This window comes from Flagellimonas pelagia (assembly GCF_003584135.1).
GTDB lineage: Bacteria > Bacteroidota > Bacteroidia > Flavobacteriales > Flavobacteriaceae > Flagellimonas > Flagellimonas pelagia.
The window spans coordinates 1-57,671 of the sequence record NZ_QXFI01000008.1 but is presented as its reverse complement, the minus strand read 5'-3'; the positions used below and the strand labels follow the sequence as shown (position 1 = coordinate 57,671).

Sequence of the window (57,671 nt, the reverse complement as noted above, 5' to 3'; positions counted from 1 at the left end):
GTTCGGGTTTTGTTCCTTGAGCCTCAAAATAATTTCGGGCATTCCCTTCAATGCAAATTTGAAGGTGTTTTCATCCAATACCTCAAATTTGTCGATGTTTTCGGGCATCAACGTTTCAAAGTTTTTGATATCGGTCAAGAATTCAAATACTTCCTTGTCGCTCTTGGCAACTTTCTTTTTAGTGGCTTCTATGTGCATTGCTGATGTTTTATTTCCATTCCTGTGGATTGGATTTCCATTCCAACAGGGTTTTTAACTGTGATTCTTTGATGTAGTGTGTCTCAGAGGCTTGCTCAATTAAATGGTTGTAATCGGAGAGGGTATGGAGCTCCACGCCTTCTGCTTCAAAATTGCTGGTCGCCACTGGGAACCCGTAGGTGAAAATGGCCACCATCCCCTTTACTTTGGCATTTTGATCCTTAAGGGCACGAACGGCATTCAGGCTGCTTTTTCCCGTACTGATGAGGTCTTCGATGACCACCACACTCTGTCCAGGTTCAAAATAACCTTCTATCTGGTTTTGCCTACCGTGTGATTTTGGTTCGGGCCTTACGTAAACGAACGGAAGCCCCAACGCTTCGGCAACCAATATGCCAATGCCAATGGCACCTGTGGCAACACCGGCGATCACATCGGGTTTTCCATAGAGGTTTTCTACCTGCTTGGCCATTTCCTCCCTAACAAAATTTCGAATTTCAGGATAGGAAAGCATGATCCTGTTATCGCAATAAATTGGGGATTTCCAACCCGATGCCCATGTAAATGGATTTTCGGGTTCCAACTTAATTGCATTAATTTGTAGCAACAGCCCTGCTGTTCTTTTAGCGATTTCCTTATCTAAAACCATTGCGCAAATGTATGAAGTTTTTGTTAATGAGTCCCCACTGATTTTAACAAACGAGCGCCCGGAAAATACCAACGGAAATCTATTTTCGTTGGATGGAGATTCCATCATGGAGGCCATTCATCTGTTATCCAAAAAGAAACTGAAAAAGGCCTATCTGTACCATCCAGATGGAAATAAGATCTTAAAACTTTTTATGCATAAGATACCTGTGATCGTTGCGGGTGGCGGTTTTGTGGTGAATGAAAAAGGGAAGGTGCTCTTCATCAAAAGAAATGGCAAATGGGATTTGCCCAAGGGCAAGGTGGACAAAGGCGAGACCATTGAAAGTGCCGCCATCCGTGAAGTGGAGGAGGAGACCGGGGTCACTGGGCTCAAAATAGAACGGTTTTTGCGTACCACCTACCATGTTTTTAAACGAAACGGGGAATATTGGCTAAAACAGACCCATTGGTTTCTGATGTCCACGGACTATACGGGAAAATTGGTAGCCGAAGAGGCCGAAGGAATTGAAAAGGTGAAATGGAAAGGGCCCATCAAAACCCAAAAGGCCATCAAGAATTCCTATAAAAATATTGAAATTTTGTTCAAGGAAGTGGCTACTTAGCCAAAATACCCGAAGCCTCACTTCCTTTGGCAATCCTATAAATCGGATAGGCCAAATACGCATCCTCCAAATATTTGGAACGTTGAAAGATCCAGTCCAATTGGGCGTACCAATTGTTTGAAAAATTAGGGTCCAGATTCTTTTTGGCCTCAAAATTCAATCTTAAGATTGAGTCTTTTTGCAGCATTTCAAGGGCAATGTCTTCAAAAACATAGGGTGAAAAACCTTCTTTTTGCTGAAGCACCGTATCGAAGAAATTCCAATTGAAAAAGGAGTCCACTGCATGGGGTTCCAACGTTTCCAACAGATACCGAATGCCCGGTTGACGCGTGGGGATTACATAATCTCCTGCCCTAAAATGGATTTCCTTGGTACTTTTTTCCACCTTGGTGTTGGCATGGGGGTAATGCCCCTCGTAGGGTGAATTTCGGGTGTCGTAGTCCAGAATTTTATAAGTTTCCACGGTTAATGTAGTGTCCTTATCCAGTTTAAAATATTGGATCTTGTTGGCATCCAAGCGTTCAATGACCCTCTGCCAACTCTGTTTGATCACATAGGCATCGGGGACCGAAACAGTATCCAAGGGATAAAAATAATCTTGGTAAACGGTTTCCTTGGTGAAGGGTTTGGAACGGTCATATTTCAATCGAGGCAATCCTGTCACCTCACTAATGGGCCGATCGGCCTCAAAACCCTTAAATTGTAGGGTAGAGCTTTTGGTGGTGTCCACCGCCCAATTGAAGTAGTATTCGGCCAGATCAAGATTTTTCTCCAACGTCTCTTTTCGCAATGATTTAATGGTATCATGCTCCTTTTCCACAACATCCAAAAGACTTTCCATGATCACATAGGTACCTTCAACACGTTGGTCATAAGGTTTCAGCATGTGGGTTTCCACCATAAGCCCCAAGGTGCTCCAAAGTGTTGTATATCCCGTGGAATACCTCGGATGATCCATAAATTGGCTAAAGCCAAGTTCTGGCGGTACGTTGAATACGTTGACATAAGGAGTGATGTCCCATTCCTTGTCCTTCAATGATTTCTCAATGTCGGGCATGAAGGAATCGTGCAGGTATTCGCCCATTTTTCCGCCCAACTTGTTGTGTTGGGTAAACAAGTGCGTGAGGGTATATTGGTAATCTGCCCCATTGCTCACATGGTTGTCGATAAAAACATCGGGCTTCACCAAATGGAAGATGTCCGCAAAGGTCTTCGCATTTTTGGTATCCATTTTGATGAAATCCCGGTTTAGGTCATAGTTGAGGGCGTTACCTCTAAATCCATACTCCAAAGGCCCATTTTGGTTGGCACGTGTAGTGGAATTCCTGTTCAACGATCCACCTACGTTATAAATGGGAATGGTGACCAATACTGTTTTCTTTGGGCTTGGAATCTTTCCCGTGGCCAAATCCCTGTAGAGCATCATAGTGGCATCTATACCATCACTTTCCCCGGGATGTATGCCGTTGTTGATCAGGATGATGGTTTTGTCCTTTCTAATATTTTCAAAGTTGAAATCACCTTCCGGATTGAAGGTTACCATATGCAATGGTAGACCACTGTCGGTTTTCCCAATGGTATGAATGTTTATCTGGGGAAAATCCCGAGCCAAGGTGATATAAAAATCGATGGTCTGCTGGTAGGTGGCCGTTTCCTTTCCTCCAGATTCCTCATAAAATGTCGGGTAGGAGTTGACCGTATCCTGCTTTTCCGTTTCACAGGAGAGTAAAAGAACGAGGGCTGCAAAAAAAACTATATGTTTCAAGGTGTCGGGGTACTTTGTTAGTTATGCCAAAAGAAACTCCTTTTGGTGGCCCCAAAAATACGGAATATTATGATTATGAGGCCATATGGAACCCTTCCAAATCGGATACCTCTATCTTGAATATGGGTTTGTTCCTAAAATTGAGCTGGTGTGGGCACTTTTCCTTGAAGTCGTTCCATCTTTGGTAATCGGAAGGGTCGATGGACGAAGTGATCATGTTGATGATGATGCGTTCCTGGATATCGAGGTCGATCATTTCCTTCAAAAAATCCCAACCATCCATAATGGGCATGTTGATGTCCAGAAAAATTACTTCGGGAAGTTCATGTCCCGTGGTAATTCTGTCCTTGAGGGCGTCATAGGCCTCCTTGCCATTTTGAAAAATCTGGATGTCATCACAAATCGCAACGGGTTTCAACATTTTTTTGATGCCAAATACCGTTATGGGATCATCATCCACAATAAAAATACTACTTACTTTCTTCATTAAAATATACGTTGAAGGTAGTTCCCTTATCCACTTCGCTGTTCACGGTGATTTTTCCACCCATGGCTTCAATTTGGTTTCGTACCAGGTACAGCCCAAAACCTTTGGCGTCCTTGTTATTATGGAACGTTTTGTACATGCCAAATATTTTATCGCCATACCTTTCAAGATCGATTCCAAGTCCATTATCGGAAACCGATAAGATAACTTTTTGGTCTAATTTTTTGGTAATCAGGGTAATGACGGGGTTTCTGTTGGGATGCCGGTATTTAACGGCGTTGGTCAATAGGTTCAGGATAATGCTGTCCAAATAGGCGGGTATACTTTTGACCACAAGATTACGGTCCACTTCATTATGGATCTGTACTTGGTTCTTATCAAAGAAAGCGGTAAGACTATGCTGCACTTTTACAATGGTATCGTGAATATTGAGTTGTTCCTTCTTAAGGTTGATGTTGGTGTTGATGTCCACCACTTGGTTGAGGTTCTCCAAGGTTTCCAATAAGTTGTCTGAAGCTTGGGTCAACATGGTCACGATGTGTTCACGCTCCTTTTCATTGTCCTCGGATTTCAAAAATTGGAGTAACATGGAAAAGTTGGCCGAGTGCGATCGTAGGTTATGGGATACAATATGGGCAAAATTGATCAGCTTTTTGTTTTGGATGGAGGTAAGGTTTATCAAATTGCGCAATTGATCTTCCTTCTTTTTGATGGCCGAGATATCCATGCTGATGCCGATCAGGCCACTTACTTTACCTTCAAAATCAAATAATGGGATTTTTGAAGTTAGGAAATTGGTAGCTTGCCCGTTCTTTTTTATGCTTATGGTTTCTTTGCCGAGTATGGGTTTAAGAGTCTTGATCACTTCAAGGTCCTCTTCCCGGGAAATTTTGGCCACTTCCTCATCATAGAGGTCAAAGTCCGTTTTTCCGATAAGCTCCCTGGGGCTTTTTTCCAAATACTCGCATTCTGACTTGTTCACCAAGATTTTCTTCGAATCGAGGTCTTTCACGAAAACATTCAATGGAAGGTTATCGATCAAAGCGGTGAGCAATTGTTGGTTTTCCATGACTTTGGTCTCGGTCATGACCTGCTCGTGAATATCTTGGAAAGTGCCAAAAACCTTCACGACCTCTCCATTTTTTTCAATGGCCTTTCCAGCGGACTGTACCCAGCGTTCCTCACCTTTTTGGGTAATGATGATCAAACGCTCATTGAATGGGGCACGCTCGTGAATGGCCTTGTGGAAAATCATGGAAATCTTGTTCCTACTGTATCCGGGTTTATAAAAGTCAATGGCCTCGGTTACATTAGGTTCGTAAGACAGGGGGACTTGGTGTATTTTTTTGGTTTCGTCACACCAGTATAGCCTTTCGGTTTGGACGTCATATTCCCAGCGACCCACTTGGGCCACTTCGGATTTTGTTTTAGGATGGCATTGATCCGTTCAATTTCGAGTTCTTTTTCAACTTCTCTTGAAATATCATGGGTCTGGACAATGGATCCAATAATGTTCTCTTTTTCATCATACCAAGGGGTTAAAGTGCTTTCAAGCCAAAGACGATTATTAGCTTGTCCCAAATCGTGTCGAAAAGAGAAGGTATTGTGGTTGGATAATTTTTCCTTAAGGTCACCAACATGTTCCAATACTTTGAAAATGTTAGCCTCCATATAATTCTTGGGAGGGAGGCCAAAAAGGGCCAACCACGAATCGGATGCATCCACCAAGGAGCCATCCAAACCGACCAATGCGGTGGCTTGGGGCAACTGTCTCAGTAAATAATGCTGTTCTATTCTCTCAACTGCTTTCAAGGTACGGGGGTTTGTACAATTAAGAAATTTCTGACCAATTTATCAGTATTGGCAAATTTTACTTATTTAATGTTGTGAAAGGGGTAAAAAATGTGGTCTTTTCGGAAAAAGCCCAAGTTTACCCATTCTGTTTTGAAAGATTTAGCCTACAAATTAGCTTAAAAGGCTTTGTGAGCATGCAGTAGTACTAGCGTTTTACCACAACGGTATCGGGTACAAGACCAGTGTAATCCCCCCCGTTTCGGATGACGTCACGGACAATGGAAGAGCTGATGAACGACTTTCCGGAAGAGGTCAACAAGAAGACCGTTTCTATTTCGGAGAGCTTTCGGTTGGTATGGGCAATGGCCTTTTCAAATTCGAAATCCGCGGGATTGCGGAGCCCTCTCAAAATAAATTCCGCCCCGATCTCTTTACAAAAATCCACAGTCATTCCCTGATAGGTGACCACTTTTATTTTGGGCTCATCCTTAAAGGCTTCTTCAATGAACTTCGTCCTTTCTTCGAGGGAAAACATGTATTTTTTATCGGCATTGATCCCAATGGCGATCACCAGTTCATCAAAAAGGGTAATGCCTCTTTTGATGATGTCGTAGTGACCTAGGGTAAGGGGGTCAAAGGAACCAGGGAACAATGCACGTCTCATAAGCTAGAAAAAAGTTTGTTTAAAAATACGGTTTTCTATCGTAAGGCCTCTTCGATAGCGCTATCAAAAAGTTCTTCCAAGCTTATGCCCGCTGTTCTGGCCTGTTGGGGCAAAAGACTTTCTTCCGTCAGTCCAGGTGTAGTGTTCACTTCCAAAAGGTGTGGCACATCATCGATGAAAATAAATTCGCTACGGGTATAACCCTTCAATCCTAAGGTTTTATAAATGAATTCGGCCAGTTTCCTCACATTTTGTTCCTGCGCCTCGTTGATCCTTGCGGGAGTAATTTCTTGGGACTTACCCTGATATTTGGCCTCAAAGTCAAAAAAGTCGTTCTCGGAAATGATCTCTGTTATGGGCAGTACGGTCACTTCTCCCTTGAAGGTGATCACACCCACAGATACCTCGGTTCCTTCCAAAAAAGATTCGATGATCACTTGATCATCCTCCTTAAATGCAGACTCAATAGCAGAGTGCAATTCCTCTTTTTGATATACTTTGGAAACCCCGTAGCTGCTCCCGGCCCGATTGGCCTTTACAAAACAGGGCAGCCCGACTTTCTCCACGATTGCATCCTCATCAACCTGCTGGCCCTTGTTCAAATGATAGGATATGGCACAAGGGACCGCGTAGGGTTTAAGCGTGCTTAAAAGATCCCTTTTATTGAAGGTAAGGGCGGATTCATAATGGTTGCAGGAGGTGTGGGGAATCCCCAAAAGCTCAAAATAGGCCTGCATGAGTCCATCTTCACCAGGTGTGCCGTGGATGGCATTGAAAACACAATCAAAATGTATTTTTTGTCCATTTGGGCTGATGCTGAAATCGGCCCTGTCCACAGGAAATTCGTTATCATCCTTATCCAGATAGAACCATTTTTCTTTGGAAATAATCAAGCGGTACGCATGGTATTTGTCGGGATTCAGGTATTTGTGGACTACGTTCCCACTTTTCATGGAAATGCCGTACTCACTGGAGTAACCTCCCATGATGATGGCAATGTTCTTTTTCATCGGCTTTCAAAATATCGCAAAGCCAAAATAAAGAAAAAAGGGTTGGCTTTCCTATATTTGTCCCGATAAGGTTTACTGCATGAAAAATTTTTTGAACTTTTTGAAAAGCAAGACTTTTCTCATACAACTCGGTCTGGCCGTTGTGGCCGTTGTGGTCTTGGTAATCCTGACCATGCAATGGCTCAAGGGTACCACCAACCACGGTGAGTTTGTAGAGGTACCTGATTTTTCCAAGATGTCCGTATCGGAAATGCGAAAGGCCGTGGAAGAGGCGGGACTGCGCTATCAAGTTTTGGATTCCTCCAACTATAACCCCGATTACCCACGATTCTCCATTTTGGACCAAAACCCTCCTGCGGGAAACAAGGTAAAGGCCAACCGTAAAATTTATTTTACCGTGAATCCATCTGGGTACAAAAAGGTGAGTGTGCCTGATATCATTCAAGTGACACAGCGTAATGCAACATCCATGCTCCGTGCCGTAGGTCTTGAGGTGGAACGTGTGACCTATATTGATGAACTGGGTAAGGACATGGTTTACAACATCAAGTTCAAGGGGAAATATATAAAGCCGGGCGATAAGTTGCCCAAGACTTCAAAAATTGAGCTGATCTGTGGCAATGGTACCATTCCAGGTAGTGCCAGGGTGAAGGCGGATTCCGAATAGCCATGGATATTTCGGATCAAAACGACCTTTCGTCGGACGACCTGTTTGAGCATCACCGATTTGTGGCGTCAAAAGGGCAGGAGCCCTTGCGGGTAGATAAATTTCTGATGAATTTTATTGAAAACGCTACGCGCAACAAAATCCAACAGGCTGCCAAGCAAGGCCATATTTGGGTGAACGGTGCCATCGTAAAGCAAAACTATAAGGTAAAGGCGGGGGATGAGGTAAAGGTGCTTTTTGAACATCCTCCCTACGAATTTCTGCTGACCCCTGAGAATATTCCACTGGACATCGTTTACGAGGACGACACACTGTTGGTGGTAAACAAACCTGCAGGAATGGTGGTGCATCCCGGTCATGGCAATTATTCCGGTACACTCATTAATGCTTTAGTGTATCATTTTGAGAACCTGCCCAACAATAGTTCGAACAGGCCAGGACTCGTGCATCGAATCGATAAGGATACTTCCGGACTTTTGGTGATCGCCAAGACGGAGACGGCCATGACCCATTTGGCCCAGCAATTTTTCGAAAAAAGCAGCGAAAGGGAATATGTGGCCTTGGTTTGGGGTAATGTGGAACAGGACGAAGGTACCATTGAGGGTAACATTGGAAGACACCCAAAGAACCGATTGCAAATGACCGTTTATCCGGATGGAGAAGATGGAAAGGAAGCCATTACCCATTATAAGGTATTGGAACGTTTGGGTTATGTAACCTTGGTTTCCTGCAAGTTGGAAACCGGAAGGACCCACCAGATTCGGGTGCACATGAAATATATTGGGCATACTTTGTTCAACGATGAAAGGTACGGAGGCGACAAAATCTTGAAGGGAACCACATTTACCAAATACAAACAATTTGTGGAAAATGCCTTTAAGGAATTGCCGAGACAGGCCCTGCACGCCAAGACCTTGGGCTTTGAGCATCCTGTTACGGGAGAGTTCATGCGTTTTGATTCCGAACTGCCTGAGGATATGGTCAACTGTATTGAAAAGTGGCGCAGTTATGCCAAACATCACGAGTCATAGTTTCCATCAATCCTGGAATTGAAAACACCATTGGACATCTTTTTCTTGATTTGAAATTCCTCTTTATTTTTGACGAAAATAGAACTGAATGAAAATTGTTATATCCCCGGCCAAGTCCCTCGATTTTGAATCGACTTTACCTACCTCAGAATACAGTCAGCCAAAATTTTTGGAAGAGGCGCAAAAGCTGAATGCCGTTCTTAAAAAGAAAAAGCCAAAAGCATTGTCAAAGCTTATGTCCATTTCTGATAACCTGGCACAATTGAACTGGGAACGTAACCAACAATTTTCATTGCCTTTTAGTCCGGAAAATGCAAGACCTGCCGTGTATGCCTTCAATGGGGATGTGTACCAAGGATTGGATGCCCAATCCATTCCAGTGGAGAAACTGCAGAAGTTGCAGGATACACTTCGCATCTTGTCAGGTCTTTACGGCATATTGAAACCTTTGGACTTGATTCAACCCTACCGTTTGGAAATGGGAACTCAACTGAAGATAGGTCGCAAGAAGAACCTGCACGAATTCTGGAAGAAACAACTTACCGACCATTTGAACCAAGAACTGGAGGACGGGGAACTTTTTGTAAACTTGGCCAGTAACGAATATTTTGGAGCCGTGGACGAAAAGAAACTCAAGGTGCCGGTCATCACTCCCATTTTCAAGGACTGGAAAAACGATCAATTGAAGATCATCAGTTTCTTCGCCAAAAAGGCAAGGGGCTCCATGGTTCGGTATATCCTCGATACCGATGCCAAGACCTTGGAAGACATTAAAGGTTTTGATTATGACGGATACCTCTTCAGCCAGGAACATACCTTGAAAGCCAATGAACCGGTTTTCATTCGCTGATTCTTTGGCAAAGACAACCAGATTTATTATGTTTTAGTGTTCATTGAACCGTGTTATGATTGAAGGGCACCGGTCCTAAATTGTGATACGTTTAAATTTAATCCCAAGGTTTCACTTTAATCACGACCTTTGGGTGTACACTTATTTAAAACACAAACACCAAAAGATTCATGCAGCATTCCAGACGGTTAGAAGAATTTAAAAAGTCGGTAACCAACAAGTTCAACATATACAATAGTTTGTTTTTGAGCTTGCCTTATAAAAATGTGGAAAATGTGGGCATTTTGATTCCCCTTTTGCTCGACCAGTGCGAGAAGGGACTTAAAGCTGGCAAGGAACCACAAGAGATTTTGGAGGTGTTCTTTTCCAATTTTGTGAACATTGAGGATGAAAGGGAACGCTTGGATTTTATGTTCAGGATCATCCAGTATGTGGAACGACAGGTAGTGCTTTATGATAGTGTGGAGGATGCCGCTTTCCCAAAACTGCAAAAATACAGTAACTCGTTGACCATCAAGGATTATTTTGAATTGGTGAACAGGACTAAGAACTGGGATAAGGTATCCAAAAAACTGTCTACTTTTAGTGCCCGTATTGTACTGACGGCACACCCTACACAGTTTTATACCCCGGCCGTGTTGGACATTATCGCGGAACTTCGGTCGCTGATCGATCATGACCAGATCTATGATATTGATGTGACCTTGCAGCAATTGGGTCTTACCTCGTTGATCAATGCCAAAAAACCCACGCCATTGGATGAGGCCAAGAACATCATTTATATTCTCAGGAATACCTATTATGATGCTGTGGGTGAGCTTTATCAATATGTGAAGAGTAACATCAAGGATGAGCACTTTGCCAATTATAACATTATCAAATTGGGCTTTTGGCCCGGCGGTGACCGAGATGGCAACCCATTTGTGACTGCCGATATCACAAGGCAAGTGGCCGATGAATTGCGGCTGACGTTGATGAAATGCTACTACAATGACCTGAAAGAGTTGAGGAAGAAACTCACTTTTAAGGGCATGCAGGACGATTTGAACGAGTTGAGCGCAAAGCTCTACTTGGCCATGTTCGATGCCAAGGCACCTATCCAATACAGTGAGATCATCAACCATTTGGAGTCCGTTCGGGAAAAACTGATTTCGGACTACCATGAGCTATACTTGGATCTCTTGGATCAGTTTATCGATAAGGTCCATATTTTCAAGACCCACTTTGCCTCTTTGGACATCCGCCAAGACCACAGCAAACATAAATTGGCTGTGGAAACCATCCTGAAAAAACAAGGGGCCATCAAAGAAAGTCTGGATGAACTCAAAGAAAAGGAATTGGTGCAGTGGTTGTTGCAAAAAGAACTCAAACTGGATCCTGCAGATTATGATGAAGAAATAGTAAAGGATACCATTACCAATATCCAACAACTCAAAGCAATTCAGGAACGAAATGGAGAGGATGGATGCAACCGTTACATCATCAGCAATTCTGAAGATATCTTTTCGGTATTGTTTGTCTTTGGATTGTTCAGATGGTGCGGTTGGGACGAAAAGGAAATCACCTTCGATATCATTCCGCTTTTTGAGACCATGAAAGGAATGGAAGTTTCCGAAGAGGTAATGCAGACCTTGTTCGATATTCCTAAATATAGAAAACACCTTGAACGCCGAAACGAGACCCATACCATTATGCTCGGTTTTTCCGATGGAACCAAGGATGGAGGTTACCTTAAGGCAAACTGGTCCATCTTGAAGACCAAGGAAACCTTGAGCAAGGTGTGCAAAAAAAACGGTATAAAAGCGGTCTTTTTTGATGGCAGGGGAGGTCCACCAGCTAGGGGAGGAGGCAAGACCCATAGGTTTTATGCGGCCCAGACCAAGGATGTGGCCAACCATGAAATTCAACTGACAATTCAGGGGCAGACCATTACCAGTACGTATGGGACCAAGGAACAGTTCATCCACAATTCGGAGCAATTGCTCACCGCGGGCCTCAGCAACAATATTTATGGGAAAGAATTGGTAATGACATCCGCCCAACGGAAATTGATGGAGGAACTTTCGGATTTGAGCTTTGATAAGTACGATGCCCTAAAACAACATGAAAAGTTCATCCCATATTTGGAACACCGAAGTACCTTAAAATATTATACCAAGGCCAATATTGGAAGTAGGCCTGGGAAAAGGGGAAATAAAGCCAAGCTGACCCTTTCCGACCTTCGGGCCATCTCTTTTGTGGGATCTTGGAGCCAGTTGAAGCAGAATGTGCCGGGATATTTTGGATTGGGATCGGCCATCCAAAAACTGAAAGAGGAAGGCAGATTGAACGAGGTGAAAAAATTATATCGAGAGGTTCCCTTCTTCAAGGCATTGATGCTCAATAGTATGATGTCCTTGGCCAAAACCAACTTTGATTTGACCAGTTATATGAAGGAGGATCCCGAGTATGGTGAGTTTTGGGACATTCTGCATGATGAGTTCGAGTTGTCCAAAAAAATGCTGTTACAAATTTCTGGACTGAAGATTTTGATGGAAGACGAAGAGGTTTCGAGGGAATCGGTGAAGATCAGGGAGAAAATTGTATTGCCTCTTTTGGTGATTCAACAGAATGCCTTGTACCACATCACCCAGAAGTCGGAATATTTGGATCTGTACGAAAAAATAGTGACGAGATCCCTTTACGGAAACATCAACGCCAGTAGAAATTCCGCCTAGCGAAGAAAATCTTGGAATCCAAAGTTTTTCAGCACATACATCCCTATGAACCGTTTCTGTTCCCAGAAGCTACCAAACTTATCGTGGGTACCCTGCCGCCGCCCCGTTTTACGACAGGGGAGTTGAAAAAAGAGGATGTTGATTTCTGTTATGGGAGCTGTAATGGTATGCTCTGGCCTATTTTGGACCGAATCTTTGATCTGGGGTTAAAATATGAGACCACGGCCGAGGCCATAGCACAACGTGAACAATTTCTTTTGAAACATAGGATAGGGGTCTGTGATATTGTGCAGAGTGCAGAACGCACCAAGATTGATGCTTCTGATTTGGGAATGCAGAATGTTGAGCTTCGTGATTTAATTGGTTATTTGCAGCAATATCAAAATATCGATACCCTTTTGTTCACAGGAGGAAATAGCAAAAATGGACCAGAATATTTTTTTCGGAAACAGTTGAAGGAACACAACATAAAATTGGATGTGGTATCCGATGAAGTACCCCGAATCCATCAATTTAAATTGCCTGTCACTTCGAGCCAAGTAGTTGGGTATAGAATAGTAAAAACGGTTTCCCTTACGGCTCCTTCAGGAGCTGCCAACCGTGCCGTCGGCAGTTTGCAGGCATATAAGGATTTGAAAGATATAAATCCAAACTTTAGCACTTTTGATTTTAGGGTGATACAGTATCGCGAATTTTTCAAATAACACTGTGTTTAGTAGCCTTAGGAAAGATTTAAAATTTGTTTAAGGCAATTTTAAGACGGTTGCTGCGTATATATAACAATCACGAAACCTAAAAATCAAGAAAATGAAATCAATCCATAAGATTATCGGAGTTATTTGTGTTGTAATGCTTTTGGCTTCCTGTTCGGCCAATTACCATGCAAATAAAAATGGCATTCCGCCAGGTCAGGCCAAAAAAATAACAGGGGACCAGAGCGCCAAAGCTTATGCTCCCGGTCAGCAAAAGAATAAAAATAAGAACTGAGTTGTCAGTTTAAGAATTATAAAAAGCTCCATGAATCCATGGGGCTTTTTTATTTGGAAAATCATTTGTTTTACTCCATGGTTGAAGACAGTATACCATAAAATGCCTTGATTCCATAGGCCAACTGCCCAATCTTTACATTTTCGTTGGGGCTATGCTGGTTATTGTCCGGATTTACCACAGGAACAATAAAGGCTGGAATCTTCAACTCGTTGATGAAAGGGGCAATGGGAACCGTGCCGCCCATGGTTCGAATTTGGATCACGTCCTTGCCAAAAGTATTTTTCATGGTTGCTGTCAAAAACTGACCATAGGGGTTGTCCAAGTTGGTACGGAACGCATCAGTAACGCTGCCTTCTTTTACAGTGACTATTTTATCGTACTGCATACGTTCTTCTTTGGAGGGTTCGTGGTCCAATACTTTAAAACCTTGTTTGGCAATATGGTCCTTCACCAAATTTTTGAGCCGGGTTCCATCACTTTCAACCACTAATCGGAGGTCCAACTCGGCCGTGGCACTTTCCGGTATAATGGTCCGAGCCTTGTCCCCAATCCAGGCAGAGCCCAATCCCCTAATGTTCAAAGACGGATATTGAAGCGCTTCTTGATAAAAACTGCCCACTTTTTCAGGGGTTTTGAATTGGAGTCTTTCAACAATTTCGGCATCACTGTCCGGTACACTTTTCAAAATCTCCCTAGTTGCATCGTCAATGGTGATTCCATCATAATACCCTGGGATAAGAACTCTTCCTTCCGCATCTTTCATGCTGGCCAACAATTGGGACAATTGAAAACCAGGGTTGGGAGCATAATTGCCATAATGGCCACTATGTTGGGGTTTGATCGGGCCATAGGTTGTCAAGCTTAGGGATGTGATTCCCCTACAACCATATACTACGGTGGGCTCGCCAGAAGAATGAACCGGACCATCCACGATGATCAAAAAATCGGCTTCCAACAACTCCCGATACTGTTTAACTGCCTTAGGAAGTGGTTTGCTACTTTTTTCCTCTTCGCTGTCTAAAATGACCTTTACATTGAACGGTATCTCCTTGCCATCTTGCTTTAAAAGGTCGATGGTGTTCAACAGCATCACAATGGGTGATTTATCATCGGAAGTGGAACGACCGAAAAGTCGCCAATCATAGTTGATGTCGTCATTCAATTCATCAAATGAGACGGTTTTGAAACCATCACCCTCGGGAACTTTCAGTACCATTTGATAAGGACTAGGTTGATCCCATTTACTTGGATCTACCGATTGGCCATCCAAATGCATATAGATTAAGACCGTGGGTTTGTCATTGTTCATGGGCAAAGCCGCAAAGAACAAAGGCAGTCCCTCGGTATCCAAAACAGCGGTGTTGAATCCGCGTTCCCCAAACTTTCGTTTCAACCACATGATATTTCTGTCGATATCATCAGGGTTCAAGGCATCGTTGGGGATGGCTATGAATTCCTGAAGTTCGTTGATGGCATCGGCCACTTGGGATTTTACAGCAACATCATCTTGGGCAAAAAGGGAAAATGAAAGTATAAGGGAAAGGAATGAAACGGTTTTTTTCATGGGACAAAATAGGGTTCATTTTAAAACCTGAAATTTAACGAATTTGACCCACAAAACCACCGATTCCGTCCACCCCATTTTGTGTTAAATATTTGATGAAAGCCGAACCAATGATGGCTCCCTTCGTATGTGCTGTTGCTTGCTGAAAGGTCTGTGCATTGCTGATCCCGAACCCAACAATTTGTGGATTTTTCAAATTCATGGCCGCAATGCGTTCAAAATAAACGGATTGCTCTGGCCCGAAACCTTCTTTGGTCCCTGTGGTACTAGCGGAACTTACCATGTAGACGAATCCTTCCGAAGCATCATCAATGGCCCTGATCCGGGCATCACTGGTCTGTGGAGTGATTAAGAACACATTGATCAAACCATGTTTTTTGAATAGGGTTTCGTACTCTTTTTGATACACATCAAGGGGCAGATCAGGAAGAATAAGCCCGTCGATTCCGATTTCTTCGCATTTTTGGCAGAATGCCTCCACTCCGTATTGTAGCACCGGATTGAAATAGCCCATTAAAATCAATGGAATGGAAACCGTTTTACGGATATCCTTCAATTGCTCGAAGAGTAAGGTTGTGGTCATCCCATTCTTTAAGGCGGCTGTGGAACTTGCCTGGATGGTGGGGCCATCGGCCAAGGGGTCGCTGAAGGGCAAACCGATTTCGATGAGGTCCACACCGTTTTGTTCCAAATCTTGGATGATTTTAACCGTATCGTTCAAAGTGGGATAACCCGCTGTAAAATATATGGAGAGGATTTTTTTGTCCTCCTGCAGTTTTTGTTTGATTCTGTTCATATTAAAAATTCATTTTGTCATTCTTCATTAGAAGTGAAACATTGTTTTCTCTATGGATTCCTGTTTTCACAGGAATGACATTTTAGTTTTGATTTTTGTCATTCTACATTTGATGCGGAATCCAGCTTCAACTTTATTTAAAGATTCTAGCTTTCGCGGGAATGATTTTTTACTTATTTTGTCATTCCGCACTTGATGCGGAATCCATCAATCATTCCATTCAATTGATAAATCCAACCACTTTGGATTTCCTTTTTCAATCAGTTCAATCTTCCAAAGTCTTTTCCATTTTTGAGTTGTTTTTCCCTCGAAATGGCATCATTCACATTATGGCGCATTTCCAAATAGACCAAAACATCAAGCCCATATTTTTTTGTAAACCCATCAATGGAACCTTGTTTATGTTCTAAGACCCTTCGTTGAATATCATTGGTCATACCTATGTACAAAATCCCATCGGGTTTGTTGCTCAAAATGTAGACATAATATTGATGAACGTTCTTTATCATTTTTTGGATTCCTGCTTTCGCAGGAATGACACCTACCTATAATTTAAAATAATCAATATAATTCTGTAAATCTTTGTCTCCGCGACCGGAAAGGTTCACTACCACCACATCGTCCTCGGCAAATTTTCGATCCTTAAAAATGGCCAAGGCATGAGAGGACTCGATGGCAGGAATGATCCCTTCCAATTTACAAAGGTTCAGACCTGCTTTCATGGCCTCATCATCGGTGATGGAAATAAATTCCCCTCTACCCGAAGTGTACAAATGCGCATGTAAGGGTCCCACGCCAGGATAATCCAATCCTGCGGAAATGGAGTAGGGTTCCGTGATCTGCCCATCCGGGGTTTGCATCAACAAGGTTTTGCTCCCGTGGATGATCCCTATCTTTCCCAACGCAGAAGTAGCGGCACTTTCCCCGGAATGAATGCCTTTTCCTGCCGCTTCCACAGCAATAATGCCTACTTCGGGAGTATCCAAGAAATGATAGAATGCCCCGGCAGCGTTGCTACCCCCACCGACACAGGCCACTACAAAATCTGGGTTTTCACGACCTTCTTTTTCCAACAATTGGGATTTGATTTCTTCAGAAATGACCGACTGGAACCGGGCTACCATGTCCGGATAGGGGTGTGGCCCTACGACCGAACCGATAATGTAATGCGTGTCCACAGGATTGTTGATCCAATCTCGGATGGCCTCGTTGGTGGCATCCTTCAAGGTTTTACTGCCTGAAGTGGCTGGTCGTACCTCTGCCCCTAACATTTTCATTCGCGCCACATTGGGTGCTTGGCGGGCAATATCGATCTCGCCCATGTACACCACGCACTCAATCCCCATCAGGGCGCAAACCGTTGCCGTAGCCACACCATGTTGACCCGCACCGGTTTCAGCAATGATGCGGTGCTTGCCCAACCTTTTGGCCATCAAAATCTGTCCGATCGTATTGTTGACCTTATGTGCACCGGTATGGCAAAGGTCTTCCCGTTTCAGGTAAATCTTGGTGTTATATTTTTTGGATAGGCGTTCTGCAAAATATAGGGGTGTGGGTCGGCCTACATAATCCTTCAACAATTGATGGAATTCTTCCTGAAAGGAAGGTTCTGCCATAATCTGCAGGTAATTCTGCCGAAGCTCCTCACAATTGGGATACAGCATTTCGGGGATGAAAGCTCCTCCAAATTCCCCGTAATAGCCTCGTTCATCAGCGTGATAGCTCATATCAAGTTACAATTATCAGTTATCAATGTACAGTTGCCATTTTTGGTTCCTGTTTAATCAGTTAAAAATTCGGAAAGCGATTTTTTGAACGCTTTCAATGATGGTATGTCTTTTAGTCCGGGTTCGATTTCGAATTTGCTATTCACATCTATGGCGAAGCAATATTCTGAAGCCGGACCGTTCAAAAATTCCTTTAGTTTATCCAAAGAATCCAATCCGATTCCCCCACTTAGAAAGAAGGGTTTGGTAGATGGATAATGTTTCAAAACGGACCAATCGAAAGTATACCCATTACCGCCTGGCAATTTTCCCTTGGTATCGAAAAGGAAATAATCGCAAACGGATTCATAATCTTTCAAGACCGAAAAATCAAAATCATCTTTAATGGAAAACACTTTGATGACCTCGAGTTGGTCATGCTGAACTTGTTTCAGCATCTCACTCGTATGAGACCCCGAAACAAGTTCGGGGTGACGCAATTCTTCACAATACTCAACACTTTCCGTACCATGAAGTTGCACGGCATCCAATCCGTATTGGCTCACTTTTTCCAAGACCACTTCCAATGGAGCATCCACAAATACGCCTACTTTTTTGATGGATTGCGGCAATTGCGGCATTGCTCCCTCAAAATAGCGTGAGGAAGGTTCCCAGAAAATAAAACCCATATAATCGGGGTGCAGTTGTGCCACCTCGAAAGGGTTTTGATTCATGCCGCAGATCTTTAGTTTCATATTCCTTGTTTTGTCAGGTCGAGTGTTTTGAAACTTGGTTTCAAAATGTATCGAGACGTTGAGCTTCTCGATACAATTTACCTTTGGTAAACCACTCGAAGTGACACTATTTATTTAATTCATCAATAAATTCTTTGGCACTGGCACCAGGATCATCCGTCTTCATGAAATTCTCACCAATCAAAAATCCTTGGTACCCAAATCCCTTTAACTCCTGAATGGCCCCAATGGTACTGATGCCACTTTCGGATACTTTTACAAAGTCTTCCGGAATCTGTTCCGACAGGGTTTTGCTGGTATCCAAACTCACCTCGAAGGTTTTCAGGTTTCTGTTGTTTACCCCCAACATATCCAGACTGGGCATGATGGATTTTTGAAGTTCTTCTTCGTTGTGGACTTCCAACAACACATCCAATCCCAAACTTTTGGCCAATTCCGAAAGTGTTTTGATTTCCTCACGGGACAAAATGGCCGCAATCAACAAAATAACATCGGCCCCGTAGGCCTTGGCTTCAACGATCTGATATTCATCTATGATGAACTCTTTTCGCAACAGCGGAATGTTCACGGATGCCCTTGCTAAGACCAGGTCATCCAACGAACCACCAAAATACTTTCCATCCGTTAAAACAGAGATGCCACAAACGCCAGCGTCGGCATAGCCCTTGGCTACATCCTGCACGTTCAAATTTTGGTTGATGACCGATTTGGACGGGGAACGTCTCTTGTGTTCGGCAATGATGCCCGTATTGCTTTTTCGAAGGACTGCCGCCAAGGAAACCGAGGTACGTTCCATCATCACTGAAGCTTCCAATTGGGGAAGGGTAATCAAGGATTTTTTCAAATCGACTTCTTTGCGTTTGTCGGCTACTATTTTGTCTAGTATGTTCATTCTGTATTTTTGTCATTCCGCACACAATGCGGATTCTATTATCGGTTTATGGATTCCTGCTTTTCGCAGGAATGACAGCAAACCGGATTCATATTTTATGTCATCCCGCACTTGATGCGGGATTTACTAAGAATACCAATCACTGGCTAAATCATTCCAATCTGAATTATCTTTTTCTACCAAATCAATTTTCCATTGTCTTTTCCATTTCTTCAATTGTTTCTCTCTGCGAATAGCATCATTCACATTTTGATGAACCTCAAAATAAATTAATGTTTTGAGTCCATACTTTTTTGCGAACCCTTCAACGCTACCCTTTTTATGTTCTAGAATTCTACGTTCTAAATTGTTTGTCATCCCAATATATAATGTGCCATTTGGCATATTGGTTAAGATGTAAACATAATATTGATGAACATTTTTAATCATTTATTTTATGGATTCCTGCCTTCGCAGGAATGACATTCAAATTGGTTTTATTTTGGGTGTCATTCCGCACTTGATGCGGAATCTATTATCGGTTTATGGATTCCTGCTTTCGCAGGAATGACAACTTGTAAATTTTAGTTTTCACTCAATTTTTGCAATTTTTTCAAGGCTTCCAATCCTTTTCCACTCAAAAGGGATTCCTTGGCCTTTTCAAAACCTGCTTTTGGGGTAATGCCCTTAACGGTGGCAATGGCCACCCCGGCATTGGCACAGACCACATTGTTCTGGGCCTCGGTGCCCCTTCCTTGCAACACATTCATAAAGATTTGGGCCGATTCGGAAATGTCATCTCCACCGGTAATCTCTTCTTGGGTAACTTTTTCCACCCCAAAATCTGCCGGTGTCAACATGGCTTCGGAGTTGTTGGAAATGGTTTTGGTATCACCGGTCAAGGAGATTTCATCATAACCGTCCAACGCATTCAAAATGGTAAATTTTTTATCGGTGTTCTGATAGAGATATCCGTACATCCGTGCCAGTTCCAAATTGTACACCCCTACCATTTGGTTCTTCGGAAAAGCGGGGTTTACCATCGGTCCCAACATATTGAAAAAGGTCTTTACGGCCAGTTCCCTTCGGATGGGTCCCACATTTTTCATGGCAGGGTGGAAGAGAGGAGCGTGCAGCACACAAATACCTGCTTCTTCAATGGACCGCTTTAAAAAATCGTGGTCGTTACTGAACTTAATGCCCAAAAATTCCATCACATTGCTACTGCCACATTTGGAGGAAACCCCATAGTTGCCATGTTTGGTCACTGGAATTCCGGCTCCGGCCGTTACAAAGGAGGCCAAGGTGGAAATGTTGAAAGTGTCCTTGCCATCACCCCCGGTTCCACAAAGGTCGATGGGGTCGTAATCGGATAGGTCCACTGCCAGACAAAGGTCCAAAAGGGCATCCCGGAAGCCTTCGAGTTCCTCAATGGTCACACTCCGCATCATATAGACCGTAAGGAATGCGGAAATTTGGGAGGTATTGTAATCGCCCTTGGCAATGTTGACCAATACCTGTTTAGCCTCTTCCTTGGGCAGTATTTCGTGATTGATCAGTTTGTTTAATGTCTCTTTCATTTCAGTATTTTGTCATTCCGCACTTGATGCGGAATCTTTTATTCAATTAGTATGATTTGGCTTCCTGCTTTCCCTTCGACTACGCTCAGGGTACTGCAAGAATGACATATTGCTAGCTATCCAGCCAATTTTTAAGCATTTGTTTTCCTTCTGGGGTCAAGACCGACTCAGGGTGAAACTGTACTGCGGTCACATCATATTCCTTATGCCGAAGTGACATGATCTGTCCGTTTTCATCCACCGAGGTAATTTCCAATACTTCGGGAACCTTGGGATCCACCACCCAGGAATGATATCTTCCCACCTGAAGGTTTTTCGCCATCCCTTTGAAAATGGGGTCATCCATTGTAACCGTGATAGTGGTTGCAACTCCATGATACACCTTGTCCAGGTTCACCAAAGTGCCACCAAAGACCTCGCCAATGGCCTGCAATCCCAAGCAGACGCCAAAAATGCTTTTGGTAGGGGCGTAGGTCTTTATAATATCTTTCAAAAGGCCTGCTTCATCCGGAATCCCTGGCCCGGGAGACAAAACAATATACTGGAAGGGTTCCACTTCATCCAAAGTGAGCTGGTCGTTCCGTTTTACGGTGACCTCACAATCCAAATCCTCAAGATAGTGCACCAAATTGTAGGTGAAGCTATCGTAATTGTCAATCATTAAAATCTTCCTTCCCATGGTTAGATCGTTTCGGCAATTTCAAGGGCTTTGTTCAAAGCGCCCAATTTGTTATAGGTTTCCTGTAGTTCATCTTCGGCGTTGGATGCGGCCACCAATCCAGCTCCTGCCTGGTAATGCAGTTCGTGGTTTTTGCTCAAGAAGGTTCGGATCATGATGGCATGGTTAAAGTTGCCTTCAAAATCCATAAACCCGATGGCACCTCCATAATAGGAACGGCTGGTTTTTTCATATTTTTCAATGAGTTGCATGGCCATGTGCTTGGGAGCACCGCTCAAAGTTCCTGCCGGGAAAGTATCGGCCACCACTTTCATGGTGCTGATATCCTTCTTTTTTTGCCCGGTTACTTTGGAAACCAAATGGATCACATGGGAAAAATACTGCACCTCGCGATAGGTTTCCACATTTACGGTGTTGCCATTTCTGCTGAGGTCGTTTCGTGCCAGATCTACCAACATCACATGCTCGCTATTTTCCTTGTCGTCTTGGGCCAGTTTTTTGGCAAGTTCGGCATCCTTTTCATCATTCCCGGTACGTTTGTAGGTGCCGGCAATGGGATGGATCTCTGCCTTGCCTTCTTTCACTATCAATTGTGCCTCGGGCGAGCTTCCAAAAATCTTGAAGTTGCCGTAATCAAAATAGAATAGATAAGGGGAGGGGTTAATGGAACGTAGGGCACGGTACACATTAAACTCGTCTCCCTTGAACTTTTGGGTGAACCTTCGGGAAAGTACCAATTGGAATACATCTCCACGTTGGCAGTGTTTTTTGGCAAGTTCCACATGTTCCTTGTATTCCTCATCCTTTAAATTGGATTTTGGCTCTCCTTCCTTGTTAAAATTGTATGATGCAAAAGTGCGTACATTGAAAAGTTGCTCGATTTCGTCCACATTACTTTCCGAATCATAGCAGTGGGCGAACAGATAGGCCTCGTTCTTAAAATGGTTGATGGCAATGATGTTCTGGTATACTGCGTAATAGATATCGGGTATGCTGACGGAATCGTCCTTTTTTGAAATCTCTACATCCTCAAAATAACGGACGGCATCATACGCCATGTAACCAAAAAGACCATTGTAGATGAACTTGAAACCGTTTTGGGTCACTGAGAACTGTTTGGCAAAGTTGTGTATGACTTCGGTTACATCCGTTTTAGGGTCAATCACAGTTTCTACCTTTTTACCATCGGGAAATTGTTGGGTGATGGTCTCGTTCTCCACCTTGATATAGGCAATGGGATTGCAACAGATATACGAAAAACTGTTGTCATTGGCGTGGTAGTCGCTACTTTCCAGCAAAATGCTGTTCGGGAACTTGTCCCTGACCTTAAGGTAGACACTTACCGGGGTAATGGTGTCTGCCAAGATTTTTTTGTAATGTGTTTTTAAAGAATATATCATTTTCATTTCTATTTCCACGGAGGTGGAAAGTTTTTTGGTTAATCGAAGAAATAGGTTAAATCTTCCCAATTTGGATTGAAATCATTTATTAGGTTGATTTTCCAATCTCTATTCCATTTTTTTAATTGTTTCTCTCTTCTGATTGCAGGCATTGGAAATTTAAATTTTTCATAGTAGACCAATATTTTTAGATTATATCTACTTGCAAATTTGCTTCCAACACCATGCTTATGCCTATACATTCTCTTTTTCAAATCGTTGGTATAGCCTATATAAATGGTTCCCATTTGTTTGTTCGATATGATATAGACATAAAAAATCATTTTCAACTTTTAAGATTTCCGCCTTCGCGGAAATAAGAACAAAAGTTCTTAAAAAGAAAAAGGCCTGTCGTGATGACAAGCCTCTTGTATAGTTATAATGGGGACTTAGCTCACGACGTTTGACGTAAGTTGTTCCACCACCAGTTATTTGCTACTCTAGTATTCATTGCTTCAAATATAGGGAGGAATTTTTAACGGACAAACATTGTTTTGTTTAAAATTAAAAATCCCGCCCAAGATTATCTCGAACGGGATTTTCACACACTAAACATGGGCTGACTACATCTGCAGGTCAACTACCAAATCAAATTCGTCATAGATCAATTTGTCCTTGGCGGTACCGATGATTCCTGAACCGTATTTTACATTGTATTTGGTCCTGTCCACTTTCATAGTGGCGGTAGCCTTATCGCCATAAACCGATACGTCAAAAGTTACGGGCTCTGTAGTTCCTTTAATAGTAAGGTCACCGGTAACGGAATAGGAATTTTTGCCGGTAGCTTTCACTTTAGTAAAAACCAATTTGGCGGTGGGGTGATTGTCAGTGCCAAAAAAGTCATCAGACTTCAAGTGACCGTCCAATTTTCCTTTGTAGTCACCTTCCAAATCGGTGGTGTTGATACTGGTCATATCCACTACGAATTCGCCGCCTACCAATTTTTCTCCATCAAACTCAAGGGCTCCGGATTTAAGGGCAATGGTTCCAGTGTGTGAACCGCCCACTTTATAACCCTTCCAGGTAACATTACTTTCAGAAGTCTTCACTTCCTTGGTTTCTTTTTTGATCGGATTCGCAACGGCAGCGGCTCCAAATAAAGTAATCAATGCGAGGCTTAAAATTATCTTTTTCATACTGTTGTTTATAATCTGTTTTAAAAGGTTTAATGTTTATATATGGGTAAATAGGGTTTCTTTTGATTTTCTCACTTTGGCCCAATGCTGGGTATCGTCCTCTTCCGATCTATAGCCAATGGGAAGCACCACCGCAGCATTCAGGTTCTTTTCGGTAAGACCCAAAATTTCATTGTACTTGTCCGATTCAAAACCTTCCATGGGACAAGTATCTATCTTCAGTTCAGCGGCAGCTTGCATCATATTGCTGAAAGCAATGTAAGCTTGCTTGGTGGTCCAAGTGCTCTTGGTCTCCACGGGTAGATCCAACAATTTTGATTTCATAAAATCCGAGTATCCTTTCAAGCCTTCCATGGGTATGTTTCGGGTTTCGCCAACATTGGTTAGGAAATCGTCCACCAACTCCTCTCCAAAATCGGTTGCATTAGCAAAAACAATGACGTGAGAGGCGTCTGCGATCTGCGACTGGTTCCATGAGGCAGGCTTTAATTTTTCTTTGGTCTCCTGATCGGAAATCACAAAAATGTGATAGGGTTGCAATCCATAGGAAGACGCACTTAAACGAGTGGCTTCCAACAAGGTTTCAAGGTCTTGTTCCGATACCTTTTTGGAAGGATCGAACTTTTTGGTGGCATAGCGCCAGGTTCTATGTTCTAAAACGGTGTTCATGTTATTTAAAATTTATCCAATAGGGTGTTTAATTGTTCTAGTTCTTCTTTGGTAAAATGTTGTACTATGATGCTTTCGGCCTCGGCAACGGCTTTGTCCATTTGAGATAATGCTTCCGTGCCTTTCTCGGTGATCAAGATTTCTACTTTGCGTCTATTCGACGGGCACACATTCCTGATTACATAACCTTTGGCCAAAAGTTTGTCCACCAAACGGGTGGTATTGCTCATTTTGGTGACCATGCGATCATTTAGGGTCGAAAGGTTCGCAGGTTTACCCTGTTGTCCCCTAAGAATGCGAAGCACATTAAACTGTTGAAGGGAAACATCAAACGGTTTTAATGCATTGCTCGCCAACTCATTGAGTTTGTTGTGCACCAAGGTCAAATGAATCAGTGTCCTGGTTTCCAAGGGCATTTTCTTTGATGTCTTTATAATTTCCTCAACATTCATGTATAAACAATATTTGTATATACAAATGTATATCGATTTTTTGATTCCATCCTTATATTTGACAGATAAAATTTTGTTAAAAGGAATTAGTGGGATGGTTCATTAACTAATTTTATAAATGTAAATAACAGTAAATGAATAGGTTATTGATTTTGTTTTTGATGGTTTTCCTTCTATTGGGTTGTGGTGATGGTAAGAAGCCGAAAGATGTGACTGACGACCAAGAAGTTGCCGTGGAATCTCAAAAGGAAGAAAAGGTTGCCTTTCCCATCTATGATTTTGAAGGATTGGAACCTTTACTCCACAAAGAAGACGATCAAACCTACATTGTAAACTTTTGGGCCACTTGGTGTAAACCCTGTTTGGAGGAACTACCTTATTTTGAGCAGGTAGGGGCGGAGCAAAAAGATAATAACATCAAAGTAATACTCGTAAACCTTGATATGCCGCATATGTGGAAGTCAAGATTGGAACCTTATGTGAAAAATAAGGGCATACAATCGGAAGTCGTAATCTTGGACGATCCCAAGCAAAATGAGTGGATTCCCAAAGTGGACAAAGAGTGGGGAGGGGGCATTCCCGCTACCTTAATATATAACAAGGAGAAACACAGTTTTTTTGAACATGGGTTCACCTATGAAGAATTGAACGCTGCCTTGAAAGATTTTGTCCAAAAACCAGACTCCAAGTTGTAATGGATTTTGTTTATGGCTTCTGAGTAAGAGGTTGTTTAAAATAATGTTAGTGTAAATCCGGAGTAACGCTCCGGATTTTTATTTTTGCAGAACATAAAACAATAAAATGGCAAATTTATCACAAGAAGAATGGGCGGAACAATTGGAAAATGATGACAACGCCTTCATTTTGGATGTACGCACCCCGTTGGAAATGGAAGAAGGTTATATTCCAGGCGCCGTGAACATCGATATTTATTTGGGACAGGAGTTTTTGATCGAACTTGAAAAGTTGGACAAGTCCAAAAACTATTATGTGTACTGCCGATCGGGCAACCGCAGTGGACAGGCCTGTGCCATTATGAACAGTATGGGAATTGAAAATGCATATAACTTAGAAGGTGGCTTTATGAACTGGGATGGCGATAGAGTAGAGTAGGCCCCCACATTTACCCCAAATCGATGCGAGAGGATCTACTTCATTTTATTTGGAGGCATAACAAGCTTCCAACTAATCAGCTATGTACTACGGATGATGAACCGGTTTTGGTTAAATCCATAGGAATACAGAACCGTCACGCCGGACCGGATTTTTTCAATGCCAGCGTTACCATCGATGGGCAATTGTGGGCCGGGAATGTGGAAATGCACCTCAAATCTTCGGATTGGTATGCACACCATCACGAAATAGACAAAAATTACGACAACGTCATCCTCCATGTAGTTTGGGAAGATGACGTTGTTGTTTTTAGGAAGGATGGTTCCAAGATTCCTACCCTTGAAATGCGAAATTTTATTCCTTCAGAGTTGCTTTTGAAATATAAGGCGCTCATGGAGAATTCCCGATCGGGCTTCATCAACTGTGAAAAGGATTTTGGGGAGATGGATCCTTTTTTGCTCGAAAGTTGGATGCATCGATTGTACATTGAAAGGTTAGAGCATAAATCCGAGCTCATTTTCGACCTGCTCAACAAAACCAAAAACGACTGGGAAGCGGTCCTCTTCATCTTGTTGGCCAAGAATTTTGGCTCCAAGGTAAACGGTCCGTTCTTTTTGGATAGGGCTTTGGAGTTGGATTTTGCCCTCATCCGGAAAACGAGCTATGATACCCATCAATTGGAAAGTTTGTTATTTGGCCACTTTGGCCTTTTGAACGAGCAGGATTGTACCGATGCCCATTATCTCCAGCTCCAAAAGGAATATGGATACCTCGCCAATAAGTTTGGTCTGTCTGAAACGATAGCCAAACCGGAATTCTTTGGGTTAAGGCCAGCGAATTTTCCGACCATAAGACTATCGCAATTGGCCCATCTATATAATGGTCAACCCCAACTGTTCTCTATTTTGATAGGTTCTTCTGGGTTGAAAGAGGTTTATGATGTTTTCCAAGTGGGTACCAGCCCATATTGGGACAACCATTTTACCTTCGGTAAAGTTTCCAGGAAAAGTGGCAAGAAGCTTTCCCATAAATTTATAGATCTACTGGTGGTGAACACTTTGATTCCATTGAGGTTTTGCCATGCGAGGCATCTGGGTCATGAAGTGGATGAAGAATTGATCGCCCTGCTATCTGAGGTAACAAAAGAGGAAAATTCTATCATTGCCCACTTTGATGGGTTGGGGCCCAAAACCAAGAATGCTTTTGAGAGCCAGGCCAAATTGGAACTGTACAACAACTATTGCTCAAAAAATAAATGCCTTCAATGTGTGGTGGGCACACATTTATTGAATAGAAATACATAATTTTAGGGATGTCTTTATTCTATAATACCCTTTATTACTTTCAAAAGAGGGGCTTTGAGGTTTGTAGGCGTATTGCCGAACGATTGGGGATACGTGCCCGGGTGGTGCGTACCAGTTTTATTTACCTGACGTTTGTGACCTTGGGCTTTGGATTTGCCCTATACCTCTTCATGGCCTTTTGGCTTAGGATAAAAGATTTGATCTATACCAAGAGAACTTCCGTATTTGACCTTTGATTATGATAAGACTGATGCGCTCCAAAATAGTATTGGCCCTTTCGTTGATGGTCTTCGTCCTATTGATCGGGGTGCTGGGGTATAAGTTCTTTTCGGGTTTTACATGGATCGAGGCCATCTACATGACCATCATTACGGTGACCACGGTAGGTTTTTCCGAAGTCAGGCCTTTGGATGCCGACGCAAAGATTTTTACCGTATTTTTAATCGTGACCAGTGTCTTTATTTTCGGTTTCGCCATTTCGGTGGTGTCGGAATATATTTTGGCCAGAAATTCACTTGAACAGTTAAAAAAGAAAAAAGTGCAGAAACAAATCGATGGACTCTCCAACCATGTGGTCGTATGCGGATATGGGAGGAACGGGATGCAGGCAGCGGAAAAGTTGATGGCCTATAGGAAACCCTTTGTCGTCATTGAAAAGGACAAGGAAATTATTGAACGCCATGGGGAAGAAGTGTTGTTTGTGGAGGGTGATGCCAATGAAGATGAGATCCTTATGCAGGCGGGCATCGATAGGGCCCAATATTTGATCACCGCGGTCCCTGATGATGCCGCTAACCTTTTTGTGGTGTTGTCGGCACGTCAATTGAACAGAAACCTGTTCATCATCAGTAGGGCCTCGCAGATCACTTCTGTTAAAAAACTGCAGTTTGCTGGGGCCAATAAAGTAATCATGCCCGATAAGATCGGCGGGGACCATATGGCATCCCTCGTCGTCATGCCCGACTTGATCACCTTTATGGATCAATTGTCCTTGGAAGGGGAACATACCACCAATTTGGAAGAGGTAGAAATTGAGGATTTTACGAGTCAAGTGGAGTGCAATTCACTTCGCGATCTGGATTTGAGAAGAAAAACGGGCTGTACCATAATAGGGTATATCGATCCCAATGGAAAATATATCATCAACCCCGAGGCAGATCTTGTCCTACAGCCAAAAAGTAAGGTCATTGTTCTGGGTCGGCCCGAACAGATTCGAAAGCTCAACCAAATGTTCCAAATAGGATAGTTTAACAGGTAAGAATTTTTTTCCGTTGAATTTTTTTAGGATATTGGGGCCTTTACAAAAAACTAACATAACCACAACATTATTATGAAGTATAGACTTCTTGCTTTTTGTTCATTTTTTATGCCGTTCCTATCCATGGCCCAGGAGTCAGGTGAAATTGGATTGGATCAAAAAATTGACCTAGCCTTTAAACCGGTTTCAGATTTTTTTAGTAGTGTCATTTTCTTCCCGATCATGGGCACTCCTTTTGTTTTGATTCTTTTGGTGGCTAGTGCCGCCTTTTTTACGGTTTATTTCGGGTTCCCCAACATCAGAATTTTGCTAGGGCCATCAATACCGTTAGGGGTAAATACGAGGATATTGAAAAACACGGTGCCAAGGAATTGTATGGCGAGGGAGGTATAGCCCAAGGAAAAGATTTGACCAATGTAGATATTGACGACCATTTGGATATGGTGCTGGATAGCGAAATGGCTGTTGACGGCGATATCGTGGATACTATCAGGGATGAAAGCTCCGATGGGGAGGTTAGTCACTTTCAAGCATTGGCTACTGCAGTTTCCGGTACTGTTGGTAACGGGAACATTGCGGGTGTGGCATTGGCCATTGCCTTAGGAGGACCTGGTGCCACCTTCTGGATGGTGATCTGTGGTTTTTTAGGTATGTCTACCAAATTTGTGGAATGTACACTTGGCGTCCAATATAGGGATGTTGGTGAAGATGGTACCGTTTACGGTGGTCCAATGTACTACCTGAGCAAAGGTCTCAAGAAAAAAGGATATGCCAAATTGGGTAAGATAGCTGCTGCTATTTTTGCCATATTTTGTATTGGAGGTTCATTCGGTGGTGGTAATGCTGCACAATCGAACCAGGCCACTGTTGTTTTGAAGGAACTTTTTAACCTGAACAGTACCGCTGCCGGATTCTGGATTGGCGTTATCTTGGCGTTCCTAGTGGGAATCATCATTATCGGTGGTATTAAAAGGATTGCCCAAGTAACAGAGAAGGTGGTGCCTTTTATGGCTTTGATGTACATAATTGCCTGTCTTTACATTATGGGAAGTAACTTTTCCTTGTTGGATGATGCCTTCGGTTTGATTTTCTCGGAAGCATTTAATCCTCGAGCCATAGGTGTTGGTGGAATCATTGGAGTGCTACTTGTTGGTTTCAAAAGAGCTGCATTTTCTAATGAGGCTGGAGCTGGATCTGCATCTATTGCCCACTCTGCGGTAAGGACGAAATATTCTGCCAGTGAAGGCTTGGTGGCCCTATTGGAGCCGTTTATCGATACCGTATTGATCTGTACCATGACTGCCTTGGTGATCATCATTTTTAATTTTGGTGGTTTCTTTGAATATGGAGGTGATGGTTCCGGAGCCGTATTTATTGATGGTATGCCTTACGAAGGTTCTGGTATTACATCCAAAGCATTCCATGAGTTTATCCCTTATTCCAATGTTTTCTTGACTGTTGCGGTGGTTTTGTTCGCGGTATCTACCATGATTTCTTGGTCTTATTACGGACTTCAATCGTGGAAGTATTTGTTCGGTAGGGGTAAAAGAGCGGATTTGGTTTACAAATTGTTGTTCTTGACTTTCGTGATCATTGGTGCTGCGGCAAGTATGAAATCCATTTGGGATTTCTCCGATGCCATGATCTTTGCCATGGTATTCCCGAACATGCTGGGGCTCTTCCTACTGTTCCCTGAAGTGAAAAAGCAATTGAAACGCTATTTGGATGCTATCAAATTGAAGACGGAAGCTATTACAGAATAGATTTTTATAGAATATGATAAATAACAAATCCCACTTCAAGTTCAACAAACAAGAACGGAGTGGGATTTTCTTTTTGTTCCTGGTTATCGTTGGGCTGCAAGTGGCATTTTACTTTGTAAAGGCCAAACCAGTTCGTGGGGAGTCCCAATTTTCTTTGGATGAGGTGGCCCAGGCAAAGTTGGATAGTCTCAAATCCACTGCTCACGAGGATAGTTATGTGATATACCCCTTCAACCCCAATTATATCTCCGATGAAAAAGGATATACTTTGGGATTATCCACTGAGGAACTCGATAGGTTGTTTGCGTTTCGAAAAAAAGGACAGTTTGTAAACTCTGTGGAAGCATTTCAAGAAGTAACCCAGATATCCGATTCCTTACTGAAGGCCATTGCTCCCTACTTTAAATTTCCGCAATGGAAGGAATGGGAAACGTCTTCAACCAAAAAGAACGAAAGTAACAATGCCCCTAAAGAAATCTTTACCATAAAGGATTTGAATGTTGCCTCGGCGGAAGATTTGAAAAAGATCAATGGGATCGGTGAAACCTTATCAGCAAGAATTGTAAAGTTTCGGGATAAGTTAGGTGGCTTTCTGGTCAACGAACAACTTTATGATGTATATGGACTGGCGCCGGAAGTTGTGGATAATGTCTTAGGTCAATATAAAGTACTTCAACCTCCAACCATTCAAAAGATACCCATTAATACGGCCACGGTGAACCAATTGGCCCAGTTGGTTTATATTGATTACAGCCTCGCCAAGCAAATTGTTCAATATCGAGAGGAAAATGGCGACTTCGCCTCACTTGACGAATTAACGAACGTTACATCTTTTCCAAAGGAAAGGATTGATAGAATTAAGCTATATTTGGCCCTATAAATAAGAGCGAATGGTTACGGAAACGTTGTCCAAAATGAACTTTGATTATTCGGAGACCCAAAAGATGGTCGCTGAGTCTGCCAGGGATTTTGCCCAGCAGTATATTTTGCCCCATGTAATGGAATGGGACGAGGCCCAGATATTTCCCGTAGAGGTTTTCAAAAAGGCAGGGGAATTTGGTTTTATGGGGGTTTTGGTTCCCGAGGAACTGGGAGGTTCCGGTCTCGGCTATCACGAGTACATTGCCATACTGGAAGAGATTTCCAAAGTGGATCCATCCATAGGTTTGTCGGTTGCGGCACATAATTCCCTTTGCACCAATCATATCCTTTCCTTTGGAAATGAAGAACAACTGCAGCGTTGGATTCCAAAGTTGGCTACCGGTGAATGGATCGGAGCTTGGGGTTTGACCGAACACAATACTGGTTCCGATGCCGGCGGTATGAACACTACTGCGGTTAAGGAAGGAGATTATTGGGTCTTGAACGGTGCCAAGAATTTCATTACCCATGGCAAAAGCGGTGATATAGCCGTGGTGATTGCCAGAACAGGGGAAAAAGGAGATAGTCATGGGATGACGGCTTTTGCCGTTGAAAAAGGGACTTCTGGTTTTACAAGCGGTAAAAAAGAGAACAAATTGGGCATGCGTGCCAGTGAAACGGCGGAAATGATTTTTTCCGACTGTAGGATTCCCGATGCCAACCGATTGGGCGAAGTGGGCGATGGTTTTATCCAGTCCATGAAAGTTTTGGATGGAGGGCGTATTTCCATTGGGGCTCTTTCCTTAGGGATTGCCAAAGGTGCTTATGAAGCGGCCCTTAAATATTCCAAGGAACGTGTGCAGTTTGGCAAGCCTATTTCCGAATTTCAGGGAATATCCTTCAAGCTGGCCGATATGGCCACGGAGATCGAGGCATCCGAGTTGTTACTTCATAAAGCGGCCTTCTTGAAAAACGAGGGAAGACCGGTGACCAAGTTGGGGGCCATGTCCAAAATGTATGCTTCGGAAGTATGTGTAAAAGTAGCCACTGAAGCGGTACAGATCCATGGAGGTTATGGGTACACCAAAGACTTTCCAGTGGAAAAATTCTACCGGGATTCCAAGTTGTGCACCATAGGCGAGGGCACCACGGAAATCCAAAAATTGGTCATATCCAGAAAAATTCTGAAGTAATTTGTTTCGCAACAAATTATTAAATGTATATTTGCGCTCCCAAAATATAAAAGAAAGGAGGTTGTAGCCCATGTTAATTATACCAGTTAAAGAAGGAGAAAACATCGATAGAGCTTTAAAGCGTTTCAAACGTAAGTTCGATAAAACAGGTACCATGCGTCAGTTGAGAAGCAGACAGCAGTTCACAAAACCTTCTGTACAGCGTAGAGCTGAAATTCAGAAAGCCCAGTACATCCAAGGTTTGAGAGATCAAGAGGAAGTATAGGTTTCTGATCACCATATTTAAATCCCGTTCCGGTATCGGAACGGGATTTTTTGTTTTGGTACCCTAGGGAATATCAATTTGGTTACCTTTGAGATATGTCCATGCAAGCCTTCACATCTTACCTAAAACTGGAGAAGAACTATTCCGACCATACCGTAAAGGCTTACGGAAGGGATTTGGATACATTTACGAGCTTTTGTAGGGACAACTACGATGAAACCGATATTGATGCTGTAGGGTATCCCATGATTCGTAGCTGGATTGTATCTCTCTCCAATGAAGGGGTTTCTAACCGGTCCATCAACCGAAAAATATCTTCGTTACAGGCTTATTACAAATTTCTCTTGAAGATTGGTGAGATTACCGCTTCACCATTGGCCAAACACAGGGCTTTAAAAACCGAGAAAAAAGTGGAAGTGCCCTTCTCCGAATCCGAAATGGAACTTATCCTCACCGAAATTCCTTTTGAGGAAGGTTTTGAGGGGGAAAGGGACAAACTTATAGTGGAGTTGTTATACGCCACCGGAATGCGTAGGGCCGAACTGGTAAATCTCAAGCTTGCCGACATTGATTTGGCCAACAATACCTTAAAGGTATTGGGTAAAAGGAACAAAGAACGCATTATGCCCATGCTCCCGTCCACGGTACGGCAGATCAAGGCGTATTTGGAGCTGCGCACTGGGCTGGAACACGCCCGTGAAACACCTTATCTTTTATTAACAAAAGAAGGTCTTAAAATTTATGAAACACTTGTTTATCGTACCATAAATAAGTATTTTAGTTTAGTGTCCCCCAAGGTAAAAAAGAGCCCACATATATTGAGGCACACCTTTGCAACCCATTTGTTGAACAGGGGCGCAGATTTGAATTCCGTGAAGGAATTATTGGGTCATTCGAGTTTAGCATCCACACAGGTGTACACGCACAATAGCATTGCCGAACTCAAGAAAATTCATCAAAAGGCCCATCCAAGAAACAAGAAATGACCGTTTCTTGTATTGTTTAACTCCACTGTCACTTGACAGTACTTTAAAAACTATGTCTTATGAAAGTAAATGCACAATCGGTAAATTTTGTAGCTGATGGTAAGCTCCTCGACTTTATCCAGAAACGAATGGATAAGATGGACCTATTTTATGATAAGGTCATTGATTCGGAAGTTTTTTTAAAAGTGGACAACACGAGTGCAAAAGAAAATAAGATAGTGGAAATCATGGTTTCCGTACCCCGGGACAAATTCATGGTAAAAAAACAGTGCAAGACCTTTGAGGAGGCGGTGGATTCGGCCTGTAGTTCATTGGAAAGACAATTGGTAAAACGAAAGGAAAAATTAAGGGCCAAGGCCTGATCAAAATTTTTGAAATTTTATTTTGATTAAAAGAAAATATCTCTACATTTGCAGTCCGTTAGAAATAGCGGACTTTTTTTGTGACCGAAAGGGGTTCAAAATGCCGATATAGCTCAGTTGGCTAGAGCACGTGATTTGTAATCTCGGGGTCGTGGGTTCGAGTCCCTCTATCGGCTCGTAAGGTACTGAAAATAAGGCGGGGAGATACTCAAGCGGCCAACGAGGACAGACTGTAAATCTGTTGGTTTTCACCTTCGCAGGTTCGAATCCTGCTCTCCCCACAATAGGTGTTCGTCGGAACACAGCGGAAGGGAAGTTTTTTGAAATAATGGAACTTGGGATAAAACCCAAAAAAAAATGCGGGAGTAGCTCAGTTGGTAGAGCGTCAGCCTTCCAAGCTGAATGTCGCCGGTTCGAACCCGGTCTCCCGCTCTAAACTTGAAATTTGGTTTTCAAGATGTAAGGTTGAAGTTTTGGCGAGCGTGACTTGCAACTTTAAACTCTAAACCTGATAACCCATAGGCCGGTGTAGCTCAGGGGTAGAGCGTTTCCTTGGTAAGGAAGAGGTCAGGGGTTCAAATCCCCTCATTGGCTCAAAACGATTTGTACACTAATATAAACTAAGATTAAAATTATTTTAAAATGGCAAAGGAAACTTTTGATCGTTCCAAACCCCACTTAAATATTGGTACCATTGGACACGTGGATCACGGTAAAACTACATTGACTGCCGCTATTACAACTGTATTGGCCAACGCAGGTCTTTCTGAGATGAGAAGCTTTGATTCCATCGACAATGCGCCAGAGGAAAAGGAAAGAGGTATTACTATCAATACTTCACACGTTGAGTACCAAACGGCTAACCGTCACTACGCCCACGTTGACTGTCCTGGTCACGCGGATTACGTTAAGAACATGGTTACCGGTGCTGCTCAGATGGACGGTGCTATCTTGGTTGTTGCTGCAACCGATGGTCCTATGCCACAAACACGTGAGCACATCCTTTTGGGTCGTCAGGTAGGTATTCCTCGTATCGTTGTTTTCTTGAACAAAGTTGACATGGTGGATGATGAGGAGCTTTTGGAGCTTGTTGAGATGGAAGTAAGGGAATTGCTTTCTTTCTACGAGTACGATGGTGACAACGGTCCCGTAATCGCTGGTTCTGCACTTGGTGCTTTGAACGGTGAGCAAAAATGGGTTGACACTGTAATGGAATTGATGGAAGCTGTTGATAGCTGGATCGAACTTCCTGAAAGGGATGTTGATAAGCCTTTCTTGATGCCTATTGAAGACGTGTTCACCATTACCGGTCGTGGTACTGTTGCCACAGGTCGTATCGAAACTGGTGTTGCCAACACAGGTGACCCTGTAGAGATTATCGGTATGGGAGCTGAGAAATTGACTTCAACCATCACTGGTGTTGAGATGTTCCGTAAGATTTTGGATAGAGGTGAGGCTGGTGACAACGTTGGTCTTCTTCTAAGGGGTATCGAAAAATCCGATATCAAAAGAGGTATGGTAATCTGTAAGCCAGGTTCCGTTAAGCCGCACGCTAAATTCAAAGCTGAGGTGTATATCCTTAAAAAAGAAGAAGGTGGTCGTCACACTCCATTCCACAACAACTACCGTCCTCAGTTCTACGTGCGTACAACTGACGTAACAGGAAACATCAACCTTCCTGATGGAGTTGAAATGGTTATGCCAGGTGACAACTTGACAATCACTGTTGATTTGATCCAACCTATCGCATTGAACGTAGGTCTACGTTTCGCTATCCGTGAAGGTGGTAGAACTGTAGGTGCTGGTCAGGTTACTGAGATTCTAGATTAATCATTTTACAATAAATAGTACACTAAAGGGTGTCTCGGTTTACCCGGGATACCTTTCAGTGTAATTATAAACGGGTGTAGCTCAGTTGGTAGAGCACTGGTCTCCAAAACCAGGTGTCGGGAGTTCGAGTCTCTCCTCCCGTGCAAGAAAATACAAGAAGAATTATGATCACTTACATAAAGGAATCATTCCAGGAATTGAAGAACAATGTTACTTGGTTGGAAAGGGCCAAGGCGTCTAATCTGATGGTCATTGTTGCAGTTTTTTCAATCTTGTTCGCATTGGTAACGTGGGGGGTGGATTCCCTCTTCAGTAAGTTGATCAGATTGTATTTTGAAAAATTAATAGGATAACGATCGGTATGTCTGAGGTTCTGGAGAAAAAATGGTATGTGGTAAGAGCGGTCAGTGGTCAAGAGAACAAGATCAAGGGCTATATTGAGAGCGAGGTGGAACGCGCCGGGTTTGGCGACTATCTTGACGAGGTTCTTGTCCCTACCGAAAAAGTTGTACAGATCAGAAACGGAAAGAAAATCAATAAAGAAAGGGTTTACTTTCCTGGATATATCATGATAAAGGCCAATTTGGGAGGTGAGATGGTGCACATCATCCGATCCATTACCAATGTGATTGGCTTCTTGGGAGAAACCAAAGGAGGTGATCCCGTGCCTTTGAGAAAATCAGAGGTGAACCGTATGTTGGGGAAAGTGGACGAGTTGGCCGTCAATACGGACAACGTGGCCATTCCATTTGTGCTGGGTGAAACGGTCAAGGTTATTGATGGACCTTTCAATGGATTCAATGGAACCGTTGAAAAAATCAATGAAGAAAAGCGTAAGCTGGAGGTTATGGTGAAAATCTTTGGAAGAAAGACACCATTGGAACTCAGCTATATGCAAGTTGAAAAAGTATAACAAGAGCTGTTACATATAAAAGCTGTGTTGCTTCCAATTGACACAACTTTGAATTTAATTAGAAACAATGGCAAAAGAAGTAAGTAAGGTAGTTAAATTACAAGTTAGGGGAGGTGCTGCGAACCCATCGCCACCGGTTGGACCCGCCTTAGGTGCTGCCGGTGTTAACATCATGGAGTTCTGCAAGCAGTTCAATGCTCGTACGCAGGACAAACAGGGCAAGGTATTGCCTGTTGTTATCACCGTTTACATGGACAAATCTTTCGAGTTTGTCGTAAAAACACCACCTGCGGCAGTTCAATTGATGGAAGCGGCGAAGATTAAAAAAGGATCTGGCGAACCTAACAGGGTGAAGAATGGTACCGTATCATGGGACCAAGTGAAAACCATCGCAGAGGACAAAATGGCGGATTTGAACGCATTCACCATCGAGTCTGCAATGAGTATGGTAGCAGGTACTGCAAGATCTATGGGTCTTAAGGTATCGGGAACCAAACCTTTTTAAAATCTTAAAGCAATTAGTAAATGGCAAGATTGACTAAAAAGCAGAAAGAGGCCCAGGCCAAGATAGACAAGAACAAGCTCTATTCTTTGGAAGAGGCATCAGCTTTGGTAAAAGAAATAACCAATGTAAAATTTGACGCATCGGTTGATATCGCTGTTCGTTTGGGTGTAGATCCCAGAAAAGCGAATCAAATGGTACGTGGCGTTGTTACCCTTCCACACGGGACCGGTAAGGATGTAAAGGTTTTGGCTTTGGTGACACCTGATAAAGAAGCAGAGGCTAAAGAGGCCGGTGCCGATTTTGTTGGGTTGGATGAATATTTGGATAAGATCAAAGGCGGTTGGACCGATGTTGATGTGATCATCACCATGCCAAGCGTTATGGGAAAATTGGGTCCATTGGGTAGAGTATTGGGTCCAAGGGGCTTGATGCCCAATCCAAAAACAGGTACAGTGACCATGGATGTTGCAAAAGCGGTATCCGAGGTCAAGGCAGGTAAAATCGACTTTAAGGTAGACAAGACCGGAATTGTACACGCTGCAATCGGAAAGGCTTCTTTCCCGGCTGATAAAATCGCTGGGAACGCCAAGGAATTGATCGATACCTTGGTGAAATTGAAACCTTCAGCGGCAAAAGGTGTTTACATGAAGAGCATCCACTTGTCCAGTACCATGAGTCCCAGTGTTCAATTAGATCCTAAAGCAGTTTAATTAACTGGTAGTTCAATATTTTAACTATGACAAGAGAAGAAAAAGCAATCGTAATAGAAGATTTGACTGCACAGTTAGCTGAAAACGCCAATATTTATTTGGCCGATATTTCAGGATTGGATGCCGTTGCTACTTCTAACCTAAGAAGGGCATGTTTCAAGGCGAACATTAAACTTGCGGTCGTAAAGAACACCTTGCTTGCAAAGGCAATGGAAGCTTCTGATAAGGAGTTTGGTGAACTTTCCAGTGTGTTGAAAGGCAATACATCTTTGATGTTGTCCGAGACAGGGAATGGCCCAGCTAAGCTTATCAAGGACTTTAGAAAAAAATCGGATAAACCTTTGTTGAAAGGGGCCTTTATCGAAGAGGCTGTCTATATCGGTGACCAAAACTTGGAAGCACTTGTGAACATCAAGTCCAAAGAAGAAGTTATCGGGGACATCATCGGATTGTTGCAATCACCAGCCAAGAACGTTATTTCTGGTCTTAAGTCTGGTGGAGGTAAATTGGCCGGTATCCTTAAAACCTTATCCGAGAAGTAATTCGCGCACAATAAACTAAGTATATTTTTAAACATTTTTATTAAACGATAGAAAAAATGGCAGATTTGAAAGATTTTGCAGAACAGTTGGTTAACCTTACCGTAAAAGAAGTAAACGAGTTGGCTGACATCCTTAAGAACGAATACGGTATCGAGCCTGCTGCTGCTGCAGTAGCTGTTGCCGCTGGCGGTGCCGCTGGTGGTGGTGAAGAAGCCGCTGAGGAAAAATCAGAATTCGACGTAATCCTTAAAGCAGCTGGTGCCTCTAAATTGGCAGTAGTTAAATTGGTTAAGGAATTGACCGGTCTTGGTCTTAAAGAGGCTAAAGACATCGTTGACAGCGCACCTAAAGCTGTTAAGGAAGGCATCTCCAAAGATGAGGCCGAAGGCATCAAAAAATCATTGGAAGAAGCAGGAGCAGAAGTTGAGCTTAAATAATAGCTTTTCCCATACAAGTTTGGTTAAGGTCTTTCCATTTTATGGTTAGACCTTAGCCTATTTTAATAAGGAGTGTATAAAGCCGTACACAGACCCGAATAGTATTCACGTTCAAAATTTGTCCATAGATGTTCACAAACACTATTGAAAGAGTTAATTTCGCATCCGCTAAGAACATACCGGAATACCCGGATTTCTTGGACATTCAGATCAAATCATTTCAAGACTTTTTCCAGCTTGAAACCAAATCTGACGAAAGAGGGAACGAAGGTCTCTACAACACCTTCATGGAGAATTTTCCAATCACCGATACCAGAAACCAGTTTGTACTGGAATTTTTGGATTACTTCATAGATCCACCACGATATTCCATCCAAGAATGTATCGAGCGTGGACTTACTTATAGCGTTCCGTTAAAGGCACGTCTTAAACTGTACTGTACCGATCCCGAGCACGAAGATTTCGAGACCATTGTACAAGACGTATACTTGGGTACCATACCATACATGACCCCTAGCGGGACATTCGTGATCAATGGTGCCGAAAGGGTCGTTGTTTCCCAGTTGCACAGGTCGCCCGGTGTTTTCTTTGGGCAGTCCTTCCACGCCAACGGAACAAAACTGTACTCGGCCAGGGTCATTCCTTTCAAGGGATCTTGGATCGAGTTTGCTACGGACATCAATGGCGTTATGTACGCTTATATCGACCGTAAGAAAAAATTACCGGTAACCACCCTTTTCCGTGCCATTGGCTTTGAAAGGGACAAGGATATTCTTGAAATCTTCGACCTTTCCGAGGAAGTGAAGGTTTCCAAGGCCGGACTTAAAAAAGTATTGGGCCGTAAATTGGCCGCAAGGGTGTTGAACACATGGCATGAGGATTTCGTGGACGAGGATACCGGAGAAGTGGTTTCCATCGAGCGTAACGAGATCATCTTGGACCGTGATACCATTTTGGAGAAAGAGCATGTAGACGAGATCATTGATGCCGACGTGAAGACCATCTTGCTTCACAAGGAGAACAATGCACAGTCTGACTATGCCATCATCCACAATACCTTGCAAAAAGACCCTACCAACTCTGAAAAAGAAGCGGTAGAGCACATTTATAGACAATTGCGTAATGCCGAGCCGCCCGATGAGGAGACCGCTCGTGGTATTATCGAGAAATTGTTCTTCTCCGATCAACGATACAGCCTTGGAGAGGTGGGTCGTTACAGGATGAACAAGAAATTGGGCTTGGATATTGGTATGGACAAAGAAGTCCTTACCAAGGAAGATATCATCACTATCATCAAGTATTTGATCGAGTTGATCAACTCCAAAGCAGAGATCGATGATATCGATCACTTGTCCAACCGACGTGTACGTACCGTTGGGGAACAATTGTCCCAACAGTTTGGTGTAGGTTTGGCCCGTATGGCCCGTACCATCCGTGAGCGTATGAACGTTCGTGACAACGAAGTGTTTACCCCGATCGATTTGATCAACGCCAAGACTTTGTCTTCCGTGATCAACTCCTTCTTCGGAACCAACCAGTTGTCCCAGTTCATGGACCAGACCAACCCGTTGGCAGAGATTACACACAAGAGAAGATTGTCAGCCCTTGGACCAGGGGGTCTTTCCCGTGAAAGAGCCGGTTTCGAGGTGCGTGACGTTCACTATACCCACTACGGAAGATTGTGTCCCATCGAGACACCTGAAGGTCCGAACATTGGTTTGATTTCTTCATTGTCCGTATTTGCCAAGGTAAACCCAATGGGCTTCTTGGAAACTCCATACCGCAAGGTGGAAAATGGAGTGGTGGATACCAAAGCGTTCAGCTACTTGAGTGCAGAGGAGGAGGAAGGAATGAAGATTGCCCAGGCCAACATTCCGTTGAAAGAAGATGGAACAATAGATAGGGATAAGGTTATTGCCCGTGAGGAAGGAGACTTCCCAGTGGTAGATCCAGCAGAAGTAAATTATACGGACGTTGCACCGAACCAGATTGCGTCCATTTCTGCATCCTTGATTCCGTTCTTGGAGCATGATGATGCGAACCGTGCCTTGATGGGATCGAACATGATGCGTCAGGCCGTTCCATTGTTGCGTCCAGAATCCCCGATCGTAGGTACTGGTTTGGAAAGACAAGTGGCCACTGATTCAAGGGTATTGATCAATGCCGAAGGAAATGGTGTGGTGGAATATGTGGATGCACAGAAGATTACCATCAAGTATGATAGAACCGAGGAAGAGCGCTTGGTAAGCTTCGAAGAAGATTCCAAGACTTACGAATTGGTGAAATTCAGAAAGACCAACCAAGGTACCAGCATCAACCTGAAGCCTATCGTGAGAAAAGGCGATAAGGTGAAAAAAGGACAGGTACTTTGTGAAGGATATGCTACAGAAAAGGGAGAATTGGCCTTGGGTAGAAACATGAAGGTTGCCTTCATGCCTTGGAAAGGGTACAACTTCGAGGATGCGATCGTAATATCTGAAAAAGTGGTACGTGAGGATATCTTTACCTCCATCCACGTGGATGAGTACGCACTTGAAGTAAGGGATACCAAATTGGGTGCTGAAGAGTTGACCAATGATATTCCGAACGTTTCAGAAGAAGCCACCAAGGATTTGGATGAATACGGTATGATCCGTATCGGTGCCGAAGTGAAACCTGGGGATATCTTGATCGGTAAGATCACTCCAAAAGGGGAGTCCGATCCTACTCCGGAAGAAAAATTGTTGCGTGCCATCTTCGGTGATAAAGCCGGAGATGTGAAAGACGCTTCTTTGAAAGCTTCACCATCTTTGAGTGGTGTGGTCATCGATAAGAAATTGTTCTCCCGTTCCATCAAGGACAAGAGAAAACGTTCCGAGGACAAAGAGGCCATCGCAAGATTGGAGATGGACTACGAAGTGAAGTTCCAGCAATTGAAAGATGTGTTGATCGAAAAACTTTTCGGTTTGATCAACGGAAAAACATCGCAGGGTGTAATCAACGATTTGGGTGAGGAAGTACTTCCAAAAGGAAAGAAATACACCATTAAAATGTTGAATGCCGTGGATGATTTCGCCCACTTGGTTGGTGGAAGCTGGACAACGGATGAGGATACCAATGAGTTGGTGGCCGACCTATTGCACAACTATAAGATCAAGTTGAACGATATTCAGGGTAACTTGAGAAGGGACAAATTCACGATTTCCGTGGGTGACGAACTTCCTGCAGGTATCATGAAATTGGCCAAAGTATACATCGCCAAAAAACGTAAGTTGAAGGTAGGTGATAAAATGGCCGGTCGTCACGGTAACAAAGGTATCGTGGCCCGTATCGTTCGTCAAGAGGATATGCCGTTCTTGGAAGATGGAACCCCTGTGGATATCGTATTGAACCCACTGGGTGTACCTTCAAGGATGAACATCGGTCAGATCTACGAAACCGTTTTGGGTTGGGCAGGTTTGAAATTGGGCCAAAAATATGGTACCCCAATTTTTGATGGTGCTACCTTGGACGAGATTAACGAGCTTACCGATAAAGCAGGTGTACCAAGATTTGGACATACCCACCTTTATGATGGTGGAACCGGTCAACGATTTGACCAAGCTGCTACCGTTGGTGTGATCTATATGTTGAAATTGGGCCACATGGTGGATGATAAGATGCACGCACGTTCCATTGGGCCATACTCATTGATCACACAACAACCATTGGGTGGTAAGGCCCAGTTTGGTGGTCAGCGTTTTGGTGAGATGGAGGTATGGGCATTGGAAGCCTATGGTGCTTCATCTACCCTAAGGGAAATCTTGACGGTGAAGTCCGACGACGTGATCGGAAGGGCCAAGACCTATGAATCCATTGTGAAGGGCGAGACCATGCCTGAACCTGGATTACCAGAATCTTTCAACGTATTGATGCACGAGCTTAAAGGATTGGGCTTGGATATCAGATTGGAAGAATAGAACACTATACACATTAATTATATCATCACCATATTGTTATGGCTAGAATAAAAGACAATAACGCACCAAAAAGGTTCAACAAAATCTCCATCGGATTGGCTTCTCCAGAGTCTATCTTGGCCGAGTCCCGTGGCGAGGTGTTGAAGCCTGAAACCATTAACTATAGAACGCACAAACCTGAGCGTGATGGATTGTTCTGCGAGCGTATTTTTGGTCCAGTAAAAGACTATGAGTGTGCCTGTGGTAAGTACAAGCGTATCCGTTACCGAGGAATTGTTTGTGACCGTTGTGGTGTTGAAGTAACAGAGAAAAAAGTACGTAGGGACCGTGTAGGACACATCAACCTAGTGGTTCCCGTGGCGCACATCTGGTACTTCCGTTCATTGCCGAACAAAATAGGATACCTTTTGGGATTGCCTTCCAAAAAGTTGGATATGATCATTTACTACGAAAGGTATGTGGTCATCCAACCCGGTATTGCCAAAGGTCCGGAAGGTGAGGAAATCCAAAAATTGGATTTCTTGACCGAGGAGGAATACTTGAACATTTTGGAGTCCCTTCCCACTGAAAACCAGTATTTGGAAGACACGGACCCCAACAAGTTCGTTGCTAAAATGGGTGCCGAATGTTTGATCGACCTTTTGGCTCGTATCGACTTGGAGCAACTATCCTATGAACTTCGTCACAAGGCAAATACCGAAACCTCCAAGCAACGTAAGACCGAGGCCTTGAAACGCCTTCAAGTGGTTGAGGCCCTTCGTGAGTCTCAGGACAACAGGGAAAACAGACCTGAATGGATGATCATGAAAGTGATTCCTGTAATCCCGCCAGAATTGCGTCCGTTGGTTCCATTGGATGGTGGTCGTTTCGCCACTTCCGATTTGAACGATTTGTACAGACGGGTGATTATCCGTAACAACCGTTTGAAGCGTTTGATGGAGATCAAGGCACCAGAGGTGATCTTGCGTAACGAAAAACGTATGCTTCAGGAAGCTGTGGATTCGTTGTTCGATAACACAAGAAAGGCATCTGCGGTTAAAACCGAGTCCAATAGACCATTGAAATCCCTTTCCGATTCCTTGAAAGGTAAACAAGGTCGTTTCCGTCAAAACCTTTTGGGTAAACGTGTGGATTACTCCGCTCGTTCGGTAATCGTCGTTGGACCGGAAATGAAATTGTACGAATGTGGTCTTCCAAAAGACATGGCTGCCGAGCTTTACAAACCGTTTATCATCCGTAAGTTGATCGAAAGGGGTATTGTAAAGACCGTTAAATCTGCCAAAAAGATCATAGATAAGAAGGAACCCGTGGTTTGGGATATCCTTGAAAACGTCCTAAAAGGACACCCTGTATTGTTGAACCGGGCCCCCACATTGCACCGATTGGGTATCCAAGCGTTCCAGCCTAAACTGATTGAAGGTAAGGCGATTCGTTTGCACCCATTGGCCTGTACCGCATTTAACGCGGATTTTGATGGGGACCAGATGGCGGTACACTTGCCATTGGGGCCAGAGGCCATTTTGGAAGCACAATTGTTGATGTTGGCTTCACAGAACATCCTTAACCCTGCCAACGGTTCTCCGATCACCGTACCTTCCCAGGACATGGTTTTGGGATTGTACTACATGACCAAAGAGAAAAAGTCTACCCCGGAAGAGCCTGTTAAAGGTGAAGGGTTGACCTTCTACTCTCCCGAAGAAGTGGAAATTGCCTTTAATGAGCAGAAAGTTGCATTGAATGCCGGTATTAAGGTAAGGACCAAAGACTTCAACGAAGAAGGGGAATTGGTTACTAAAATTATTGAAACAACGGTAGGTCGTGTATTGTTCAACACCGTAGTGCCAGAACAAGCAGGATACATCAATACCGTATTGAACAAGAAAGCGCTTCGTAACATTATTGGTGATATCCTTGCGGTAACCGATGTGCCTACAACGGCTGATTTCTTGGATAAGATCAAGTCCATGGGATATGAGTTCGCCTTTAAAGGTGGATTATCCTTCAGCTTGGGAGATATCATTATCCCAGCAGAGAAGCATGAGATGATCGCCGAGGCCAATGAGCAGGTAGATGGTATCATGATGAACTATAACATGGGTCTTATCACCAACAACGAACGATACAACCAGGTTATTGATGTTTGGACCTCTACCAACGCTATGTTGACCGAATTGGCCATGAAGCGAATCCGTGAGGACAAACAAGGATTCAACTCTGTGTATATGATGTTAGATTCTGGTGCGAGGGGTTCCAAGGAGCAGATTCGCCAGTTGACAGGTATGCGTGGATTGATGGCCAAGCCTAAAAAATCGACTGCAGGTGGTGGAGAAATTATTGAAAACCCAATCCTTTCCAACTTTAAGGAAGGATTGTCTATCTTGGAATACTTTATCTCTACCCACGGTGCACGTAAAGGTCTTGCCGATACCGCTTTGAAAACTGCGGATGCGGGTTACTTGACCAGACGTTTGGTGGATGTTTCCCAGGATGTGATCATCAATATTGAGGATTGTGGCACATTGAGAGGTATTGAAGTAGAAGCGTTGAAGAAAAATGAAGAGGTTGTTGAGACCCTTGGCGAAAGAATCTTGGGTAGGGTATCCCTTCATGATGTATACAATCCGTTGACAGAGGAATTGATCTTGAAAGCAGGTCAGGAAATCTCCGAAGCCGATGTGAAGAAAGTGGAAGCAGCGCCTATCGAGAAAGTTGAAGTAAGGTCACCGTTGACCTGTGAGGCTCCTCAGGGAATCTGTGCAAAATGTTACGGTAGGAACCTTGCGACCAACAAGATGGTTCAACGAGGTGAGGCTGTTGGTGTGGTTGCTGCCCAATCCATTGGAGAGCCGGGAACACAGTTGACATTGCGTACCTTCCACGTGGGTGGTATTGCAGGTAACATTTCCGAGGATAGCCGATTGGAATCCAAGTTTGATGGTATTGCCGAGATTGAGGATCTAAGGGTTGTTGAAGGAGAGAACAGTGAAGGTAAGAAGACCAACATTGTAATTTCCAGGACTACGGAGATCAAGATTATCGATGCCAAGACCGGAATAACATTGAGTACCAGCAATATTCCTTATGGATCACAATTGTTCGTGAACGATGGCGACAAGATTACCAAAGGAACCGTGATTTGTCAGTGGGACCCTTATAATGGTGTTATCGTTTCCGAGTTTACGGGACAGATTGCATACGAGAATATAGAACAAGGGATGACTTACCAAGTTGAAATCGATGAACAGACCGGTTTCCAAGAGAAAGTTATTTCCGAATCCAGAAACAAAAGGTTGATTCCAACCTTGTTGATCAAGGATGGTAAAGGAGAAACCTTGCGTTCCTACAACTTACCTGTTGGTTCCCACTTGATGGTGGACGACGGTGAGAAAATCAAGGAAGGTAAGATCTTGGTGAAGATCCCACGTAAATCTGCCAAGGCAGGGGATATCACCGGTGGTCTTCCAAGGGTAACCGAGCTTTTCGAAGCAAGGAACCCATCCAACCCTGCCGTGGTTACCGAAATTGACGGTGTGGTATCCTTCGGTAAGATCAAACGTGGAAACCGTGAGATTATCATCGAGTCCAAAACTGGCGAGGTGAAGAAGTACTTGGTGAAACTTTCCAACCAGATCTTGGTTCAGGAAAACGACTACGTACGTGCCGGTATGGCATTGTCCGATGGATCGATTACCCCAGAGGACATCTTGGCCATCAAAGGACCTTCTGCAGTACAGCAATACTTGGTGAACGAAGTTCAGGAAGTATACCGTTTGCAAGGTGTGAAGATCAACGATAAGCACTTTGAGGTTGTGGTAAGACAGATGATGCGTAAAGTACAGATCGAAGATCCGGGAGATACCATTTTCTTGGAAAATCAATTGGCTCATAAGGATGACTTCATCCATGAGAACGATGAGATCTTCGGTAAGAAGGTGGTGGAAGATGCAGGGGATTCCGAAAGGTTGAAGCCTGGTCAGATCGTTACCGCACGTCAGCTGAGGGATGAGAACTCTATTCTTAGAAGAGAGGACAAGACCCTTGTAACGGCAAGAGATGCTGTAGCAGCAACTGCTACACCTATCCTTCAAGGTATCACTAGGGCGTCGTTGCAGACTAAATCGTTTATCTCTGCAGCATCGTTCCAGGAAACTACCAAAGTATTGAACGAAGCCGCTGTAAACGGTAAAGTTGATGGTTTGGAAGGATTGAAGGAGAACGTGATTGTTGGACACAAGATTCCGGCCGGTACCGGTATGAGGGATTATGACAGTATCATCGTAGGCTCGAAAGAGGAATATGATGAAATCATGGCCCGAAAAGAGGAATTCAAATTCTAAATACAAACAAAACCCTGGCCAATCGGTCAGGGTTTTTTCATTATAAAGAAAGATACATATTTATGGCTGATCAGAACCAAAATCAAAAACAGATCAATATAGAGTTGGATGAAAAGACCGCTGAGGGAACCTATTCCAATTTGGCAATCATCAATCATTCCGTATCGGAATTTGTGGTCGATTTTATAAGCTTGATGCCCGGTGCACCGAAAGCGAAAGTAAAGAGCCGTATCATTCTTACGCCGCAACACGCCAAGAAGTTTTTAAAGGCGTTGAACGATAATGTGGCCCGCTTTGAAAAAGCACATGGTCCCATCAAAGACTATGAGCAACCTGCCATCCCATTGAATTTTGGGCCAACGGGAGAAGCTTAAAACTTCTTCAAAAGAATAATTTCTTATAAGGATTTACTCAAACTCCGAAGTGTAGTGCAACTTTACCGTGGGGTATTTTTGCTGTGTCATCTGGAGAGAAAAAGGTGAATCGGCCAAAAATACCAATTGCCCCCTTTTATCCGTAGCCAAGAATTTCTGTTTTACACGTTTGAATTCCTCAAACTCTTCATTGTTCTTGTTCTCCGGCTCCACCCAGCAGGCCTTGTAAACAGGGAAGTTTTCATAGGTACATTTGGCTCCGTATTCATGCTCCAAGCGGTATTGGATTACCTCATATTGGAGGGCCCCAACGGTTCCAATCACTTTTCTTCCATTCAGTTCAAGGGTAAACAGCTGGGCCACACCTTCATCCATAAGCTGGTCGATGCCTTTGTACAATTGCTTGGCCTTCATAGGATCTGCATTGTTGATGTACCTGAAATGCTCGGGTGAAAAACTTGGAATGCCCTTGTAGTGGAGTTTTTCACCACTGGTCAGCGTATCACCGATCTTGAAGTTTCCGGTGTCATGTAGCCCCACAATGTCACCTGGATAGGAAACATCCACAATCTCTTTCTTTTCTGCAAAAAAAGCGTTGGGACTGGAAAACTTCAGTTTTTTATCCTGACGGACATGCAGGTAAGGGATGTTCCTTTCAAAAGTTCCGGATACTACTTTAACAAATGCCAAACGGTCACGGTGCTTGGGATCCATATTGGCGTGGATTTTAAAAACAAATCCAGAAAATTCCTTTTCGTTGGCCTTCACCAAACGCTCTTCCGCCATTTTAGGCCTTGGAGAAGGGGCAATATCTACAAAACAGTCCAACAGCTCACGGACACCAAAATTGTTCAAGGCCGAGCCAAAGAAAACGGGTTGAAGCTCCCCTTTAAGGTAGGCTTCCTTGTCAAACTCGGGATATACACCATTTACCAATTCCAAATTGTCCCTAAGGTTTTCAGCGGCTTTGGTACCGATGATCTTTTCCAGTTCAGGACTGTCAATATTATCAAAAGCAATGGTTTCCTCAATGTTTTTTTTACTGTTACCGCTAAACAGGTTGATGTTCTTTTCGTAGATGTTGTAGATGCCCTTAAAATCGTATCCCATCCCGATAGGAAAACTCAACGGGGTGACGGAAAGTCCCAGTTTTTGCTCCACTTCATCCAAAAGGTCAAAGGCATCTTTTCCTTCACGGTCCAGTTTGTTGATGAAAACAATCATGGGAATGTTTCGCATACGACATACTTCTACCAATTTTTCGGTCTGTTCCTCCACACCCTTGGCCACGTCGATTACCACAATCACACTGTCGACCGCTGTCAGGGTCCTAAAGGTATCCTCGGCAAAATCCTTGTGCCCTGGAGTATCCAAAATATTGATTTTCTTGTCTTTGTAGATAAACGCCAATACCGAAGTGGCGACCGAGATTCCTCTTTGGCGTTCTATTTCCATAAAGTCACTGGTGGCCGATTTTTTGATCTTATTGCTCTTTACGGCACCGGCCTCTTGGATGGCCCCTCCGAACAAGAGTAATTTTTCGGTCAAAGTGGTTTTACCGGCATCTGGGTGGGAGATGATCCCAAACGTTCGTCTTCTTGCTATTTCCCTTTCAAAATCCATCAACAAAAATTTCGGCAAAAATAGGGGAATTATCTGTTTTGAGCCACTTTTAGGATAGGATTGCCAATTGTTGATATCATTGGAAAAAAATAGAGGCGAATGATGCTTCAAAACCAAAAAGAGGAGTAATTTTCGCCTGTTTTTGTTCTTTTTCAAGAGATATTCCACGTTTGTCCTTTTGTGGTTGCAGCTGATATGGTAAATAATGATGAGGAAAGCGCCTTTTGTCGATTAAAATAGGAGGTGAGCGTCAAATATTTTAATTATGTGACGAAATTGAAATGTGGTGTGTCAAAAGCACATGAACACCTAGAATAACTAAGAAACCCCAATTTCTTACTCGTACGGGAACCACTAAAGCCATGGTGATTAGTTGACCAAAACTTATCATTTATGGAGAACATTACTTTTGTAAGACTTAGGGGTAATCTAGTCCACCACGTTCAAGTTGTGGCCCTTTTATTGGGTGTAGGACTTTTTTCATCCTTTGGTGTTGCCCCTTCATATCATTCTTCCAAAATCAGAACATGGAGCGACCACGTAATTGAGGTTGATAAAACATCCACAAGTTCCGTTTGGGACATATCCGGACTTTGGGACCCATTTTTTTCCCAATCCAACGATCATCACATAAACTCTATTGGGATAGGCATTGCCCCTACGGATTGTGATGGCGATGGGGTGACCTGTGATAAGGAAGAAGAGGATGGAACAGATCCAGAGGATCCTTGTGATTTTATCTTGGCCCACCAGAATTGCACACCAACCAGTACGTGGAAGAATATGGATTGCGATGGTGATGGGGTGACCAACCAAAAGGAAAAAGAAGATGGTACCGACCCATTGGACCCTTGTGATTTGGTTGTGGAACATCAAAATTGTACCGTTCCGGATAGTTGGAAAAAAATGGATTGCGATGGGGACGGAGTCACCAACGAAAAGGAAATAGAGGATGGCACCGATCCATTTGATCCATGTGATTTGGTTGTGGAACATCAAAATTGTACTGTATCCAACAGCTGGAAAAACATGGACTGTGATGGTGATGGGGTGACCAATGGAAAAGAAAAAGAGGATGGCACCGATCCATTTGATCCCTGTGATTTTGTTTGGGAACACCAAAACTGCACGCCTTCCGATGCATGGAAGCAATTGGACTGCGACGGCGATGGGGTGACCAACGGCGATGAAAAAGAAGATGGCACAGATCCTTTGGATCCTTGTGATTACAATCCTGATCATGTGACCTTGCCACAAAGTGGCGATTACCTATCAGCCGATTGTGATGGTGATGGAGTCACGAATGAGAAGGAAATAGAGGATGGCACCGACCCACTGGATCCTTGTGATTTTGTATTGGAGCACCAAAACTGCACGCCTTCCGATGCATGGAAGCAGTTGGACTGCGACGGCGATGGGGTGACCAACGGCGATGAAAAAGAAGATGGCACAGATCCTTTGGATCCTTGTGATTACAATCCTGATCATGTGACCTTGCCACAAAGTGGCGACTACCTGACTGCCGACTGTGATGGCGACGGGGTGACCAACGGTGATGAGAATGAGGACGGAACAGATCCCAACGATGCGTGTGACTTTGTCCTTGGCAGCCAGACCGTGGATCCATCATCAACATGGAACAGTTCCGACTGTGATGGCGATGGGGTGACCAACGGCGATGAAAAAGAAGACGGCACCGACCCCTTGGATCCGTGTGATTACAACCCTGATCATGTGACCTTGCCACAAAGTGGTGATTACCTGACCGCCGATTGTGATGGTGACGGGGTGACCAACGGTGATGAGAATGAGGACGGAACCGATCCTAACGATGCGTGTGATTTTGTCCTTGGCAGCCAGACCGTTGATCCATCATCAACATGGAACAGTTCCGACTGTGATGGCGATGGTGTGACCAATGGTGACGAAAAAGAAGATGGTACCGATCCCCTGGATCCTTGCGATTATAAGCCAGAGAGTGTGACTTTGACCCCTTCCGCGGATTGGGAAGCCTTGGATTGTGATAATGATGGAAACCCGAACGGCACCGATCCAAATCCATTGAAGGCCACGGCCATGGATGATTCCGGATCAACTCCTGCGCTTACACAGGTTGCCATCAATATTTTGGAGAATGATGATTATCTTCCCAATAATGATGAAAATAACTTAGGAATTACCACACTTTCACAAATTGGGGGTAATGCACTGGGTACGGTTACTTTTGATGCCGACACAGGTCTCATGACCTATACTCCGGTCTTGTCGGAATCCAATTCAACGGTCACCGTTATTTACCAGGTTTGTAATGTTGCCGTGGACCCCAATGTTTGTGCATCGGCAACGGTTACCATTCAAGTCGGTGCAAATACCCTTGATGCGGTAGATGATACATATGTTTCGGATACCAACGGCGGGACTATTTCAGATAGCAATGTGTTGGACAACGATACCTTGAACGGTACACCGGTAACTCCAGGGGATGTTATTTTGACTTCGACCCCTACCGATGAACTCACCATCAATGAAGATGGAAGTATCACTGTAAACCCAGGAACATCCGAAGGAACCTATACCATCAGCTACACCATTTGTGAAGCGGCCAACCCAAGCAATTGTGACACCGCTACAGTGACCGTTGAGGTAACAGAGGGGGCATCCAATATTATTGACGCTGTTGATGATGCCTACAATACGGATACCAACGGTGGAACTATTTCAGATAGTAATGTGTTGAACAACGATACCCTTAACGGAACACCTGTTGGCCCTGGCGATATCATTTTGACTTCGACTCCAACTGATGAACTTACTATCAACGAAGATGGAACCATTACTGTAAATCCAGGAATACCAGAAGGAACCTATACCATCAGCTACACCATTTGTGAAGCGGCCAACCCAAGCAATTGTGACACCGCTACAGTGACCGTTGAGGTAACGGAAGGAATGACCAACGTGATTGACGCCGTGAATGATTCCTTTAATGCTGACACCACTGGTGGAATAATTTCGGGTAGTAGCGTGTTGGATAATGATACACTTAATGGAGCATCCATAACACTTGAAGATGTCATTTTGAACTCCACTCCAACAGACGAGCTCACCATCAACGAAGATGGAAGTGTATCTGTGAACCCGGGTACTGCCCAGGGAACCTATACCATCACATACACCATTTGTGAGACCGCCAATATGGAAAACTGCGATACGGCAACAGTAACTGTGGTAGTCACCGAAGGAATGACCAATGTAATCGATGCGGTGGATGATGCCTATACTGGGGACACCACCAGCGGAATGATTACGGATAGTAACGTGTTGGACAATGACACTTTGAATGGAGTGCCAGTAACTTTGGCAGATGTCATTTTGACTTCTACTCCAACGGACGAGCTCACCATCAACGAAGATGGAAGTGTATCCGTGAACTCGGGAACTATAGCAGGAACCTATACCATCACCTATACCATTTGTGAGGCCACTAATTTAGAAAATTGTGACACGGCTACCGTTACCGTAGAAGTGACCGAAGGTATGGCCAATGTAATCGATGCGGTAGATGACCTTTATGAAACGGATTCACATGGTGGTGTTATCCCGGGTAGCAATGTGTTGTCTAACGATACCTTGAATGGGGAGCCCGTAACTTTGGCTGATGTCATTTTGACTTCATCACCCACGAATGTTCTTACGATAAATCCGGATGGAAGTGTAAGTGTCGTGTCAGATACCAAGGACGGAACCTATACCATCGAGTATACCATATGCGAAATTGCAAATCCTGATAATTGTGATACAGCCATAGTTACAGTGGTAGTTGAGGGGATTTCGGTAAACCAATTGGTGACACCAAATGGAGACTTGAAGAACGACTTTCTATATATTCGAGGTACAGACAAAATAAAGTCAAGCACACTTAAGATTTTCAATAGATGGGGTGTTGCTGTCTATGAAGGTGAAAACTACGATAATGTCCGTAATGTTTTTGATGGTCGTTCAAGAGGTAGGTCGTCGTTGGGAGTTAACGATTACCTCCCAGCAGGAGTGTATTTTTATATCTTTAATTACGAAACGGATGAAGGCAGTTTCACGGATTCCGAATACATATATATAAGCAGGTAATATTGACAGAATGGTAAGAATGCGTTTTTTAATCACATTGATGTTTATTGGAATCGTATCCTTGGGTATGAATGCCCAACAAGATGCCCAATACACACAATACATGTATAATACATTGAGTGTCAACCCTGCTTATGCCGGATCTCGTGGACAGTTGAGCTTTGCCGGATTGTACCGTTCCCAGTGGGTTGGGTTGGATGGTGCCCCTGAAACCTTTACCCTTAACCTACATTCACCCATCAGGAACAGTAGATTGGGCTATGGGGTTTCCGTGGTGAACGATAATATAGGAGATGGGGTGGTACAGCAGACCTATTTGGATGCAGCCATCTCCTATACCCTTGAATTTGCTAGGGATGCCAAGCTATCCTTTGGGTTGAAAGCAGGGGGCAATATGATCAGCCTTGATTTTAACGGCCTTCGCAACTTTGATCAGGAAGTGGTCAACCAGAATAATATCGACAATAAGTTCACTCCCAATTTTGGTTTGGGCATTTACTATCATACCGATACCTTTTATGCAGGATTATCGGCACCCAATATTTTGGAGACCGAATATTTCGATAACGACAACTCAGATAACTCGGTCAATTTTTTGTCGGCCCAGCGCATCAACTTTTACTTCATTACAGGGTATGTGTTTGATTTGGGTCCGGACCTAAAGTTTAAACCGGCCTTATTGACTAAGGCAGTGGGAGGGGCACCTTTGCAGGTGGATCTTTCCGCCAGCTTTTTGTTCGCGGACAGGTTCAGTTTTGGTGCCGCATACCGATGGGATGCTGCTGTGAGTGGCTTGGTGGGCTTCCAATTGACCGAACAGCTTATGGTGGGACTTGCATATGATAGGGAAACCACGGAATTGGGAGGAACGCAGTTCAATGATGGCTCCTTCGAGATATTTTTAAGGTTGGAACTGTTGAAGAGTTTTCAGAGAACCGTATCACCAAGATTCTTTTAATATAGTATAGGATGCTGAAAAGAATACTCATTTTACTTATCGTAGTTTTAGGTTCGGTGGCCAAAATGGTCGCTCAGGACAGCATTCCCGAAAAAAAGATTGAAAGGACCATAGAGAAGGCTGATGAACGCTATCGGGAATACTCCTTCAGTCCTGCCATCGACATCTATAAAAAGGTATTGGACAAAGGATACACTTCGCCAGATTTGTTGAAAAAACTGGGTAATTCCTATTACTTCAATGCCAAATACCAAGAAGCGGCCGACATCTATAAAAAACTGGAAGAAGAATATCCGGATGAAATGGAGGTGGAGTATGTGTTCCGATATGCCCAAAGTTTAAAATCCGTAGGGAACTATGACGAAGCGGCCAGGCTCATGGAAGAATTCAAGACCATGACGGCTTCCTATACCGGTGGGTTTGATGAGGACTATATGACCAAGATCGAGGAGAACTCGGGAAGGTATACCATCAAACCATTTGGGTACAATAGCAAGTATTCTGATTTTGCCGCTTCCTACTACGAAAAAGGACTCATTTTTGCTTCTGACCGCGATACAGGTAATTTGGCACGATATCGACATACATGGAATTCAAGGGACTTTTTAGACCTCTACAAGGTAAATGCCGATAGTGTTTCCAATAATACAGTGGTCAAATTGGAAGGAGACGTCAATACCCGGCTTCATGAATCCACGTCAGTGGTCACAAAGGACGGCAACACCATGTATTTTACCCGTAACAACTTCATGGATGGGAAAAAATACAAAGATGGTGAGGGCATTACCCGTTTAAAGATCTATAGTGCCGAAAAAGTCAATGGCGAGTGGACCAATATCACGGAACTTCCTTTTAACAGTGATTCTTATTCTGTGGCGCACCCAATGTTGAGTCCGGATGAAAAAAGGCTCTATTTTGTTTCCGATATGCCCGGTAGCCTTGGAGAATCGGATATTTTCATGACCAATATTATCGGTGATGGCACCTATGGTCCCATAGTGAACCTGGGAAAAAACATTAATACCATGGCACGGGAAACGTTCCCTTTCATTACTTCGGATGGGGTACTGTATTTTTCTTCGGATGGGCATTTGGGATTGGGCGGATTGGATGTTTTTGCAACAAAGATTGCCTTTGATGATTACGACCAACCTGTGGTGAATGTGGGAAGACCAATCAATGGTCCGAGTGACGATTTCGCCTTTATTTATGATACCGATAGCAAGACCGGATACTTCTCTTCCAATAGGGAAGGAGGCATGGGAGATGATGATATTTATGAATTCGTGGAAAACGAACCTTTGGTTCTGGATTGCATTCAGGATGTCTCAGGAACCGTAAGGGATCGTATCTCCAATGAAGTTTTAGCAGGTGCTACCGTAATGGTCATTGATGAAGAGAACAAAGAGGTTTCATCTACCATAACCGATTCTGATGGGAATTACTTTTTGCAACTCGACTGTTCCAAAGGAAATTTTGTTAGGGCATCCCGGGATGGGTATGTACCTGCTGAGGAATATTTTGGCAGATCCTATGGTAAGCCCAGAATCATAGATTTCTATTTGGAAAGGGATTTGGTCACGGGAGGTTTTGGAGACGATTTGGCCAAACTGTTGCAATTGAGCACCATTTATTTCGACCTGAACAAATACAACATCAGACCCGATGCTGAAATTGAAATCCAAAAAGTGATTGTGGCCATGGAAAAATACCCTAGTTTGAAGATTAAGGTGAATTCCCATACCGATAGCCGTGGCAATGATGCCTATAATCTGTGGTTATCCCAAAAGAGAGCGGAGTCAACGGTCAACTATATGATATCCAAAGGAATATCTCCCGATAGACTTCAAGGGGAAGGATTTGGGGAGACCAGATTGGTCAATGAATGCATGAATGGGGTTCGATGCTCCGAGGAACAACACCAGTTGAACAGACGTTCAGAGTTCATTATTTTTGAATAATGTACTGATAAACAGAATTATAAAATATCATTTTTTCTTCTTAAAATATGAACGGCCCTCTTTAGGAGGGTCTTTTTATTTTGTGCCCAATCTATCTTAGTTAATTCCTCTACTTAAAATTTTTGGTAGCTATCCCTTAAATAAGGCAACTAGTTTTTTGATAAGAATCCTTTGTACTTCTCAAAATAAATAAAGTAAGAATTAGATTACGTATACTACTTGGGTTTGGGCGTCCGAACAACTGCTTTTATTGCCTCTCATCGACGAACAGTCTTAAAAAAATGATAAAGAATTGGGATAAAGACCTCATGATATGGATGCTATACAGTAGGTTTTTAGTTGTACACAACAAATATTTTCTACCCCTATAGGTAAAGGTAATTTTGTAGGGAGTTGTAAAATTCGAAGTGTTCTGTCTTGTTACAAACGCTGAAAATTTTATGGCCGAAACAACAAAAACACACCAATACCGAGCCTCAACTAATAGTAACCTCATGAAAAAGAGCATAGTTGCCCTACTGTTTTTACTTCTTACAGGAATTGCCTTTTCCCAAACTACAGTAACCTTACAGGACCAATGTAATTGTGAAGTCCTCAAAGGAACCGATGTTTCCAGTGCAGGAGCCGTCAGCCCGACTGGTGCCGATACGGGAGATATTTACGTAAATACCAATACCGGGACTATTTACTTCTGGGATGGTAACTCGTGGGAATTGACATCGACTGATAATCAACAGTTGACAGGGTTTACTTTTGATGGAATTACCAATACGTTGACCCTTTCCTTGGAAAATGGGGGCAGTGCCAACGTGGACCTAAGTAGTTTAAGTGATAGCTTAACGGATACCAATACTACGGTCGCCTCATTTGGAATAGATGGCACCAACACCAATTTGGTCATTACAGATTCGGGGGGCAATACCTATTCTGTAGCGTTGGCTGATTTGGCGGCTCTTATAGATACCAACACGGACAGCCAGGACCTGAGCCTGAGCGGCGACGACCTGAGCCTGAGCGGGGACCCTACTGCGACCCCGATCGACCTTAGCGGGTACACCGAGACGGTGGCCGGCGCGAACGACATCACCGTGACCGACGACGGGAACGGGAACTATACGGTTGACTATGTGGACGGAGACAAGAGCTCCACCAACGAGCTGTCCGACCTGAGCCTTGACGGGAGCAACGTGCTGACGCTGAGCAACCCTGCCACGGGGGGCAACTCTGTCGACCTTAGCGG

54 protein-coding genes, 5 tRNA genes and 1 pseudogene (1 of these 60 running past the window's edge) are annotated in these 57,671 nt (G+C 43.5%); 37 read left to right on the top strand and 23 right to left on the bottom strand.

Going from position 1 to position 57,671, the window contains the following annotated elements:
* Together D2V05_RS01215 and pyrE are read right to left on the bottom strand one after the other, a co-directional pair.
* Positions 1-198 carry the 5' end (the start) of an SRPBCC family protein gene (locus tag D2V05_RS01215; RefSeq protein ID WP_119645788.1) on the bottom strand. The gene continues 201 nt to the left of window position 1, outside the view, so the window shows 198 of its 399 coding nt (coding positions 1-198); the start codon lies at positions 196-198; its stop codon lies off the left edge, out of view.
* Positions 199-208: 10 nt separating this feature from the next.
* Positions 209-847: an orotate phosphoribosyltransferase gene (pyrE, locus tag D2V05_RS01210; protein WP_119645787.1), complete on the bottom strand. Its 639-nt coding sequence runs from the start codon at positions 845-847 to the stop codon at positions 209-211.
* Between the two features lie 7 nt (positions 848-854).
* Between pyrE and D2V05_RS01205 the strand changes: the two genes are divergently transcribed.
* The gene (locus tag D2V05_RS01205; RefSeq protein WP_119645786.1) at positions 855-1,451 is read left to right on the top strand and encodes an NUDIX hydrolase; all 597 of its coding nucleotides are present in this window, start codon (positions 855-857) and stop codon (positions 1,449-1,451) included.
* Here the strand turns inward: D2V05_RS01205 and D2V05_RS01200 are convergent.
* From D2V05_RS01200 to D2V05_RS01175, 6 genes are all read right to left on the bottom strand, one after another.
* Positions 1,444-3,216 (bottom strand): M14 family metallopeptidase, encoded by a 1,773-nt coding sequence (locus tag D2V05_RS01200; protein ID WP_119645785.1) that lies wholly within the window; start codon positions 3,214-3,216, stop codon positions 1,444-1,446. The two genes, D2V05_RS01205 and D2V05_RS01200, sit on opposite strands and share 8 nt — an antisense overlap.
* Positions 3,217-3,289: 73 nt before the next feature.
* Positions 3,290-3,703: a response regulator gene (locus D2V05_RS01195; protein WP_119645784.1), complete on the bottom strand. Its 414-nt coding sequence runs from the start codon at positions 3,701-3,703 to the stop codon at positions 3,290-3,292.
* Positions 3,687-5,108 (bottom strand): sensor histidine kinase, encoded by a 1,422-nt coding sequence (locus D2V05_RS01190; RefSeq protein WP_417935664.1) that lies wholly within the window; start codon positions 5,106-5,108, stop codon positions 3,687-3,689. Before D2V05_RS01190 ends, D2V05_RS01195 begins: the two co-directional genes overlap by 17 nt.
* The gene (locus D2V05_RS01185; protein ID WP_183114764.1) at positions 5,009-5,515 is read right to left on the bottom strand and encodes a PAS domain-containing protein; all 507 of its coding nucleotides are present in this window, start codon (positions 5,513-5,515) and stop codon (positions 5,009-5,011) included. The genes D2V05_RS01190 and D2V05_RS01185 overlap by 100 nt, the downstream gene beginning before the upstream one ends.
* A gap of 187 nt (positions 5,516-5,702) precedes the next feature.
* On the bottom strand, positions 5,703-6,161 hold the full coding sequence (coaD, locus tag D2V05_RS01180) for a pantetheine-phosphate adenylyltransferase (RefSeq protein ID WP_119645781.1): 459 nt from the start codon (positions 6,159-6,161) through the stop codon (positions 5,703-5,705).
* A 35-nt stretch (positions 6,162-6,196) separates the two neighbouring features.
* On the bottom strand, positions 6,197-7,171 hold the full coding sequence (locus D2V05_RS01175) for a D-alanine--D-alanine ligase (protein WP_119645780.1): 975 nt from the start codon (positions 7,169-7,171) through the stop codon (positions 6,197-6,199).
* A 79-nt stretch (positions 7,172-7,250) separates the two neighbouring features.
* Here D2V05_RS01175 and D2V05_RS01170 point away from each other — a divergent pair, with 79 nt between their 5' ends.
* From D2V05_RS01170 to D2V05_RS01145, 6 genes are all read left to right on the top strand, one after another.
* Entirely contained in the window at positions 7,251-7,838 is a 588-nt protein-coding gene (locus D2V05_RS01170; RefSeq protein ID WP_119642014.1) for a PASTA domain-containing protein, read from the top strand.
* A 2-nt stretch (positions 7,839-7,840) separates the two neighbouring features.
* Positions 7,841-8,869, top strand: coding sequence for an RluA family pseudouridine synthase (locus tag D2V05_RS01165; protein WP_119645779.1), 1,029 nt, complete (start codon positions 7,841-7,843; stop codon positions 8,867-8,869).
* 88 nt (positions 8,870-8,957) lie between these two features.
* The gene (gene yaaA / locus D2V05_RS01160; protein ID WP_119645778.1) at positions 8,958-9,719 is read left to right on the top strand and encodes a peroxide stress protein YaaA; all 762 of its coding nucleotides are present in this window, start codon (positions 8,958-8,960) and stop codon (positions 9,717-9,719) included.
* Between the two features lie 170 nt (positions 9,720-9,889).
* A complete protein-coding gene (locus D2V05_RS01155) occupies positions 9,890-12,436 on the top strand; it encodes a phosphoenolpyruvate carboxylase (RefSeq protein WP_119645777.1) in 2,547 nt (848 codons plus the stop codon).
* A gap of 11 nt (positions 12,437-12,447) precedes the next feature.
* Positions 12,448-13,140 carry a uracil-DNA glycosylase family protein gene (locus D2V05_RS01150; RefSeq protein ID WP_119645776.1) on the top strand — a complete coding sequence of 231 codons (693 nt, stop codon included), beginning with the start codon at positions 12,448-12,450 and terminating at the stop codon, positions 13,138-13,140.
* A 103-nt stretch (positions 13,141-13,243) separates the two neighbouring features.
* Positions 13,244-13,423: a quinol oxidase subunit 4 gene (locus D2V05_RS01145; protein ID WP_119645775.1), complete on the top strand. Its 180-nt coding sequence runs from the start codon at positions 13,244-13,246 to the stop codon at positions 13,421-13,423.
* A gap of 70 nt (positions 13,424-13,493) precedes the next feature.
* Here D2V05_RS01145 and D2V05_RS01140 read toward each other — a convergent pair whose 3' ends face one another.
* From D2V05_RS01140 to D2V05_RS01075, 14 genes are all read right to left on the bottom strand, one after another.
* Positions 13,494-14,990, bottom strand: coding sequence for a M20/M25/M40 family metallo-hydrolase (locus D2V05_RS01140; protein ID WP_119645774.1), 1,497 nt, complete (start codon positions 14,988-14,990; stop codon positions 13,494-13,496).
* 34 nt (positions 14,991-15,024) lie between these two features.
* Positions 15,025-15,786, bottom strand: coding sequence for a tryptophan synthase subunit alpha (gene trpA / locus D2V05_RS01135; RefSeq protein ID WP_119645773.1), 762 nt, complete (start codon positions 15,784-15,786; stop codon positions 15,025-15,027).
* A gap of 260 nt (positions 15,787-16,046) precedes the next feature.
* Entirely contained in the window at positions 16,047-16,295 is a 249-nt protein-coding gene (locus D2V05_RS01130; RefSeq protein WP_313786739.1) for a GIY-YIG nuclease family protein, read from the bottom strand.
* Between the two features lie 36 nt (positions 16,296-16,331).
* On the bottom strand, positions 16,332-17,513 hold the full coding sequence (gene trpB / locus D2V05_RS01125; protein WP_119645772.1) for a tryptophan synthase subunit beta: 1,182 nt from the start codon (positions 17,511-17,513) through the stop codon (positions 16,332-16,334).
* 53 nt (positions 17,514-17,566) lie between these two features.
* Complete coding sequence (locus D2V05_RS01120) at positions 17,567-18,247, bottom strand: phosphoribosylanthranilate isomerase (protein ID WP_119645771.1); 681 nt, start codon at positions 18,245-18,247, stop codon at positions 17,567-17,569.
* A gap of 106 nt (positions 18,248-18,353) precedes the next feature.
* Positions 18,354-19,139 (bottom strand): indole-3-glycerol phosphate synthase TrpC, encoded by a 786-nt coding sequence (trpC, locus tag D2V05_RS01115; protein ID WP_119645770.1) that lies wholly within the window; start codon positions 19,137-19,139, stop codon positions 18,354-18,356.
* A 126-nt stretch (positions 19,140-19,265) separates the two neighbouring features.
* Positions 19,266-19,568 (bottom strand): GIY-YIG nuclease family protein, encoded by a 303-nt coding sequence (locus D2V05_RS01110; protein WP_119645769.1) that lies wholly within the window; start codon positions 19,566-19,568, stop codon positions 19,266-19,268.
* Positions 19,569-19,702: 134 nt separating this feature from the next.
* Positions 19,703-20,698, bottom strand: a complete 996-nt coding sequence (trpD, locus tag D2V05_RS01105) for an anthranilate phosphoribosyltransferase (RefSeq protein WP_119645768.1) — start codon at positions 20,696-20,698, stop codon at positions 19,703-19,705.
* Between the two features lie 112 nt (positions 20,699-20,810).
* On the bottom strand, positions 20,811-21,377 hold the full coding sequence (locus D2V05_RS01100; protein ID WP_119645767.1) for an anthranilate synthase component II: 567 nt from the start codon (positions 21,375-21,377) through the stop codon (positions 20,811-20,813).
* Positions 21,378-21,379: 2 nt separating this feature from the next.
* The gene (locus tag D2V05_RS01095; protein WP_119645880.1) at positions 21,380-22,777 is read right to left on the bottom strand and encodes an anthranilate synthase component I family protein; all 1,398 of its coding nucleotides are present in this window, start codon (positions 22,775-22,777) and stop codon (positions 21,380-21,382) included.
* A gap of 38 nt (positions 22,778-22,815) precedes the next feature.
* Positions 22,816-23,100: a GIY-YIG nuclease family protein gene (locus tag D2V05_RS01090; protein ID WP_119645766.1), complete on the bottom strand. Its 285-nt coding sequence runs from the start codon at positions 23,098-23,100 to the stop codon at positions 22,816-22,818.
* A 279-nt stretch (positions 23,101-23,379) separates the two neighbouring features.
* The gene (locus tag D2V05_RS01085; protein ID WP_119645765.1) at positions 23,380-23,952 is read right to left on the bottom strand and encodes a YceI family protein; all 573 of its coding nucleotides are present in this window, start codon (positions 23,950-23,952) and stop codon (positions 23,380-23,382) included.
* Positions 23,953-23,988: 36 nt separating this feature from the next.
* Complete coding sequence (locus D2V05_RS01080) at positions 23,989-24,621, bottom strand: NAD(P)H-dependent oxidoreductase (protein ID WP_119645764.1); 633 nt, start codon at positions 24,619-24,621, stop codon at positions 23,989-23,991.
* Between the two features lie 5 nt (positions 24,622-24,626).
* Positions 24,627-25,073, bottom strand: a complete 447-nt coding sequence (locus D2V05_RS01075; RefSeq protein WP_119645763.1) for a MarR family winged helix-turn-helix transcriptional regulator — start codon at positions 25,071-25,073, stop codon at positions 24,627-24,629.
* A gap of 134 nt (positions 25,074-25,207) precedes the next feature.
* Here D2V05_RS01075 and D2V05_RS01070 point away from each other — a divergent pair, with 134 nt between their 5' ends.
* The 26 genes and pseudogenes from D2V05_RS01070 (at position 25,208) to D2V05_RS00945 (ending at position 47,764) form a co-directional block, all read left to right on the top strand.
* A complete protein-coding gene (locus D2V05_RS01070; protein WP_119645762.1) occupies positions 25,208-25,768 on the top strand; it encodes a TlpA disulfide reductase family protein in 561 nt (186 codons plus the stop codon).
* 106 nt (positions 25,769-25,874) lie between these two features.
* The gene (locus tag D2V05_RS01065) at positions 25,875-26,186 is read left to right on the top strand and encodes a rhodanese-like domain-containing protein (RefSeq protein WP_119645761.1); all 312 of its coding nucleotides are present in this window, start codon (positions 25,875-25,877) and stop codon (positions 26,184-26,186) included.
* Between the two features lie 23 nt (positions 26,187-26,209).
* Positions 26,210-27,490: a DUF2851 family protein gene (locus D2V05_RS01060; RefSeq protein ID WP_119645760.1), complete on the top strand. Its 1,281-nt coding sequence runs from the start codon at positions 26,210-26,212 to the stop codon at positions 27,488-27,490.
* An 8-nt stretch (positions 27,491-27,498) separates the two neighbouring features.
* Complete coding sequence (locus tag D2V05_RS01055; RefSeq protein WP_119642034.1) at positions 27,499-27,726, top strand: PspC domain-containing protein; 228 nt, start codon at positions 27,499-27,501, stop codon at positions 27,724-27,726.
* A 2-nt stretch (positions 27,727-27,728) separates the two neighbouring features.
* A complete protein-coding gene (locus tag D2V05_RS01050) occupies positions 27,729-28,736 on the top strand; it encodes a potassium channel family protein (protein WP_119645759.1) in 1,008 nt (335 codons plus the stop codon).
* Between the two features lie 84 nt (positions 28,737-28,820).
* A pseudogene (locus D2V05_RS01045) lies at positions 28,821-30,511 on the top strand (alanine/glycine:cation symporter family protein).
* A 13-nt stretch (positions 30,512-30,524) separates the two neighbouring features.
* A complete protein-coding gene (locus D2V05_RS01040; RefSeq protein ID WP_119645758.1) occupies positions 30,525-31,391 on the top strand; it encodes a ComEA family DNA-binding protein in 867 nt (288 codons plus the stop codon).
* Between the two features lie 34 nt (positions 31,392-31,425).
* A complete protein-coding gene (locus D2V05_RS01035; protein WP_119645879.1) occupies positions 31,426-32,565 on the top strand; it encodes an acyl-CoA dehydrogenase family protein in 1,140 nt (379 codons plus the stop codon).
* A 70-nt stretch (positions 32,566-32,635) separates the two neighbouring features.
* Positions 32,636-32,830, top strand: coding sequence for a 30S ribosomal protein S21 (gene rpsU, locus D2V05_RS01030; RefSeq protein ID WP_119642038.1), 195 nt, complete (start codon positions 32,636-32,638; stop codon positions 32,828-32,830).
* Between the two features lie 95 nt (positions 32,831-32,925).
* The gene (locus D2V05_RS01025) at positions 32,926-33,816 is read left to right on the top strand and encodes a tyrosine-type recombinase/integrase (RefSeq protein WP_119645757.1); all 891 of its coding nucleotides are present in this window, start codon (positions 32,926-32,928) and stop codon (positions 33,814-33,816) included.
* A gap of 59 nt (positions 33,817-33,875) precedes the next feature.
* A complete protein-coding gene (gene hpf, locus D2V05_RS01020) occupies positions 33,876-34,178 on the top strand; it encodes a ribosome hibernation-promoting factor, HPF/YfiA family (RefSeq protein ID WP_119642040.1) in 303 nt (100 codons plus the stop codon).
* A gap of 102 nt (positions 34,179-34,280) precedes the next feature.
* Positions 34,281-34,354 (top strand) — tRNA-Thr (locus D2V05_RS01015).
* 22 nt (positions 34,355-34,376) lie between these two features.
* A tRNA-Tyr gene (locus D2V05_RS01010) sits at positions 34,377-34,459 on the top strand.
* Between the two features lie 78 nt (positions 34,460-34,537).
* Positions 34,538-34,610, top strand: a tRNA-Gly gene (locus D2V05_RS01005).
* A 90-nt stretch (positions 34,611-34,700) separates the two neighbouring features.
* Positions 34,701-34,772 (top strand) — tRNA-Thr (locus D2V05_RS01000).
* A 48-nt stretch (positions 34,773-34,820) separates the two neighbouring features.
* Positions 34,821-36,008: an elongation factor Tu gene (gene tuf / locus D2V05_RS00995; RefSeq protein WP_119642041.1), complete on the top strand. Its 1,188-nt coding sequence runs from the start codon at positions 34,821-34,823 to the stop codon at positions 36,006-36,008.
* A 70-nt stretch (positions 36,009-36,078) separates the two neighbouring features.
* A tRNA-Trp gene (locus tag D2V05_RS00990) sits at positions 36,079-36,151 on the top strand.
* A 21-nt stretch (positions 36,152-36,172) separates the two neighbouring features.
* On the top strand, positions 36,173-36,361 hold the full coding sequence (gene secE, locus D2V05_RS00985; RefSeq protein WP_119645878.1) for a preprotein translocase subunit SecE: 189 nt from the start codon (positions 36,173-36,175) through the stop codon (positions 36,359-36,361).
* An 8-nt stretch (positions 36,362-36,369) separates the two neighbouring features.
* Positions 36,370-36,921, top strand: coding sequence for a transcription termination/antitermination protein NusG (gene nusG, locus D2V05_RS00980; protein ID WP_119642043.1), 552 nt, complete (start codon positions 36,370-36,372; stop codon positions 36,919-36,921).
* Positions 36,922-36,988: 67 nt separating this feature from the next.
* Positions 36,989-37,426 carry a 50S ribosomal protein L11 gene (rplK, locus tag D2V05_RS00975; RefSeq protein ID WP_108424153.1) on the top strand — a complete coding sequence of 146 codons (438 nt, stop codon included), beginning with the start codon at positions 36,989-36,991 and terminating at the stop codon, positions 37,424-37,426.
* A 20-nt stretch (positions 37,427-37,446) separates the two neighbouring features.
* Complete coding sequence (gene rplA / locus D2V05_RS00970; RefSeq protein ID WP_119645756.1) at positions 37,447-38,136, top strand: 50S ribosomal protein L1; 690 nt, start codon at positions 37,447-37,449, stop codon at positions 38,134-38,136.
* A 26-nt stretch (positions 38,137-38,162) separates the two neighbouring features.
* On the top strand, positions 38,163-38,678 hold the full coding sequence (gene rplJ, locus D2V05_RS00965; protein ID WP_119642045.1) for a 50S ribosomal protein L10: 516 nt from the start codon (positions 38,163-38,165) through the stop codon (positions 38,676-38,678).
* A gap of 56 nt (positions 38,679-38,734) precedes the next feature.
* Positions 38,735-39,115 (top strand): 50S ribosomal protein L7/L12, encoded by a 381-nt coding sequence (gene rplL, locus D2V05_RS00960; protein WP_119645755.1) that lies wholly within the window; start codon positions 38,735-38,737, stop codon positions 39,113-39,115.
* 128 nt (positions 39,116-39,243) lie between these two features.
* Positions 39,244-43,053, top strand: a complete 3,810-nt coding sequence (gene rpoB, locus D2V05_RS00955; protein WP_119642047.1) for a DNA-directed RNA polymerase subunit beta — start codon at positions 39,244-39,246, stop codon at positions 43,051-43,053.
* Between the two features lie 38 nt (positions 43,054-43,091).
* On the top strand, positions 43,092-47,390 hold the full coding sequence (rpoC, locus tag D2V05_RS00950; RefSeq protein ID WP_119645754.1) for a DNA-directed RNA polymerase subunit beta': 4,299 nt from the start codon (positions 43,092-43,094) through the stop codon (positions 47,388-47,390).
* 62 nt (positions 47,391-47,452) lie between these two features.
* Positions 47,453-47,764 carry a DUF3467 domain-containing protein gene (locus tag D2V05_RS00945; protein WP_119642049.1) on the top strand — a complete coding sequence of 104 codons (312 nt, stop codon included), beginning with the start codon at positions 47,453-47,455 and terminating at the stop codon, positions 47,762-47,764.
* Between the two features lie 33 nt (positions 47,765-47,797).
* Here D2V05_RS00945 and D2V05_RS00940 read toward each other — a convergent pair whose 3' ends face one another.
* Entirely contained in the window at positions 47,798-49,387 is a 1,590-nt protein-coding gene (locus tag D2V05_RS00940) for a peptide chain release factor 3 (protein WP_119645877.1), read from the bottom strand.
* A gap of 393 nt (positions 49,388-49,780) precedes the next feature.
* Between D2V05_RS00940 and D2V05_RS00935 the strand changes: the two genes are divergently transcribed.
* From D2V05_RS00935 to D2V05_RS00920, 4 genes are all read left to right on the top strand, one after another.
* Complete coding sequence (locus tag D2V05_RS00935; RefSeq protein ID WP_119645753.1) at positions 49,781-53,512, top strand: T9SS type B sorting domain-containing protein; 3,732 nt, start codon at positions 49,781-49,783, stop codon at positions 53,510-53,512.
* A 10-nt stretch (positions 53,513-53,522) separates the two neighbouring features.
* A complete protein-coding gene (locus D2V05_RS00930) occupies positions 53,523-54,470 on the top strand; it encodes a PorP/SprF family type IX secretion system membrane protein (RefSeq protein WP_119645752.1) in 948 nt (315 codons plus the stop codon).
* Between the two features lie 11 nt (positions 54,471-54,481).
* Entirely contained in the window at positions 54,482-56,431 is a 1,950-nt protein-coding gene (locus D2V05_RS00925; protein WP_119645751.1) for an OmpA family protein, read from the top strand.
* Positions 56,432-56,925: 494 nt separating this feature from the next.
* A partial coding sequence (locus tag D2V05_RS00920) for a hypothetical protein (protein ID WP_147378202.1) occupies positions 56,926-57,671 on the top strand: 746 nt, incomplete at its 3' end.

Coding starts and splice junctions, on each gene's coding strand:
- pyrE (WP_119645787.1), bottom strand. CDS start 847: ATGGTTTTAGATAAGGAAATCGCTAAAAGAACAGCAGGGCTGTTGCTA.
- D2V05_RS01205 (WP_119645786.1), top strand. CDS start 855: ATGTATGAAGTTTTTGTTAATGAGTCCCCACTGATTTTAACAAACGAG.
- D2V05_RS01195 (WP_119645784.1), bottom strand. CDS start 3,703: ATGAAGAAAGTAAGTAGTATTTTTATTGTGGATGATGATCCCATAACG.
- coaD (WP_119645781.1), bottom strand. CDS start 6,161: ATGAGACGTGCATTGTTCCCTGGTTCCTTTGACCCCCTTACCCTAGGT.
- D2V05_RS01175 (WP_119645780.1), bottom strand. CDS start 7,171: ATGAAAAAGAACATTGCCATCATCATGGGAGGTTACTCCAGTGAGTAC.
- D2V05_RS01170 (WP_119642014.1), top strand. CDS start 7,251: ATGAAAAATTTTTTGAACTTTTTGAAAAGCAAGACTTTTCTCATACAA.
- D2V05_RS01165 (WP_119645779.1), top strand. CDS start 7,841: ATGGATATTTCGGATCAAAACGACCTTTCGTCGGACGACCTGTTTGAG.
- yaaA (WP_119645778.1), top strand. CDS start 8,958: ATGAAAATTGTTATATCCCCGGCCAAGTCCCTCGATTTTGAATCGACT.
- D2V05_RS01155 (WP_119645777.1), top strand. CDS start 9,890: ATGCAGCATTCCAGACGGTTAGAAGAATTTAAAAAGTCGGTAACCAAC.
- D2V05_RS01145 (WP_119645775.1), top strand. CDS start 13,244: ATGAAATCAATCCATAAGATTATCGGAGTTATTTGTGTTGTAATGCTT.
- D2V05_RS01140 (WP_119645774.1), bottom strand. CDS start 14,990: ATGAAAAAAACCGTTTCATTCCTTTCCCTTATACTTTCATTTTCCCTT.
- trpA (WP_119645773.1), bottom strand. CDS start 15,786: ATGAACAGAATCAAACAAAAACTGCAGGAGGACAAAAAAATCCTCTCC.
- D2V05_RS01130 (WP_313786739.1), bottom strand. CDS start 16,295: ATGATAAAGAACGTTCATCAATATTATGTCTACATTTTGAGCAACAAA.
- trpB (WP_119645772.1), bottom strand. CDS start 17,513: ATGAGCTATCACGCTGATGAACGAGGCTATTACGGGGAATTTGGAGGA.
- D2V05_RS01120 (WP_119645771.1), bottom strand. CDS start 18,247: ATGAAACTAAAGATCTGCGGCATGAATCAAAACCCTTTCGAGGTGGCA.
- trpC (WP_119645770.1), bottom strand. CDS start 19,139: ATGAACATACTAGACAAAATAGTAGCCGACAAACGCAAAGAAGTCGAT.
- D2V05_RS01110 (WP_119645769.1), bottom strand. CDS start 19,568: ATGATTAAAAATGTTCATCAATATTATGTTTACATCTTAACCAATATG.
- trpD (WP_119645768.1), bottom strand. CDS start 20,698: ATGAAAGAGACATTAAACAAACTGATCAATCACGAAATACTGCCCAAG.
- D2V05_RS01100 (WP_119645767.1), bottom strand. CDS start 21,377: ATGGGAAGGAAGATTTTAATGATTGACAATTACGATAGCTTCACCTAC.
- D2V05_RS01095 (WP_119645880.1), bottom strand. CDS start 22,777: ATGATATATTCTTTAAAAACACATTACAAAAAAATCTTGGCAGACACC.
- D2V05_RS01090 (WP_119645766.1), bottom strand. CDS start 23,100: ATGATTTTTTATGTCTATATCATATCGAACAAACAAATGGGAACCATT.
- D2V05_RS01085 (WP_119645765.1), bottom strand. CDS start 23,952: ATGAAAAAGATAATTTTAAGCCTCGCATTGATTACTTTATTTGGAGCC.
- D2V05_RS01080 (WP_119645764.1), bottom strand. CDS start 24,621: ATGAACACCGTTTTAGAACATAGAACCTGGCGCTATGCCACCAAAAAG.
- D2V05_RS01075 (WP_119645763.1), bottom strand. CDS start 25,073: ATGAATGTTGAGGAAATTATAAAGACATCAAAGAAAATGCCCTTGGAA.
- D2V05_RS01070 (WP_119645762.1), top strand. CDS start 25,208: ATGAATAGGTTATTGATTTTGTTTTTGATGGTTTTCCTTCTATTGGGT.
- D2V05_RS01065 (WP_119645761.1), top strand. CDS start 25,875: ATGGCAAATTTATCACAAGAAGAATGGGCGGAACAATTGGAAAATGAT.
- D2V05_RS01060 (WP_119645760.1), top strand. CDS start 26,210: ATGCGAGAGGATCTACTTCATTTTATTTGGAGGCATAACAAGCTTCCA.
- D2V05_RS01055 (WP_119642034.1), top strand. CDS start 27,499: ATGTCTTTATTCTATAATACCCTTTATTACTTTCAAAAGAGGGGCTTT.
- D2V05_RS01050 (WP_119645759.1), top strand. CDS start 27,729: ATGATAAGACTGATGCGCTCCAAAATAGTATTGGCCCTTTCGTTGATG.
- D2V05_RS01040 (WP_119645758.1), top strand. CDS start 30,525: ATGATAAATAACAAATCCCACTTCAAGTTCAACAAACAAGAACGGAGT.
- D2V05_RS01035 (WP_119645879.1), top strand. CDS start 31,426: ATGAACTTTGATTATTCGGAGACCCAAAAGATGGTCGCTGAGTCTGCC.
- rpsU (WP_119642038.1), top strand. CDS start 32,636: ATGTTAATTATACCAGTTAAAGAAGGAGAAAACATCGATAGAGCTTTA.
- D2V05_RS01025 (WP_119645757.1), top strand. CDS start 32,926: ATGTCCATGCAAGCCTTCACATCTTACCTAAAACTGGAGAAGAACTAT.
- hpf (WP_119642040.1), top strand. CDS start 33,876: ATGAAAGTAAATGCACAATCGGTAAATTTTGTAGCTGATGGTAAGCTC.
- tuf (WP_119642041.1), top strand. CDS start 34,821: ATGGCAAAGGAAACTTTTGATCGTTCCAAACCCCACTTAAATATTGGT.
- secE (WP_119645878.1), top strand. CDS start 36,173: ATGATCACTTACATAAAGGAATCATTCCAGGAATTGAAGAACAATGTT.
- nusG (WP_119642043.1), top strand. CDS start 36,370: ATGTCTGAGGTTCTGGAGAAAAAATGGTATGTGGTAAGAGCGGTCAGT.
- rplK (WP_108424153.1), top strand. CDS start 36,989: ATGGCAAAAGAAGTAAGTAAGGTAGTTAAATTACAAGTTAGGGGAGGT.
- rplA (WP_119645756.1), top strand. CDS start 37,447: ATGGCAAGATTGACTAAAAAGCAGAAAGAGGCCCAGGCCAAGATAGAC.
- rplJ (WP_119642045.1), top strand. CDS start 38,163: ATGACAAGAGAAGAAAAAGCAATCGTAATAGAAGATTTGACTGCACAG.
- rplL (WP_119645755.1), top strand. CDS start 38,735: ATGGCAGATTTGAAAGATTTTGCAGAACAGTTGGTTAACCTTACCGTA.
- rpoB (WP_119642047.1), top strand. CDS start 39,244: ATGTTCACAAACACTATTGAAAGAGTTAATTTCGCATCCGCTAAGAAC.
- rpoC (WP_119645754.1), top strand. CDS start 43,092: ATGGCTAGAATAAAAGACAATAACGCACCAAAAAGGTTCAACAAAATC.
- D2V05_RS00945 (WP_119642049.1), top strand. CDS start 47,453: ATGGCTGATCAGAACCAAAATCAAAAACAGATCAATATAGAGTTGGAT.
- D2V05_RS00940 (WP_119645877.1), bottom strand. CDS start 49,387: ATGGATTTTGAAAGGGAAATAGCAAGAAGACGAACGTTTGGGATCATC.
- D2V05_RS00935 (WP_119645753.1), top strand. CDS start 49,781: ATGGAGAACATTACTTTTGTAAGACTTAGGGGTAATCTAGTCCACCAC.
- D2V05_RS00930 (WP_119645752.1), top strand. CDS start 53,523: ATGGTAAGAATGCGTTTTTTAATCACATTGATGTTTATTGGAATCGTA.
- D2V05_RS00925 (WP_119645751.1), top strand. CDS start 54,482: ATGCTGAAAAGAATACTCATTTTACTTATCGTAGTTTTAGGTTCGGTG.